The organism is Pseudomonas mandelii, assembly GCF_002251635.1.
Lineage (GTDB): Bacteria > Pseudomonadota > Gammaproteobacteria > Pseudomonadales > Pseudomonadaceae > Aquipseudomonas > Aquipseudomonas mandelii_B.
Genome location: NZ_NMOJ01000076.1, coordinates 1 through 57,671, shown reverse-complemented (window position 1 = coordinate 57,671; position 57,671 = coordinate 1). Strand labels below are relative to the sequence as shown.

Below are 57,671 nucleotides of genomic sequence, written 5' to 3'. Positions count from 1 at the left end.
CGTGGCTGGAGGGCACCGCGGTGCCGTGCCTGTCGCGTGATCGAGAGTCACTGCCTGTGCGCCTGGCGTCCGCAGGTCGAGGCCCGCTCCGGCGTGTGCCTGATCATGACCAACAAAGAAGTGTTCAAACCGAGCAACACCGGTTGGCTGATCGCCGACGTGGTGCGCGACAACCATGCCTTTATCTGGTCACGCACGGAAACGGATCCGCAGTTGCTGGCGTTGCTGGCCGACCCGCAATGGCAGCCGTATCTGGTCTTCCCGGGTGAATACGTCGAGCCTGAACGAGTGACGAACACCGTCGAAGCCGATAGCACCAAGCGCCCGCTGTTCATTCTGCTCGACGCGACCTGGACCGAGGCCCGGAAGATATTCCGCAAGAGCCCGTATTTTGATCGCTTGCCGATTTTGAGCCTGCTGCCCGAAAAGCTTTCACGCTATCGACTGCGCCGCTCGACCCGCAGCGAGCATTTGTGCACCGCCGAAGTGGCGGCACTGTGCCTGGACCTGGCGGGCGATACCGAGGCGGCCTCGGCGCTGGACGCTTATTTCGACGTGTTCAGCCAGCATTACCTTGATGCGAAACATCAGCTGGACATGAACGTGGCAACGCCGGCCCACACCGAGCTGATGCCTTTCGTGCAGAACGCGGCCCCGGTCAACTGCTGATTGTCGCCCATACTGCAAAGAACTGTACCGGCCATGCACCTTGACCACCCCGGTTTCGCTGGGCATGCTTGGCGCCGATTAGGGCGCGGCCAAAGTTTGATACGCCGTTTTCTTTGCGTGATAGCCACGTAATTGGCGTTGAACGTGCCCTGCTGGTGCAGCTGCGTGGCTGTGCCTTGAGTTGTTTGAAAACAGGATCATTAGAAAAATGGCCACATACGAAATCCTGATTGCCGATGACCACCCTCTTTTTCGTAGCGCCCTGCATCAGGCGTTNACCCTGGGCCTTGGTCCGGACGTGCGCCTGGTTGAGGTGGCCAGCATTGCCGAGCTGGAAGCCCGCCTCACCGAAAAGTCCGATTGGGACCTCGTGCTGCTCGACCTCAACATGCCAGGTGCCTACGGTTTCTCGGGGCTGGTGCTGTTGCGCGGGCAATACCCGCAAATTCCGGTGGTCATGGTGTCGGCCCAGGAAGAGGCTTCGATCATGGTGAAGTCCCGTGAATTTGGCGCAAGCGGCTTCATTCCCAAGTCCAGTGACCTGAGCGTCATACAGAAAGCCGTGCGTGCGGTGCTCGATGGCGATGTGTTCTGGCCGCCTCAGGCGTTCGAAGCCGTGAGCGTTTCCGCTGAAGCCAAGGCCGCCAGTGAAGGCCTTGCCAGCCTGACACCTCAGCAGTTCCGGGTGCTGACCATGGTCTGCGAAGGTTTGCTGAACAAGCAGATTGCTTATGAGCTGAGCGTNTCCGAAGCGACCATCAAGGCCCATGTCACGGCGATNTTCCGCAAATTGAANGTGCGGACTCGCACCCAGGCTGCGTTGCTCTTGCAACAACTTGAGTCAATTTCGAGCCACTAAGAGTTGGCCTGTTCACGCTTTTTTGACTTTGGTTGATCTAGCTTTCCCACTCCTTTTTGGTCAGTTGCCTACTCTATGTCTCCTTTCAAAGGCCAAACCGGCCTCAAACGCATCCTTAACGCTTCCGGTTACTCGCTGGACGGCCTGCGCGCAGCCTTCACCGGTGAAGCGGCTTTTCGGCAACTGGTGCTGCTCAACGTCATCCTGATCCCGTTGAGCTTTTTCCTGCACGTCAGCCGGGTCGAGCGCGCTTTGCTGATCGCGGTGTGCCTGCTGGCGTTGATCGTCGAGCTGCTCAACTCAGCCGTAGAAGCGGCGATCGACCGCATCTCGCTCGACCGTCACCCTTTGTCGAAAAACGCCAAGGACATGGGCAGCGCCGCGCAATTCGTGGCACTGACCATGATCACCCTGGTGTGGGCCGTGATTCTGATTTAAGCAATGCTCGGCAGCACGATCTCGTCGCTGCGCTGAACCCCGGCGGTGAAAGCGCGGCACAGCTCCAGAAACTCGCGCATCGCCGAGGTCTGGTATTTCTGTTTGTGCCAGATGAAATAGAACTGCCGCGCCAGGTCCAGATCCGGTGTCTCCACCGGCACCAGACTGCCGCGGCGAAATGCATCGCGCAGTGCCAGCCGGGAAATGCAGCCAATCCCCAATCCCGATTCCACCGCACGCTTGATCGCCTCGGTGTGTTCCAGTTCCAGGCGGATATTCAGCGCGCTGCGGTGATGGCGCATGGCCTGGTCAAAGGTCAGCCGCGTGCCAGAGCCTTGTTCCCGCAGAATCCACGCCTCGTGACTCAGCTCCTCCATGGTCGCTATGCCACGCTTGGCCAGCGGATGCTGCGGCGCGCAGAACACCACCAGCTCATCCTCGACCCAGCTCTGCACCTCGATGTCTGGATGGCTGCAGTCGCCTTCGATTAGACCCAGGTCAATTTCATAGTGCGCAACTTGGTGCACGATATTCGCAGTGTTCTGCACATGCAGCTTCACCTGGCTCTCGGGGTGCTGCTGCATGAAGCTGCCGATCAGCAGGGTGGCCAGGTAATTGCCGATGGTCAGGGTGGCGCCGACCGCCAGGGAGCCGAAGCCGGACTTGCCGTTGAGCAGGTCTTCGATCTCCTTGGCCTGGTCCAGCAGCGCCACGGCCTGGGGCAATAGCTGGTGGCCAAGGGCGTTGAGGCTCAGCCGTTTGCCCGCGCGGTCGAATAATTGGCAGCTGGATTGACGCTCCAACTCGGTGATCGAGGTGCTCGCCGCCGATTGCGAGAGGTTGAGCGTCAGGGCAGCACGGGATACGCTTTCCTGCTGGGCGACGGCGACGAATACTTGAAGTTGACGTAGAGTAAATCGCATATCTATATAACCGATAACCCTTATCTTAATAATCCAGTTAACAGATATTGTCGCCGCCATTAGAATGCTGTGCAATTGCGCANANCANCGGCGCAGACCCATTTCCAGGAGTTCCCCGTACATGAGCAACATGAACCACGAGCGTGTCCTCAGTGTTCATCACTGGAACGACACTCTGTTCAGCTTCAAGTGCACCCGCGATCCGGGCCTGCGCTTCGAGAACGGTCAGTTCGTGATGATCGGCCTGCAACAGCCCAACGGCCGCCCGCTCATGCGCGCTTACTCCATTGCCAGTCCGAACTGGGAAGAGCATCTGGAGTTCTTCAGCATCAAAGTGCCGGATGGCCCGCTGACTTCACAATTGCAGCACTTGAAGGAAGGCGACGAGATCATCATCAGCAAAAAACCGACAGGCACCCTGGTGCTTGACGATTTGAAGCCGGGCAAACACCTGTATCTGCTCAGCACCGGTACTGGCCTCGCTCCATTCATGAGCGTGATCCAGGACCCGGAGACCTACGAGCGTTTCGAAAAAGTGATCCTGTGCCACGGCGTGCGTTACGTCAACGAAGTCGCCTACCGCGAATTCATCACCGAACACCTGCCGCAGAACGAGTTCTTCGGCGAGGCGCTGCGTGACAAGTTGATCTACTACCCGACGGTGACCCGCGAGCCGTTCGAAAACGAAGGCCGCCTGACCGACCTGATGCGCAGCGGCAAGCTGTTCCGCGACATCGGCCTGCCTCCGATCAACCCCGAGGACGACCGTGCCATGCTGTGCGGCAGCCCAAGCATGTTGGACGAGACCAGCGAAGTGCTGAACAGCTTCGGCCTGAAGGTTTCGCCGCGTATGCGTGAGCCGGGTGATTACCTGATCGAGCGTGCGTTCGTCGAGAAGTAAGCACAACGCTTCACTGAAAAGCCCCCATTGCCTGTGCAGGCAACGGGGGCTTCTTTATGCCTGACACANANTGTGCAGGCAACGGGGGCTTCTTTATGCCTGACACAAATCCTACACAGTTCCTACAGGTTGGAGGCGGGAATGACTTCCAGGACGCGGATCACGCCCGCCTCGGGGTAATGCCAACGCACATCCAGATCCCAGAACTGCGCGCCATATTCCCGTTCGGGCGTAGGAACCTGGTACGCCGGACGTGGGTCTTGTGCCAGGCATTGCTCGATCAGCTCGACCAAGGGCTCTTCAAGCCGCTGAGCATGGCCGTGAGCCTGTTGCAGCGCTGAATCCGTCCACTGCACGGGAATCAAATGCGGCGCGGCGCTGGCGATGCTGTTGGAGGCCGTGTCTACGATGTCCGCGTAAGGCACGTAGGGTTTGATGTCGAGAATCGGCGTGCCGTCGAGCAGGTCGATGCCCGATATCCACAGCCGATCAGCCTCGACGCTGTCCAGCTTCACCACAGATTGCCCGATGCCATTGGGCCTATGCGTGGCGCGGGTGGCGAACACGCCCATGGACTTGTTGCCGCCCAGGCGAGGCGGGCGGACTTTCAGGCGTGGCTTTTCTTCCAGGGCCTGATGAAACAGGAACAGCAGCCAGACGTGACTGACCTGTTCCAGCCCTTGCACCGCATCACCCTGATCGAACGGCGCCACCAGTTCCAGCACGCCACGGGCGGCCGGCGCCAGTTGCGGCTGGCGCGGGATGGCGAACTTCTCCTTGAAGCAGGAACGCACGAAGCCGATGGGGGAAACGCTGTAGGTCATGATTTGGGTCGAGGTGAGAATGGGGGTGGGCATGATAACCCGGTCGACCTCAGGATCGGTGGCGCCAATCAGTCCGTCATCGCGAGCAAGCTCGCTCCCACAGGGTTATCGGACGGACACAAAGTTTGCATACGCCACAGAACCTGTGGGAGCGAGCTTGCTCGCGATAGCCGCACCGCCGATCTAGAGACTGAACCCACCATCAAGAGGAATGACGTTACCGGTCATATACGCCCCAGCCGTACTCGCCAAACTGATCGCCAACGCCGCCATCTCTTCCTCCCGGCCCCAGCGTTTCATCGGAATCAACGCCGTATCCTCCGCCAGCGCCTGCTCATCGTTGCCAATGTGCTGCGTCATCTTGCTCGGGAAGCGCCCCGGCGCGATCACGTTGACGTTGATGTGCTGGCTCACTAACTCCCGCGCCAGAATCCGCGACAGCTGGTGCAAGGCCGCCTTGCTCGGTCCGTAGGCATACGCCTGTTCGCCAAAGGAAGAAATCCCCGCCACCGAACCGATGTTGATGATCCGCGCCGGATTTGCTTCTGAACCGGCCTTGCGCAGCAGTGGCAAAAACTGCTGGATGCAGTTGAACACCGAGGTCACGTTGAGCTGCATGACCTTCTCCCAGCCCTTCACCGGGTAGCTTTCCAGCGGCGCGCCCCACGTGGTGCCGGCGTTGTTCACCAGAATATCCAGATGAGTGATCTGTTCGCCCAGCCGCGTGGCGAGTTGCAGCACACCTTCTTCATTGGCCAGGTTGGCCGCCACTCCGTGGCAACGACCGAATGCGCTCAATTCATCCGCCGTTTGCTGACACGCTTCGGCATCCCGGGCGCAGACGTACACGGTGGCACCGGCCTCGACATAGGCCTTGGCGATCATTTTGCCGATACCACGGGTGCCGCCGGTCACCAGAGCGGTGCGGCCTTGCAGGGAAAAGTACGGGTGCATGGCAAATCCTGAGAGCTGAGGGTCAATACACCCTAGTCGTCAGCCGCCAGAAGCGGAGCCACTATTTTTGCGAGGAATGAACATCTATACAGCTTGGCATGCGGCTGCCCTTTGTAGGAGCCGGCTTGCTGGCGATGGCGAAGCCGACGGGCGAGACCTGGTAACTCATGGCTTACGCACGAACCCGCAGGGTCAGGCCCTTGAGGAAGTTACGCAGCAACTGGTCGCCGCAGGTGCGGTAGTTGGTGTGGCCGAACTTGCGGAACAGCGCGCTGAGCTCAGGTTTGGACACCGGGAATTCGGCAGCCTTGAGGATGGCGTGCATGTCGTCTTCTTTCAGTTCGAAGGCGACGCGCAGCTTCTTCAGGATGATGTTGTTGGTCACCGGGGTTTCAATCGGCTGCGGCGGACGCGTTTCGTCCTTGCCGCGCTTGAAAATCACCAGGCCGTCGAGGAAGTGCGCCATGACTTCGTCCGGGCAGCGCACGAAGCCTTCCTCGTCTTCCTCTTTCTTGTCGAGGTAGGTCAGCAGGTCTTCCANGGTCACGTCCATGCCGCCGAGTTTGATGATCTCGACCATCTTGTTGTCGCTGATGTCGAGCATGTAGCGCACGCTGCGCAGTACGTCGTTATGAATCATGGTGTGCAATCCTGATATTCAGCAGTGGGCGCCGCGTAAACAGCGGCGCCAAAATGTGTGGCGGCGTGAAAAGTCTTAGAACTTCTCTTTGCCGGACAGGTAACGCCATTGCCCCAACGGCACTTTGCCGATGGACACGCCGCCGATGCGGATACGGCGGATGGCGATGACTTTCAAGCCAACGGCTTCGCAGAACAGAGCGATGACGCCCGGTTGCGGGTTTTTCATCGCAAAGCGCAGGCGGTTTTCGTTCTGCCAGCTGGCTTTTACGGCCGGCAGCTCTTTGCCTTTGTAGGTCAGGCCGTGGTTCAGGCGGTTGAGGCCGTGAGCCACCATGTCGCCTTCTACCTCGACGACATATTCTTGTTCGATCTTGGCGGAGTCGGCGGTGAGCTTGCGCAGGATCTTCCAGTCCTGGGTGAACACCAACAGGCCGCTGGCCTTGGCTTGCAGGTCGGCACTGGCGGTCAGGCGCAGAAAGTGGCCTTTGAGCGGGCGTTTGCTGAAGCGGTGTTCTTCGGACAGGGTCTCGGCGCTGATCGTTGCCATCGCCGTTTCCGCGTCCATGCCCACGGGCACGTTCAGCAAGATGGTCACCGGCTCCGGTGCCGTGGCCTTGGCCTCTGGGTCGAGCTCGACTTTCTGGGTGTCAACCTTGAATTGCGGCTCGTCGATGACTTCGCCGTCCACGGTGACCCAGCCGCCCTCGATGAACAGCTCAGCCTCCCGACGGGAACAGCCGACGAGTTCGATGAGGCGTTTGGAGAGACGAATCGGGTCAGTCATGACAGGGCCGTAACAAAAAAGGGGTGGGCATTGTACCTGCTGGGCGCCGGTTAATCCCGGCTCCATTTGCCGCAGATGCTTTTAATGTGGGAGCGGGCTTGCTCGCGAAGGCGGTTTATCAGTCAACATTGATGTGAGACTGATGGCCCCTTCGCGAGCAAGCCCGCTCCCACATGGGTTTTGTGTTGTGTCAGCCATGCTGTGAGCGCTGCTGGTCTTGGCGCAGCCGCATGTGCAACAGCGGATATGGCTGCCCCATGCCATCAACCTCCGAACGGCCGATCACCTCGAACCCCAGCTTGAAGTAAAACCCCAGCGCTTGCGGGTTCTGCTCGTTGACGTCCAGTTCATCCGCGTTCAGGTGTTCCATGGCATAACGCAGCAACTGTTTACCCAGGCCCTGACCACGGTGAGCCGGGTCGATGAAGAGCATTTCGATCTTGCCCGCCGCCACCCCGGCAAACCCGGTGATGCGCTGGCGCGAGTCCTTGGTGCAGATCAACATCACCGCGTCGAGGTAGCGGGTCAGCACCAGGTTCTTCAGCAATTCAATGTAACTGTCCGGCAGAAAGTCATGGGTGGCGCGCACCGAAGCTTCCCAGACTTGTGTGAGTTCTTCGTAGTCGCTCTGTTTCGGCGTGTGGATGACCGAATGTTGGCGCATGGCCGGGTGCCCCTTTTACCGTGGAGTGTGCGAGTCCTTTCTCCCACAAAACGATAGACCTAAAAAAGCCCCGCATCTCGTCAAGAGGGCGGGGCTTTTCGTATTTTTTGCGTTTAGATCTGTTCCGCCCACAGGTCGTATTCGTCGGCGTCNGTCACCGTGCACCAGACCTTGTCGCCCGGCTTCAGGCCGCTGGCATCGTCGATAAACACGTTACCGTCGATTTCCGGCGCATCGAAGAAGCAACGGCCAACGGCGCCTTGCTCGTCGACTTCATCAATCAGCACTTCGATTTCTTTGCCGATACGCATTTGCAGGCGTGCCGAGCTGATGGCCTGTTGATGGGCCATGAAGCGATCCCAACGGTCTTGTTTGACGTCGTCCGGCACGATGGCCGCGTCCAGCAGGTTGGCCGGTGCGCCTTCGACTGGCGAGTACTGGAAGCAGCCGACGCGGTCGAGTTGGGCCTCGGTCAGCCAGTCCAGCAGGTACTGGAAGTCTTCTTCGGTCTCGCCAGGGAAGCCGACGATGAACGTGGAGCGGATGATCAGCTCAGGGCAGATCTCGCGCCAGTTCTTGATGCGCGCCAGGGTCTTGTCTTCGAAGGCCGGGCGTTTCATGGCCTTGAGGATTTTCGGGCTGGCGTGCTGGAACGGGATGTCCAGGTACGGCAGGATCTTGCCGGCGGCCATCAGCGGGATCAGCTCGTCCACATGCGGGTACGGGTAAACGTAGTGCAGGCGTACCCACACGCCCAGGCTGCTCAAGGCTTCGCAGAGTTCGGTCATGCGGGTTTTCACCGGCGCGCCATTCCAGAAACCGGTGCGGTATTTCACATCGACGCCGTAGGCGCTGGTGTCCTGGGAGATCACCAACAGCTCTTTGACGCCGGATTTGACCAGGCGCTGGGCTTCGTCGAGCACGTCACCGACCGGGCGGCTGACCAGCTTGCCGCGCATCGACGGGATGATGCAGAAGCTGCAGCTGTGGTTGCAGCCTTCGGAAATCTTCAGGTACGCATAGTGGCGCGGCGTCAGCTTGATGCCTTGCGGCGGCACCAGGTCGATCAGCGGGTTGTGGTCCTGGCGAGGCGGCACCACCTGGTGCACGGCGTTGACCACTTGCTCGTACTGTTGCGGACCGGTCACGGCCAGCACGCTTGGGTGCACCTTGCGGATATTGCCCTCTTCCACGCCCATGCAGCCGGTCACGATGACCTTGCCGTTTTCCTTGATCGCTTCGCCGATCACTTCCAGCGACTCAGCCTTCGCCGAGTCGATGAAACCGCAGGTGTTGACCACCACCACGTCGGCGTCCTGATAAGTGGACACGACGTCATAGCCTTCCATACGCAGTTGCGTGAGGATGCGCTCGGAGTCAACGAGAGCNTTCGGGCAACCCAGGGATACGAAGCCAACTTTTGGATTGGCCGGCGCAGGAGTGGTGGACATGTCTAACCTCGGTATTTGGGACGCCTCCAGCCGAAGACGGCANGGCAGCGGACGGGCGCTTNTCGCGCCTCTGATCAAAAAGTGCGCAATTCTAGCGACGGGCAACGCACTTGACCAGCTTTATGCAGGGAAATACGACGAGTGCTGCGCTATGCTTCGCGCCGTTACGCTTTACCGATTTTTTACGGTCAACGAAACGTCTGTAACGTCATGTAAAACAGCGCATGCTGCACGGCAAAGCATAGTGCTTCTTATAAGAAGTCCGGGTCTGAGTAGTAGGAGTTTTGGATGGGGCAGGCAAGTAGTCAGGCAGCGGGTGCCGAGCATTCGGCGGCAAAGCCGATCGGCATGCTGGTCGCGGCGGTCGGGGTGGTTTATGGCGATATCGGCACAAGCCCGCTGTACACCCTCAAAGAAGTGTTTTCCGGTGGCTACGGCGTACCGGTCAACCATGACGGCGTGCTGGGTATCCTGGCGCTGATCTTCTGGTCGCTGATCTGGGTCGTTTCGATCAAATACATGATGTTCGTGCTGCGTGCCGACAACCAGGGCGAAGGCGGGATCATGGCCTTGACCGCGCTGGCGCGGCGGGCGGCGTCGCCGTACCCCAAGTTACGCTCGGTGCTGGTAGTGTGCGGNCTGATCGGTGCGGCGCTGTTTTATGGCGACAGCATGATTACCCCGGCGATNTCCGTGCTCTCGGCGATTGAAGGCCTGGGGCTGGCGTTCGAAGGTATCGACCACTGGGTGGTGCCGCTGTCGCTGGTCGTGCTGGTGGCGCTGTTTCTGATTCAGAGCCACGGTACCGCACGGATTGGCATCTTGTTCGGGCCGATCATGGTCACCTGGTTTGTGGTTCTCGGGGCGCTGGGCGTCTACGGCATCCTGCAGCACCCGGAAGTGTTGCAAGCGATGAACCCCGTGTGGGGCGTGCGTTTCTTTGTGTCCCATCCGGGCATGGGCGTGGCGATTCTTGGCGCCGTTGTGCTGGCCTTGACCGGTGCCGAAGCGCTGTATGCCGACATGGGCCACTTCGGCCGCAAGCCGATCGCTCGTGCCTGGTTCGCACTGGTGCTACCGGCGCTGGTGCTCAACTACTTCGGCCAGGGCGCGTTGCTGCTGGAANATCCGGAAGCCGCTCGCAACCCGTTCTATCTGTTGGCGCCAAGCTGGGCATTGATTCCCTTAGTCGGTCTGTCGACCCTGGCCACGGTGATTGCCTCGCAAGCGGTCATCTCCGGCGCGTTCTCCCTGACGCGTCAGGCGATCCAGTTGGGTTACATCCCGCGCATGCACATCCAGCACACCTCCAGCGCCGAGCAAGGTCAGATCTACATCGGTGCGGTGAACTGGTCGCTGATGGTCGGCGTGATCCTGCTGGTGCTCGGCTTCGAATCCTCCAATGCCCTGGCCTCCGCCTACGGCGTGGCAGTGACCGGCACCATGTTGATTACCAGCATCCTGGTGTCGGCGGTGATGCTGCTGCTCTGGAAGTGGCCACCGGTGCTGGCGATTCCGGTGTTGATCGGCTTCCTGTTGGTGGACGGCCTGTTCTTCGCCGCCAACGTGCCGAAGATCGTCCAGGGCGGTGCCTTCCCGGTGCTGGCGGGGATTGTGCTGTTTATCCTGATGACCACCTGGAAGCGCGGCAAGGAACTGCTGATGGAGCGCATGGACGAGGGCGGCCTGCCCCTGCCGATTTTCATCAGCAGTATTGCCGTGCAACCGCCGCATCGCGTCCAGGGCACGGCAGTGTTTCTCACCGCGCGNACCGACGCCGTGCCTCACGCGCTGTTGCACAACCTGCTGCATAACCAGGTGTTGCATGAGCAGGTGGTGATGCTGACAGTGGTCTACGAAGACATCCCGCGCGTACCTACCTCACGGCGGTTCGAGGTGGATGCCTACGGGGAAGGGTTCTTCCGCGTAATCCTGCACTTCGGTTTTACCGACGAGCCGGACGTGCCCGAAGCGCTGAAGCTGTGCCATCTGGACGATCTGGATTTCAGCCCGATGCGCACCACGTACTTCCTCAGCCGCGAGACGGTGATCGCCTCCAAACTCGAAGGCATGGCCCGTTGGCGCGAGGCGCTGTTCGCCTTCATGTTGAAGAATGCCAACGGCAATTTGCGCTTCTTCAATCTGCCGCTGAACCGGGTGATTGAGTTGGGTACACAGGTCGAGATGTAAGCCCTGATCGAAAAGCCCCCGTTGCCTTTGCGGTAACGGGGGCTTTTTTGTGCCCGATGGCTTGAACCCAGTGACCATCCCCTGTGGGAGCGAGCTTGCTCGCGATAGCGGTAGATCAGTCGCTAACAATGTTGCCTGTGCCGACGTCATCGCGNGCTGACGTCATCGCGAGCAAGCTCGCTCCCACAGGGATTTGCGGTGTTACTGGCTTTCGGGCAGCTCTTCTGCTGATTCGGTCTTTGTTCGAGCCGGTCGCGGCGTCAGCACCTTCACCACATCATCAATCACTGCCTTGCCCATCGCCGTCAGATAATGCGCGGCCCAGGCATGGCGGTCGGTGTCTCTTGCGTAGGCGGCATCCTCGGCGAATGATTTGCCGAGGAACAGCAGGTCAGAGGCTTGTGACAATGCAGCAACGATGGGGACGCCGGCGCGGACGTTGAACAATGCCTCATCCTGGCAGTAGATGAGTGGGGTGAAACCGATAGTCTTTAATTCTGAAATCGCGGTTGAATCAATTTTAGTCATGGTCATTCTCCAGCATTAGAGGAGTCGCCACGTTCGTTTCCAAGCGAATGGGTGGCGGCTGTACGCAGGTTGGAAAACCGGGGACCATAAAACCGGCACGCCCGAAGGCGTCCCACGCACAGCCGCCATAACACTTGGTTCGCAGTCGTTAAAACGTCTGGAATCGAGGTAGAGGTGCTGTTGCGCTGTGATCCGACGGGTTTCCAAGCCCGATCGCTGAAAGGTCAGCGACGTCCGGAGAGTATCCCGTCGAAGAAAAACGCAACAAGGCGGCAAAGTGCCCAAACACGAGATTCGGAGTTTGCCTACAAGGTCTGCGGGCGTCATCCGATATTGCGACACCTTAAGTAAACGATACGTTGAGCTGCGTTTAAGATTTGCATGATGTGAAGAGAGGTAAGTATGACGGCATCATCAATGCGTGCTGTATCGACGACTGCAATAGTCAGGGGCTTCAGTACGAGACTCAAGGAGATCTCAATCCGTGCCATTGAGTCCTTGGTCATTGTCAAAAATAATCAGCCAGCAGCAGTCATTATCAATGTCGATGTCTATCAGGAAATGCTCGACGAGCTTAAGGATCTTCGCGTTGAAGCAGCGGCTGCGGAGCGCTTGGCCGGTTTTGATCAGGCCAATGTAATTTGTCACGACGATATGAGGACACGGTACGCCAGGAAAGACTAAGTACCCGTCTCTAGGGTGGTAGACGCATTTGCACAGACTGGCATGCGGATCCTGTGGGAGCGGGCTTGCTCGCGAANGCGGTCTGACATCCAACATTGATGTTGACTGACACGCCGCTTTCGCGAGCAAGCCCGCTCCCACAGGGATCTGTGGTGATTAGTTGAATCGGTAAATATGAAAAAGCCCCCGTTACTGAGAGGTAACGGGGGCTTTTTTTGGGCGCGCCTCAGATCACTCCTGAGCCGTCTCACCTTTGGCCTGGCGCTTCTCGATGATGTCCACCAAGCGCTTTGCCAGCGCCGGGTAGTTCTCGTCGAAGTGATGCCCGCCCGGCAGCTTCACGGCTTCGCCCACAGCGGTCTTGTCGGTGCAGCCACTCTCGTCGACTTCTTCGGCACCGTAGATGCACACCACCTTGTCGGCGGGCAGCTTGGCCATTTCCGGGCCGGTAGCGGCCTCTTTGCCTGCGTTGCCGAGCCAGCCTTCGACTTCGATTTCGAAGCTGCCGGTGCGGGCGAAGGCGAGCAGGATGATGGCGTCGACGCGTTGCTGTTCGGCGGGTTCCAGGCGGTTGTAGATGGCGGGCAGTACGTCGGCGCCGAACGAGTAGCCGGTCAGTACGAAGCGCTTGGTGCCCCACTTCTGCCGGTAGTGCTGCATCAGTTCGCTGAGGTCTTTGGCGCTTTGTTCCGGGGTCTTGTGCTGCCAGTAGTAGCGCAGCGTGTCGATGCCGACCACCGGGTAGCCGATCTTGGCCATTTCACCGGCCACGTCGCGGTCCAGGTCACGCCAGCCACCGTCACCGGAGAGGAACAGGGTGACGGTATCTTTGGCTTGCCCGGCCGGGACTTCAACCACCGGAATCTGCAAGCCACCGGCAGCTTTGTCGCCACCGACCAGGATTTTGCGCAGTTCGTTGTTCAGGACTTGCGGCAGGTTGATGTCGTAGTCGCTGATGCTGGTTTCGGCGTTGGGTTGATCGCGCACGAAGCCGGCGCTGGTGTCGTCCGGGTTGTCGTTCCAGGCCACCAGCCAGTGACCGTGAGCGGCACTTTTTGGCAGCAAGTGGGTGCAGCCGGGTTTTTCCAGGGCCAGGTCGACGGAGACGGCCTGGGCCTTGTCGTCCTTCTGCTCGGACAACCAGCGCCACGCCAGCACCGCGCCGGGGCCGATGCCGCTGACCAGGGTCGCCGGGCCTTTGAGTTCTCGCAGGCCCGATTGCAGGGCGCGACTTTGCAGCAGGCAGTCTTTTGGCAGAATAACCTGAACGATCTGTGCCGAAGCGCTGCGGCTCAGGGTCATCAGTTGTTTGTCGCTGAGTTTCTGGTCTTCATTGACCGCCACCAGCACCTGGGCGCGTGGCGTGTTGCCGGGGATGACGCGCGTCATCGCCGTGCCATCGGCCGGCTTCAGCTGTTCGAGGGTCGGTTCGGGGGCCGGGCGTTTCAGGTACCAGTAACCGCCACCGAGAATCAGGGCCAGCACTACCAGTGTGGCCAGTACGTACCGCAAGGAGCGTCGAATCATCAGCGTTTCACCAATCCAGTCAAGCCGCCCGCAATCAGGGCGGCGGTATCGGCCAGTGCCACCAGCGGATCAAGTCCTGCGGGCACGGCCATATAACGGGGTTCCCAGTCAGGCTGGAACTTGTCTTTGAAGCGGCGCAAACCTTGGAAGTTATACAGTTGCTCACCACGGCGGAAAACCATCGAGCCCAGACGCTGGGTCAGCGGTGCGCCACGCCGGGGTTGCAACCCCGACAGCGGCACCATGCCCAGGCTGAAGCGCGCGTAGTCATGGTTCTTATAATGTTGAATCAGGCCGACCATCATGAACTCCATGGTCAGCTTCGGCGCGTCCGGGTGCGCACGCATCAGGTCGAGACTGGCCAGGTCATGGTTGTAGGTCTCGAGCAGGTTGGCGAAGGCCACCGGGCGCCCTTCGAAGCGAATGATCGCAATGCGAAAGTGCTTGAGGTAGTCGTCGCTGAAACGGCCCAGGGAGAAGCCCTTTTCCCGTACGTTCTTGCCGGTCAGCCAGGCATCGGAGATGACTTTGAGTTCATCCATCGGCGCCTGGCCCGGTTCGCAGATCTCCAGGGACAGGCCGTCCCGGGTGCCACGGTTCCAGGTGTAGCGCAAATCCTTCATCTCTTTGCCCTTGGCTTCCAGGTCAAAGCGTTTCAGGTCGACACGGGCTTCTTCGCCCAGCTTGATCGCGGTGAGGCCGATGTCCATGTAGTACGGCAGGTTCTCGGCGCGTACCTGGTAGAACACCGGGCGGGCGTGATGGATGTCGCACAGGTCGCGGAACTGCCAGATCATCTCGGCGCGGGGTTGGGTCGGGCCGATCGGGTCATACAAGGCCACCAGGCTGCGCCCGCGACGGGCATACATCAGGAAGGCCTCGTCGTTGGGGTGAAACAGCAGCGCCTTGTCACCGGTCAGGGCCAGGCCACCGTCCGGTTGGGCGGAGGCCATCAGGATCTTTACCGCGCGATCCAGCTCGTCAGGCGTCGGCAAGTGGATCACCGGCCGCGCAGTGCGCAGCAGCCAGGTCAACGACACGATCACCAGCAACACTGCCGCACCCAACAATGAGCGCAAGCCGCGCGGGGCATCGGCGTCGAGGGTGAACTGCCACCAGAGTTGATGGCTATAGGGAACGTCCTGGTACGCAAACAGCAGCAACCAGATCGAGGCGCCGAGCACGCACAGGCTGGAAACCAGATAGAGCGGTGAGAACGGCAGTTCGGTGAGGCGGCTCGGGCGATAGAACGAGCGCCGGAAAACCCCCAGCAGGCTCGCCGTCAGGGTCATCAAACAAGCTTCTTCCCAGTCAAAACCCTTGAGCAGAGAGAGCAGGGCGCCGACCAGCAATAGAACGGTGGTCAGCATCCATGCGGCGGACAGCCGACGACGCAGACCTTGAGCTAGCAACAGGCACAGCACGCCGACCAGGCTGGCACCAAAGTGCGAGGCGTCAATCAGGCGGTGGGGAATCAGAAAGCCGATGTTTTCCAGGCGTGTGTCGATTTCCGGCGTTGCGCCGGANAACAGCAGCACCACGCCGGACAGGAACACCAGCACCGCCAAAATCGGCGCCGCCAGACCGGAAGCGGCGCGCAGGGACTGGCGCGACTGAAACAGGCGCTGGCCTTCGTTGATCAACAGGAACACACACGCCACCAGCAGCGGCAGCACGACGTAGATCAGGCGATAGAGCAGCAGCGCAGCGGCCAGTGGTGCAGCGCCGAGCGTGTCGGCGAAGGCGGCCAACAGAATGGCTTCGAATACACCCACGCCGCCCGGAACATGGCTGAGTACACCGGCGGCCAGGGCCAGCAGATACACCAGCAGGAAGGGGCCGAACGGCGGCGCTTCCGGCAGCAACATATAGAGCACAGTGGCGGCGGCCGCCACGTCCAGTGCGGTGATGATCAACTGCAGGAAGGTCAGGCGCCGGCCCGGCAGGCGCAGCGTGCGGCGCCCGGCCTTGACCAGCAGGTTGTCCGGGTAGGGTTGTTCCGGCAGGCGACGGCGGTAGATGCCGATGGCCAATACGCTGAACAGCAGCAAAACCGCCGCGGCAACGCCCCCCAGCAAACCCTCGGATAATCCCAGGGCCGCCGAGGCGGCAGGCAGGTTGCTGAGGGTCGCCAGGGCGGCCAGGGGTGGCAGGGCGCAGCCGAGCGAGAGACTGGCGAACAACGTCATGTGAGCGACTTCAGCAGCGCCCAGGCCGTGACGTGCATATAAACGGTAGCGGACCGAGCCCCCCGAGAGCATCGAAAGACCGATGGCGTTGCCGATGGCAAATGCCGTGAACCCGCCTAACGCCATGATGCGCGGCGCCAGTGTCACGCCCGCGTAGCGGCTGGCGGACCATTCGTACCCGAGCAGAATGATGAAACCGACCACGGTCGCAGCCAATGCGCCCAGCAATGCCGGTTTCGGTACCTCCAGGATCGAGTCATGCAAAGCGTACAGATCGAGTTCGCTCAGCAGATGACGACAGGCAATCAGCGCGATAGCGAACAACAGCAACGTCACCGCCAGGCCGATGGGCTGACGATATTTGCTGACCAGATCCAGCAAGCGCAAACGCTCGGCCNTAATCGGTTGTTCCGCTGTGACGGTGTCTTGTGGTTCAGACGAGTTGGCGCGCATCAATCACCTCGTGGATTGTGCGCGACAGGATGGAGGTATCCAGCCAAGTTACCAATCCCTATGGAAAAAAATAATCACAAATATTAACGCCTCTCACCGGTTGGCGGCGATGGCATGTCATTGAGCGTAGAGGGTTGTGTCTGCGATTCAGCATAGTCTGAACTCACAGCCTGGGTGATCCCGAACGCTTCACTACACTGTGACAGGTCATTGTTGCGAAAGGACTTTTTCAACGGATACAAAAAAGGCCACTCTTTCGAGTGGCCTTTCTTGATGTTTGGTTGCGGGAGCCGGATTTGAACCGACGACCTTCGGGTTATGAGCCCGACGAGCTACCAGACTGCTCCATCCCGCGTCTGTGTGGCGGCATTCTATAGAGATACGCCTGTGTGTCAACCGTTAATCTGGAACCAGGTCAAATAAGCGTGAATTAGCGGCGAACGGTCGCAGGGCAGACTTAAGCTTCGGAATCAGAACGATTTCTCACTTCTGGTAAACAGAGCGGTAAAAAACAGAGGCGCACAAAAAAGGCCACTCTTTCGAGTAGCCTTTTTTGATGTTTGGTTGCGGGAGCCGGATTTGAACCGACGACCTTCGGGTTATGAGCCCGACGAGCTACCAGACTGCTCCATCCCGCGTCTGTGTGTCGGCATTCTACAGCGGANCGCNGGGGTGTCAACCNTNAATCTGGATAAAACCTGTTCTGGTTCAATCGCTTAGCGGCAAAGTAGGGCAGGGTGATCGTCTGCGAGGCAGGCGTGGCAAGGCTTGCAGCTCTATTAGGCGACGCTTTTCGATTGAGAAAATAAATTCACCGGTTACTTTTCCTACCGGTGGGTAAGAAGATTCAGACTACTGGTGCTATATACAGGTGTCAGTGAGATACTGCCGATCCGGCACGCCAAGACTCCATTTCTTCACCATGAACACCGCTTTTATATGAGCCAGCGAAAAATCATCCACGTCGATTGCGACTGCTTCTACGCTGCCATCGAGATGCGTGACGACCCGCGCCTGGCGGGTAAGCCGCTGGCGGTGGGTGGTTCTGCGGATCGGCGCGGGGTGATCGCCACCTGCAACTATGANGCGCGGGCATATGGCGTTCGCTCGGCCATGTCCTCGCGCCACGCCTTGAAGCTGTGTCCGGACCTGACCATCGTCAAGCCGCGCATGGATGCCTATAAAGAAGCGTCGAAGGAAATCCAGACGATCTTTCGCGAATACACCGACCTGATCGAGCCACTGTCGCTGGACGAGGCCTACCTTGATGTCTCCGACAGCCCGCATTTTGGCGGCAGCGCCACACGTATCGCCCAGGACATTCGCCGTCGTGTCTCCAACCAGTTGCACATCACCGTGTCGGCCGGCGTGGCGCCGAACAAGTTTCTGGCCAAGATTGCCAGTGACTGGAAGAAACCCAACGGTTTGTTTGTGATCACGCCGGATCAGGTCGAGGACTTTGTCAGCGGTTTGCCCGTCAGTAAGTTGCACGGCGTTGGCAAAGTGACCGCCGACAAGCTGGGCAGGCTCGGCATTGTCGATTGCTCGCATTTACGCGAGTGGGACAAGCTGTCACTGGTGCGCGAATTCGGCAGCTTTGGCGAGCGGCTCTGGAGCCTGGCCCGTGGGATTGATGACCGCGTGGTGCAGAACGACAGCCGGCGGCAGTCGATCAGTGTTGAAAACACCTACGACGTGGACCTGCCGGATCTGGTCAGTTGCCTGGATAAATTACCCGAGCTATTGGAAACCCTGGCGGGCCGCATGGCGCGGATCGACAGCAGTTACCGCGCGGGCAAGCCGTTCGTCAAAGTGAAGTTTCATGACTTTACCCAGACCACCCTGGAGCAGGCCGGGGCAGGGCGGGACCTGGAGAGTTATCAACAGCTGTTGAGCCAGGCGTTCAATCGTGGCGGGAAACCGGTGCGGTTGTTGGGGATTGGCGTGCGACTGGAGGATTTGCGGGGTGGGTTTGAGCAGATGGAGTTGTTTGAGCGGTAGTTTTGCGGTGAATGTGAGGGCCTCTTCGCGGGCAAGCCTCGCTCCTACAGGTATCGCATCTTGTAGGGGCGAGGCTTGCCCGCGAAGCTTTTGCTTTTAATTCGGTCCAGGATCCGCCACCAGTCGCCCGGCATCCTTGGTCAATGACTTGAGGAATTCCTGCTGCAACTCGGGATCGTTACGGGTCAGTTCGATCAGGCTTTGTTCCAGTTCGCTGGCTTCTTCTTCCAGGCCCAGTTCCGACAGGCGTTTGACCCGGTGAACCCACTGGCTCACTTCGTCGTCTTCGAGGTCGTCATAAATCAGGCCGTGCGCTTCGAGCAGCTTGCCGCGCAAGCCACTGCTGACCGCCAAGGACGAATCGCTGTGCACATCGTCCTGACCGTCTTCGACGCTGATCAGCAGTCGGCTCAGATGATTGATGTCATGTTCGGCGAACGGGCTGTCCAGCAGGTTCAGGCGCAGAACACCGTTTTTGTCGGTGCTCAGATCAAATGTTTCCTTACCCGCTTTCACCACCACCGGGCGCTCGCTCCAGGGCAGGCTCGAATACTCCGTGCGCTTGTCGCGCTGGACCTCATCGATCCCGGCCAGGTTTTGTTGCGCCCGACCGTTGGACTGCACGTTCATGAGCGGGTTGAGCCCGGCAAAACCGTAGCTCAGCCAATCCTTGGTCACGCTGTCCGGCAGACTGCCAAGGGTGAATACGTTGACCACGTTCGCGCCGACACCGCCCACCACCGCTACCGCGCCCAGCGGGATCTCGTAGACCTCCCGCCAGGGTTGGTAGGGCGTGTAGCGATCATAGTGACGGGTGACTTCGAATTCGGTGACCTCGAAGGTNTTTTGCTCGTGNATTTTCACCCGGCGTTGTGGAAGCTCCAACACNTTGGGTTCGCCTACATCGATTTGCAGGCTGTGATCGAGCAACTTACGCTCGCCCCGCTCCTCGTGCTCACTGCGTTGCGACATCTGGTTGGCGCAGCCGCTGACCAGCAGGGCGCCGCACAAGGCGGCGCCCCCCAGGGCTCTGGTGTTTCGCTTGAACATGACTTCTCTATCTGGTTTCAGCGACGAATACGCGCCTGAAGGAAAGACAGCACGTCAGCCACCGGCAACGGTTGGGCTTCGGCTTCGGTCCGGCTCTTGTATTCCAGATTGCCATCGGCCAGGCCGCGGTCACTGACCACGATCCGGTGCGGGATGCCAATCAGTTCCATGTCGGCGAACTTGATGCCCGGGCTGGTTTTCTTGTCCCGGTCATCGAGCAACACTTCAAAACCGGCTGCAGTCAGTTCTGCATAGAGCTTGTCGGTGGCTTCACGAACCTGTTCGGTTTCGTAGCGCAATGGCACCAACGCGACCTGGAATGGAGCCAGCGTGTCGCTCCAGATAATCCCGTTGGCGTCGTTGTTCTGCTCGATGGCAGCAGCAACCACGCGGGACACACCAATGCCGTAGCAACCCATTTCCAGGGTGACCGGCTTGCCGTTCTCGCCCAGCACTTCGCACTTCATCGCCTTGCTGTACTTGTTGCCCAGCTGGAAGATGTGCCCGACTTCAATGCCGCGCTTGATTTCCAGAGTGCCCTTGCCATCCGGGCTTGGGTCACCGGCTACCACGTTACGCAGGTCGGCAACGGTCGGAACCGGCAGATCACGCTCCCAGTTCACGCCGAAATAGTGCTTGTCGTCGATGTTCGCGCCGATACCGAAGTCGCTCATCAGCTCGACCGAACGGTCGATGATGATCGGCAACGGCAGGTTCAGTGGGCCGAGCGAACCGGCACCGGCGCCAATGGCGTCGCGCAGCTCGGAGTCGGTGGCCATGACCAGCGGGCTGGCCACGCCTGGCTGCTGGGCTGCCTTGATTTCGTTGAGCTCGTGGTCGCCACGGATGACCAGGGCGATCAGCTTGCCTTCTTCTTCGGCGCGCACGATCAGGGTCTTGATGGTCTTTTCGATCGGCAGGTTGAAGCCTTCGACCAGTTGCGCAATGGTCTTGGCGTTCGGCGTGTCGACCAGGCGCAGTTCTTCAGTCGGTGCTGCGCGGGAGGTTTCACGCGGTACGGCTTCGGCTTTTTCGATGTTCGCCGCGTAGTCGGAGCCGTTGCTGAACACGATATCGTCTTCGCCGGAGTCGGCCAGTACATGGAACTCGTGGGAGCCGGCGCCACCGATGGAGCCGTTGTCCGCTTCAACCGGGCGGAACTTCAGGCCCAGGCGCGTAAACACGTTGCAGTAGGCGGTGTGCATGCGGTCGTAGGTGGCCTGCAGCGACGCCTGGTCAGCGTGGAACGAATAGGCGTCCTTCATGATGAATTCGCGGCCGCGCATCAAGCCGAAGCGTGGGCGGATTTCGTCACGGAACTTGGTCTGGATCTGATACAGGTTCAGCGGCAGCTGCTTGTAGCTGCTCAGCTCGTTGCGCATCAGGTCGGTGATGACCTCTTCGTGGGTCGGGCCGGCGCAGAAATCGCGACCGTGGCGATCCTTGAAGCGCAACAATTCAGGGCCGTACTCTTCCCAGCGCCCGGACTCCTGCCACAACTCAGCCGGTTGGGTACTTGGCATCAACACTTCCAGAGAGCCGGCGGCGTTCATTTCTTCGCGAACGATCGCTTCGACCTTGCGCATCACCTTCAAACCCATGGGCAGCCAGGTGTACAGGCCGGAGGCCAGTTTGCGGATCATGCCCGCGCGCAGCATCAGCTGATGGCTGATCACGACCGCGTCGGAAGGCGTTTCTTTCTGTGTGGCGAGCAAATATTGACTGGTGCGCATGGTTGGCCGTTGTCGGTTGCTGATGACGAGAAATGACGGAGCATTGTACGGGCGAGATCCGCTGGCGTACAGGCGTGCGGTCGGCGGTGTGGCAGGAGGGCGGGAATCGTCGCGCCCTCTGCGAAATGTCCTACGATTCTTCCGCGACCTGGGTCGGCACCGGTTCGGGTGTCGGCGTCGGGCCTGCGCGGCGGCTCTCCTGGAACCAGTGCAGGGCGATCAACAGCAGGGTCGGAACACCCAGCAACGCCGTGATCAGGAAGAAGTTGTGGTAACCGAATTTCTCCACCATGACCCCTGAATAACCGCCGATCAGGCGTGGCAGCAGGAGCATGATCGAGCTGAGCAGGGCGTACTGGGTGGCGGAGAACTTGAGGTTGGTCAGGCTCGACAGGTAGGCGACAAAGGCCGAGGTGGCCAGGCCTGAGCTGAAGTTATCCAGGGAGATGGTGAAAATCAGCATCTGCAGGTCCGGGCCCATGTCGGCGAGCATCAGGAACAGCAGGTTGGTGCCGGCCGACGTAATGCCGCCGATGAGCAGAATCGGCAGGATGCCGAAACGCACGATCAGCAGGCCGCCCATGCCGGCGCCGAGCAGGGTCATGATCAGGCCGAAGATCTTGCTGACCCCCGCAATCTGGTCCTTGGTAAAGCCCTGGTCGATGTAGAACACGTTGGCCATCACGCCCATCACCGTATCGGACATGCGATAGGTCGCAATCAGCCCAAGCAGCAGCAGCGCCTGCCAGCGGTAACGCAAAATGAAGTCGTTGATCGGCGTCAGCACCGGTGCCAGGCCGCGACGGCCCATGGCCGACAGGCACATCAGCGTCAGTGTGGTGTAGAGGATCGCGCGCAGGAAGGCGCGGTCTTCGAGCAACAGCTCGAGCGGGCTCACGCCTTCGAACAGCACGCTGGCGAAGTCCGTGTTGTACAACTGGGTGAACATCGCGGGGACCGACACCAGCAGTACGATCAGCACGAACACCGAGACCAATTGGTGCGCGAAGCTGTAGCGGCCGGCTTGGAGTTGAGTACGCAGGGGTACAGGCGGTTCGCGCATGAACAGCGTCGTCAGCAGCGCCGGGACCATCAGGGCGCCAAACAGCACGTAGGTGCCGGCCCAGGCCGAATGCTGGTAATTGAAGCCCGTGGAGCCAAAGCCTTCAGCGAAAAACAGCGCGCCGGCCGTCGCCAGCAACGCGGCGATCCGATANCCGGACATGTAACTGGCGGCCAGAGCGGCCTGGCGGCTGTCGTCGGCGATTTCCAGGCGATAGGCGTCTACCGCGATGTCCTGGGTGGCTGAGGCGAAGGCAACGATGACGGCAATGGCGATCAGCCAGGACAGATGTTTTTGCGGGTCGCAGAAGCCCATGCCGATCAACCCGAGGATCACCAGCGTCTGGGCAAGTACCAGCCAGGAACGACGACGTCCGAGTTTACCGAGCAGCGGCAGGCGCCATTGGTCGAGCAGCGGCGACCAGACCCATTTAAAGGCATAGGCCAAGCCGATCAGGCTCGCATAGCCGATGGTCTCGCGGGCCACGCCGGCCTCGCGCAACCACACAGAAAGCGTCGAAAACACCAACATGTAAGGCAAGCCGGCGGCAAAGCCGAGCAACAACAGCACTAACGTCGAGGGGCTGGCATAGGCGGCGAGCGCGGCGCGCCAGGTTTTACGGGGCATGGGCTGGAGTCTGCCTCAGATTTGCGGAAACAAAGCGCGCACTCTAACCGCTGTGCTCTACCGGGCGCCAGCCATGACGCTGAATATCAACGCGATTGTTCAGGATACTGACGCCTTCACTGCGCAAACGCGCACGTTGCTCATCCCCTGAAGGGCTGCCCACGGGCAGGCTGATCCGACCGCCGGCACCGAGCACGCGGTGCCATGGCAGCTTGGTGTCGCCGGGCAGTTGGCTCAATGTGCGTCCCACCCAGCGCGCGGCTCGGCCCAGCCCGGCCAGTTCGGCGAGTTGACCATAGCTCACCACTTTGCCCTCGGGCACTTGCGCGAGGGTCAAGTAGAGCGCCGTGCGTCGAATTTGCGCCGCACTTTCGGTTTCAGTGGTTGGGTCGGTCACGTCCGTGGTTCCTGAAGAAGTTCGCCTTACCGTCCGTAGAGTAAGTCCTGGATGCGCAATTGAGAAATGAACTCAATAGAAATAGTCGGGTCAGTCCTTGCTAGGGTCTTATTCTCAGGGATAATGCCGACTTTTTTTCGCAAACTTGAGCCTGTATTTGCTTATGGTGTCCAGAACCCTGCTGTGCCTTGCTGTCATGAGTGCCTCCACGCCGTTGCTCGCNGATACCGTCTGGTTGAAGAACGGTGACAAACTGAGCGGCAAGATCACGCTGTTCGATGGCGGTAAATTGCTGATCCAGACCGAATACGCCGGTGCGGTCCCGATCGACTGGAAGCAGGTCAAGACCCTGGAAAGTGATCAGGAGTTACTGGTCAAGCAGGATGCCTACACCGGCGAGAAGGCCAAGTCGCTGCATGCGGCAGACGACGGCAAGGTGACGCTTGAAAACGGCGAGGCGCCGAAGACGGTCGAGCTGGCGAGTATCCAGCAGATACTCAAGCCCAAGCCGGTGGTTGAAGATCTGGTGTGGAAAGGCAATGTCGACGCGGCGCTGGATTACCAGCGTGCGGAAAAAGACACCGATGACTACGACATCGACTTCAAGACCACTGCGCGCCATGGCAAATGGCGGCACACGGCGGAAGGCGAGTACAACCGCGAATTCCAGGATGACGTGGTTACTACGGACAACTGGCGGGGCGAATACTCGCTCGACCGCTTCCTGACCGAGAAGTGGTTCTGGCAAGGCCGTGCGGTCTATAAGCGCGACAAGGTAGAAGACCTGTCCCGTCAACGCACTGTCGGTACCGGTCCGGGTTACCAGTTCTGGGATAACGAGCTCGGCGCATTCTCCCTGGGTTCGCTGGTCAACCGCACGGACTATGAGTTCTCCGACGGCAGCAAGGAAAACTTCTATTCCCTGGCGATGAAGTGGGACTACAACCGTTATCTCATCGGCAAGAAGGTGGAGTTCTTCACCAATGGCGAGGTGGGCAAGCCGTTGTCGGGCGTAGCGGATTACGCGCTCGATGCCGAAATGGGCTTGCGCTACAAGGTCACCGAGTGGGCGTCGCTTAACCTGAAGGCCGAGCGAGACATCATCAGCGGCACCGACGATGCGGATCTGGACAAGACGCGTTACACCGCAGGGTTTGGCGTAGCCTGGTAAGACGCAAAAAATCGCAGCCATGGGCTGCGATTTTTTTTTGCCTGCAAAACACGCAGGCACAAAAAAGCCCCGCTTTTGAGGGCGGGGCTTTTTACTNAAGTCAGTACAAGTTAGATAACTTGAACTTCTTCAGCTTGCATGCCTTTCTGACCGCGGGTAGCGATGAAAGAAACCTGTTGGCCTTCTTTCAGGCTTTTGAAGCCGTCGGATTGGATAGCTTTGAAGTGAACGAACAGGTCGTCACCGGATTGTGGAGTGATGAAGCCGAAGCCTTTTTCATCGTTGAACCACTTAACGGTACCAGTTTGGCGATTAGACATGGTGTATCTCCTTGGACAAAGTTAACTGCGACTCAGGAAAAGCCCTGGCCGAGACTGAGTGCAAAGAGCAGGAAAAATTCTTGGAGATGGTTGGATCGAAATTCAACATATCGTGTAGAGATTCTCAGTGACACAAGCAGCACAGTGGCGCCACCTTAACCCTTTTTCCGGAACGTGCCAATGCTTCGTGCGAAGGTTTCTCTGTTTTCATGACTGACGGTGCACCGGATTACGGCGAACGGCCAGATATCACAGGGGATCGGCGAGAATTACGCCCCGGACTTTGAACCCGGAGCGCGCGCCCGGTAAGATGCCGGACAGAATTTTTCCACCTCGCTATTCAGGACACCCGCCATGAGCATCAAATCGGACAAGTGGATTCGCCGCATGGCGCAAGAGCACGGCATGATCGAACCCTTCGTTGAACGCCAGATCCGTGGCGAAGGCGCGGCTCCCGTGATTTCCTACGGTGTATCCAGCTACGGCTACGACGTACGCTGCGCCGATGAATTCAAGGTGTTCACCAACATCAACTCCGCCATCGTCGATCCGAAAAACTTCGACGAAAAGAGCTTCGTCGACGTCAAGAGTGACGTGTGCATCATTCCGCCAAACTCCTTTGCCCTGGCGCGCACCGTGGAATTCTTCCGTATTCCCCGTGACGTGCTCACCATCTGCCTGGGTAAAAGCACCTACGCGCGCTGCGGCATCATCGTTAACGTGACGCCGCTTGAGCCAGAGTGGGAAGGCCATGTGACCCTGGAGTTTTCCAATACCACCACGTTGCCAGCCAAGATCTACGCCAACGAAGGCGTGGCGCAGATGCTGTTCCTGCAGTCCGACGAAGAGTGCGAAGTCTCCTACAAGGACCGTGGCGGCAAGTACCAGGGCCAACTCGGCGTCACCCTGCCACGCACCTGAGCCATTCATCTGGCAGGTCGCGGGAATTCTTGAGCGGGTAGACACTCTATTGGGTGTACTGCCCGGTTCGCGTACAGCGGACGGGGCCATTGCTCAGGAGTGCTTTATGAAGATCGATCCGCGAATAAGTGCCGAACTGGCAAGGCTTGAGCCCAATCAGATTGGCGTCTTGGCCTGGTCCTTGTTGGCACATCCAGCCATCAGCATGGCAGGGGGCATCCCCGGCCAGCCTGATCCTGATACCCCAAACGAACAGCCTACCGAGCCCGGTGAACCCACCCTGCCGGATGAGCCGCCTCCTGCGCCTGTAGCCTGATCTGCCTCGACAATGAATGGTCAGTCAGCTGTAGTCCTTGAAGACTTCAGCTGACTGGCCATATTTGATCTGCCTCGACAATGAATGGTCAGTCAGCTGTAGTCCTTGAAGACTTCAGCTGACTGGCCATATTTCGTTGTCGCCGATGACAAAGATCCTACAGCTGTCGTCCCGTTCGACCTGATAACCGCCGGTGAACGCGCCAAAGGCCGGTAGCAGGCTGATGTCCTCCCCCAATCTGAAACACGCCAGGCGCAAACGCTGCCGACCTTTGCCGTTCAGCCGATAAACCGGATGCACATGCCCGGCCAGTACATGCCGGTGCGGATGCGGGTCGGGCTCATGCTGCAAGGCGAACGGCCCGAGCAACAACGGCTCGGGCACCACACGTATGTTTAACGACGCCGGCGGGTCCCCGGCGCGTTTGTCGTGGTTGCCGCGGATCAGCGTCATCGGCAGATCCGGGTGCCGCGCTCGCCACTCAGCCAGGGCGCTTAACGTGCCGCAAGCATGGGAGCCAGGCCCGTGCAGAAAGTCCCCGAGGAAAATCAGCTGACGACAGGGCAGGGCGGCCAACAACGTGTCCAGCACCGCGACATTGCTGGCGGTGGTGCCATGGGGCACCGGCTGGCCAAGGCTGCGATATGCCGCCGCTTTGCCAAAATGCACATCGGCGATCAGCAGGGCTTGTTGCGCCGGCCAATAAATGGCTTTTTCCGGCAGCAGCCACAGCTCTTCACCGGCCAGTTTCACGGGGTAGGGCGTACTCATCAGGTTTTTCCAGTTTCGGCGGTTTTCTCAAGGTCGGTGACCATGCGTCGGATACGGTCCGCGAGTTTTTCCGAACTCATGCTTTCCCGCATGCGCTCAACCAACAGGGGAAACCCCAACGGTGTAGGACGTTTGATCTGATGCAGGTCCAGTTTCAGTCGATTGATACGCGCCAACGTCTGTTCCAGACGATGAATATCCAGTTCTTCCCGTAAAACTTCTTCTCCGGCCTGGGCCAGCAGCAGATTCTGCGGGTCATATTGCTTGAACACTTCATAGAACAAGCCGCTGGACGCCTGCACCTGACGGGTGCTTTTCGGCGCGCCGGGGTAGCCGGCAAACACCAGCCCGGCGATGCGTGCGATTTCGCGAAAGCGGCGCAGGGCCAGTTCGCCGGCATTCAAGCTGGCGAGGACATCGTTCAACAAGTGCTCGGGGCTCAACAGGCCGGGGTTCAACACCTGCGACCAATCCACAGAGGTGGCGCTGAGCAATTCCAGTCCGTAATCGTTNACGGCAATCGAAAAGGTCACCGGCTGCAGTTGGCTGACCCGCCACGCCAACAAACTCGCCACCCCCAGATGCACTTGGCGCCCAGCAAAGGGGTACAGGAACAGGTGCCAGCCTTCGCGGGATTTCAATGCTTCGGCCAGCAACGAATTCGAGGTCGGCAACCCGGACCAGCGTCGCTGCACCTCCAGCAGCGGCCGCAGAGCCCGCATCTCCGGGCCAATGAACTCGCCTTGCTCCGCCGCACTGAAACGCGCGACCACCGCCTGCGCCAGTTCNTTGGAAAGGGGCATGCGCCCGCCATTCCAGCGCGGCACGGCAGCTTTTTTCGCGGTGCTGCGTCGCACATAGGCGGTCATGTTTTCCACCCGCACCAGCTCCAGCAAACGCCCGGCAAACAGAAAACCATCACCGGGTTTGAGCCGGGCGATAAAGCCTTCCTCGACACTGCCCAGGTTCTTGCCGCCACCGCCCTTGCTCCAGAATTTCAGTTGAATGCTCGCATCGCTGACGATGGTGCCGATGCTCATGCGATGTCGCCGCGCCAGTCGCGCATCCGGTACGCGCCAGACGCCCTGCTCGTCAGGCTCGACCCGGCGATAATCCGGATAGGCTGTCAGGGAAAGTCCGCCATGGCGTACAAACGCCAGCGCCCAGGTCCAATCCGCCGCCGTAAGGTCTCGATAAGCCCAGGCGCCACGGACTTCTTCATACAACTCATCGGGCAGAAACCCACCACCCAGCGCCATGCTGACCAAGTGTTGAACCAGCACATCCAGCGGTTTGTGCGGCGACTCCCGGGGCTCGATGCGGCGTTGCGCCACGGCATCTTGAGCCGCCACCGCTTCGATCAGCTCCAGGCTGTGCGTCGGCACCAACGTCACCCGTGACACTCGCCCCGGCGCATGACCGGAACGCCCGGCGCGCTGCATCAAGCGCGCCACACCTTTGGCCGAGCCGATCTGCAGCACCCGCTCAACCGGCAGGAAATCCACGCCCAGGTCCAGGCTGGAAGTACACACCACCGCTTTGAGCTGGCCGTCCTTCAGTGCTCGCTCGACCCAGTCACGGGTGTCTCGTGACAATGAGCTGTGGTGCAAGGCGATCAGCCCGGCCCAATCGGGGCGCGCCTCCAGCAAGGCCTGATACCAGATCTCGGATTGCGCGCGAGTATTGGTGAACACCAGGCTGCTGGGGCTGGAGTCTATTTCGGCGACGACTTGCGGCAACATCTTCAAACCAATGTGCCCGGCCCATGGAAATCGCTCGATGGCGGGCGGCAGCAGCGTGTCGACCCGCAGTTCCTTGGAGGTCTGGCCTTGAACGCTGATGCCGCCACCCTGTGGGATCAATACCTGTTCGGCGTGGGCTTGATTACCCAGCGTCGCGGAAGCGCCCCACACGATCAGGTCCGTATTCCATCGGCGCAAGCGGGCGAGGGCCAGTTGCAGCTGCACGCCGCGCTTGTTGCCGAGCAGTTCGTGCCATTCGTCGACCACCACCATGCGCAAGGTCGATAGCGCTGTTTGCGCATCGGCACGGGCGAGCATCAGGGTCAGGCTTTCGGGGGTGGTGATCAGCGTGGTGGGCTGGCGACGAGTCTGACGTGCGCGTTCGCTGCTGCTGGTGTCGCCGGTGCGCAGGCCGACGCTCCAGGGAATCTGCAAGGCGTGNANCGGNGCTTCNAGGGCGCGAGCGGTGTCGGCGGCCAAGGCGCGCATGGGCGTTATCCACAGCACCGTCAGCGGTTCGGCCAGCGGTTTTCGTTTGCGAGGATTTTCAACAGGGGCGGTGGACGTTGCGTAGCGATTGAGCGCAGCAAACCAGACTGCATAGGTTTTACCGGCACCGGTGCTGGCGTGCAGTAATCCGGACTCACCGCGCTTGACGGCCGTCCACACTTGCTTCTGAAAGGCGAACGGCTTCCAGTCGCGGGTGCTGAACCAGTGTTTTGCGTAGTCGGGGGAGGATCCCATGCCGGCGGTGTGCGCTCTGAAAGTGTTCTTTCAGTGACCGCGGCGCAAGGGCAAAGGTTTAATGAAGAAACGCGATCCTGTAGGAGCCAGCAAGCCGGCTCCTACAAAGGGGNGCGGCGCAAGGGCAAAGGTTTAATGAAGAAACGCGATCCTGTAGGAGCCAGCAAGCCGGCTCCTACAAAGGGGGGGGGTTACTTGAGGTTGCCGCTCANAAACTGCTGCAGGCGCTCACTCTTCGGGTTGCCCAGCACATCCTCGGGCGTGCCTTGCTCTTCCACCAGGCCCTTGTGCAGGAACAGCACCTGGCTCGACACCTTGCGGGCAAAGCTCATTTCGTGGGTGACCATGATCATGGTGCGGCCTTCTTCGGCCAGGCCNTGAATCACTCGCAGCACTTCACCCACCAGCTCCGGGTCGAGGGCCGAGGTNGGTTCGTCGAACAGCATGACTTCCGGNTCCATGGCCAGCGCCCGNGCGATGGCCACGCGTTGTTGCTGGCCACCGGACAGAAACGCCGGGTATTGATCCGCCACGCGCGCCGGCAANCCGACCTTGTCCAGGTAGCGTCGNGCGCGGTCTTCGGCNTCCTCCTTGCTGCAACCCAGCACCCGGCGCGGGGCCATGGTGATGTTTTCCAGCACGGTCATGTGGCTCCACAGGTTGAAATGCTGGAACACCATGGCCAGGCGCGTGCGCAGGTTTTGCAGTTCATCGGGGTCGGCCACGTGCATGCCGTGGCGATCCTTGACCATGCGGATGTTCTGACCATCCAGGGTCATGGCGCCGTCGTTGGGTTGTTCGAGAAAGTTGATGCAGCGCAGAAAGGTGCTTTTGCCCGAGCCGCTGGCGCCGATCAGGCTGATCACGTCGCCGGTGTTGGCCTTGAGNGAAACGCCTTTGAGCACTTCATGGTCGCCATAGCTTTTATGCAGGCCTTCAACGGTCAATTTGTACATGGGGCGTGCATCCTCAAGGCGAAAGTAGGTAGCCGCTGCGGTAGGCCTCATGGCCTGCGACATGGCTGATCACCATCCCGGCAGTGGCCATGCGCCGCAGCGAACGGGCGTACATCAGGCCGGCGGCGGTGCAATGAACGGGGGTGACGCGATCGTTGATCGGGTCGATGATTTCGGCGATCAGTTGCCCGGCTTCGAGGTATTCCCCCGGTAGCGCGGTGAACACCAGCAGGCCGCCCACTGGTGTCGTNACCGGCTCGACACCCGCCAGCGGGGTGGCCGGGTAGGGCAGGTCGGGCAATGGCGCTGCTTCGCCGGCAATGGCGCCGAAGTGAATCAAATAGTCGATGATCGCCTGGCAATCGAGGCTGGCCAGGCCGTGGTTGACGTCGCCTTGGCCGCGCAGTTCGACGGTCACCGAAAAGCTGCCCATGGGGATCGGGAACTGTTCGCCGAAGCGTTCTTTCAACTGCCACCAGAGCAGGGTGAAGCATTCATCGAACGACTGACCGCCGGAGTCGGTGGCCAGCAGGCTCGCTTCGGCACCGATGTAACGGGCCAATGGCTCCACCTGCGGCCAGGCGTCGGGTGTGGTGTACAGGTGCGCCACGGCTTCGAAGTCGCAATGCAGGTCCAGCACCATGTCAGCGTCGCAGGCCAGGCGTTGCAGGGTCAGGCGCTGGGATTGCAGTTGCGTGCTTGCGGTCTGCCTGGCGAGGGCGTTGCGCAGGCTTTCGCGGATCAGCGTGAGGTTGCGCTGCGGATCATCGCTCAGATGGCCTTCGATCTCGTTGCCTACCGCTTCGCTCAAATCGACGAACAGGCGATTGAAGTTCTGCCCGCTTTCCAGCTCGTAGCGACCCAGTGGAATGTCCATCAACACCTGTTCCAGGCCCACCGGGTTAGCGATGGGCACCAGCACGATTTCGCTGCGCAAACGCCCGGCCGCCGCCAGTTTCGCCAGGCACGCCTTGAGGTGCCAGGCCACCAGCATGCCCGGCAGTTCATCGGCATGCAGCGATGACTGGATGTAGACCTTGCCTTTGGCCGACGTTGGGCCGAAGTGGAAGCTGTGAATCTGTCGAGCGGTCCCCGGCAGCGGGGCCAGCAGGTCATGTATCTGGTGGCGCATGTTCGTCTCTTTATTCCTGAAAACGGGTCCTAGTGGGTCGGCCCGAGGAACGCCAGCCATCGGCGTTCGGCGAGGCGGAACAGGCCGACCAGCGCGAAGGTTACGGTCAGGTAGATCAGCGCAGCGATACCGAANGATTGAAAGGTCAGGAAGGTCGCCGAGTTTGCGTCCCGGGCAACCTTGAGAATGTCCGGCACCGTCGCGGTAAAGGCCACCGTGGTCGAGTGCAGCATCAGGATCACTTCATTGCTGTAGTACGGCAATGAGCGGCGCAGGGCCGACGGCATGATCACATAGGCATACAGCTTCCAGCCGCTCAGGCCATAGGCCTTGGCCGCTTCGACTTCACCGTGGGCCATGCTGCGGATCGCCCCGGCGAAAATCTCCGTGGTGTAGGCGCAGGTGTTGAGNGCGAACGCCAGGATGGTGCAGTTCATCGCATCGCGAAAGAACGCATCCAGCACCGGCTGTGCCCGCACTGCGGCAATGCTGTAGATCCCGGTGTAGCAAATCAGCAGCTGGATATACAGCGGCGTGCCGCGAAACAGGTAGGTGTAGAACTGCACCGGCCAGCGAATAGAGCGTTTGCGCGACACGCGGGCGATGGACAGCGGGATCGACACCAGAAAACCAAAGACCAGCGAGGCGCTGAGCAACCACAGGGTCATGGCCAGGCCGGTGATGTTGTTGCCGTCGGTATAAAGGAAGGGTTTCCAGTATTCCTGCAAGAGTTCGATCATCGTACAGCCTCCCGGGAGCCGGCGGCGTAACGGCGTTCGAGCCAGCGCAGGACAAAGTTGGAAGCGCTGGTGATGACCAGGTAGATCAGCGCGGCNAGCACCAGGAAATANAACAGTTGATAGGTGCTCTTGCCNGCGTCCTGNGCGGCCTTGACCAGGTCCGCCAGGCCGATGATCGACACCAGCGCGGTGGCCTTGAGCATCACCANCCAGTTGTTGCCNATGCCCGGCAGGGCAAAGCGCATCATCTGCGGGAACACCACGATTCGAAAACGCTGGCCGCGTTTAAGGCCATAAGCGGTAGCGGCTTCGACCTGGCCCCGAGGCACGGCGAGAATCGCCCCGCGGAAGGTCTCGGTGAAATAGGCACCGTAGATGAAGCCCAGGGTGATAACCCCGGCGCTGAATGGGTCAATTTCGATGTAGTCCCATTCCATGAAGTCAGTAAAACCGGTCAGCCAGATTTGCAGGCTGTAGAAAATCAGCAGCATCAGCACCAGGTCCGGCACGCCGCGAATCAGCGTGGTGTAGAGCTGGGCGGGNACCCGCACCATTTTGACTTTTGACAGCTTGGCGGTGGCGCCGAGCAGGCCGAGCAATACGGCCACCAGCAGCGACAACGCCGATAATTTGATGGTCATCCAGGTGCCTTCCATCAGCAACGGACCGAAGCCCTTGAGGCTGAAGGCTGAGAGCCCCAGGTTTTGTAATAGGTTTTCGAACATAAATCAGCAACCTGATCGGATGAAAAAAGCGCCCATCGCGAGATGGGCGCCGGGCATTATTTGCCGCTGTACAGGTTCAGATCGCCGAAGTGTTTCTTCTGGATGGTGGCGTAGGTGCCATCATCGTGTAACGCTTTGATACCTTTATCGAGCAGGGCCTTGAGGTCTTTGTTACCTTTTTTGATACCGACCGCAGTTTTGGCTGGCAGCAGTGCGTTGTCGACTGGCTTGCTGACATCGTAATCNGCGCCCNCTGGCGACTTCAAAAAGCCCAGTTCGGCTTGCAGCATGTCCTGAATCCCTGCGTCGAGACGACCGGAAGTCAAGTCGGCATAGACCTGATCCTGGTTGGCGTAGGCCTGGGTTTTAACGCCGGCCTTGTCCAGAACGGCTTTTGCATAGGCTTCCTGGATGGTGCCTTGTTCGTAGCCGACGGTCTTGCCCTTGAGCGAAGCGACGTCTGCGGTGACGCCAGAACCTTTCTTGAACACGTAGGCGGTCGGGCCGGAGAACAGCTCGCTGGAGAAGTCGATGACTTTTTCGCGGGCCTCGGTGACGGTCATCGAGGANATCACACCGTCGAATTTATTGGCCTTGAGGCCNGGAATCATGCCGTCGAANTCACTTTCGACCCACTTGCACTTGACCTTCAGCTCGGCGCAGATCGCATTGCCTAGGTCGATATCGAAACCCACCAGGCTACCGTCGGCCGCTTTCGATTCGAACGGAGCATAGGAAGGGTCAACGCCAAAACGCAGTTCTTTGTATTCCTTTGCNNTAGCAACACCAGCAGCCATGCACAGAGCCAGTGCAGAAAGGGTCAGCAATGCTTTTTTCATTATGTAATCCCTAAGAACCAATATGAGCGCTTGTGGCGCAGAATTATTGTTACTGGAAAGCGTAAGACCTAATGAAAGTAGCAATTTCCGAACCAGAGTCCCGAACAAGCGTTTTAAAAGGTGATTCAAGAAGTGGCAGGAGGGGATTTGTGCACGAAATCGGGCGTCGGAAAATAGCTGCACCATCTTGGTTCGGGATGACACAAATTCCTGTGGGAGCGAGTAAGCTCGCTAGCACAGGGGGGGATTGGGTTAGCNGGTTCGGGATGACACAAATTCCTGTGGGAGCGAGTAAGCTCGCTAGCACAGGGGGGGATTGGGTTAGCCCAATAAATCCTGCAATGTTGCGAGGTTGTCTGCTTCTTCCACCGACTTGTCCTGCCGCCACCTCAACATCCGCGGAAACCGCACTGCAATCCCGCTTTTGTGCCGCTTGGACAGGGCGATCCCTTCGAACCCCAGCTCAAACACCATGCTCGGCGTCACACTGCTGACCGGGCCGAATTTTTCCACCGTGGTTTTGCGCACGATGGCGTCGACCTTGCGCATTTCTTCGTCGGTCAGGCCTGAATACGCCTTGGCGAACGGCACCAGGGTTCGTTCGCTGGCGTCCGGCGGGCCGTCCCAGACCGCGAAGGTGTAATCACTGTAGAGACTCGCGCGGCGACCGTGGCCGCGTTGCGCATAAATCAACACGGCGTCGACGCTGAACGGGTCGACTTTCCATTTCCACCACACGCCCATGTCCTTGGTGCGGCCNACTCCATACAGCGCATCCCGGGCCTTGAGCATCATGCCTTCGACACCGAGGCGGCGGGACGCCTCGCGTTGCCGGGCGAGGTCGAACCAGTCTTCGCCGGTCAGCACCGGTGAGGCGAGTAACACCGGGTTGTTGCAGGTGCTGATGAGCTGATCCAATTGAGCGCGGCGCCTGGCCTGAGGCTGACTGCGCCAGTCCTCGCCTTGCCATTCCAGCAAGTCGTAGGCGAGGACCACCACCGGCACTTCTTCGAGAATTTTCTTGTCCAGGGTTTTGCGGCCAATCCGCTGCTGCAACAGCGCGAACGGCAGCACCGCTGGAGCGAACGGTGATTGCGGGTTGAACGCATCGTCAGTGGTGGGTCGAGTGGTCTTCCAGGCGACAATTTCACCATCGATCACCGTACCGTCAGGCAGTCCGTGAAGCAGGCTGTCGAGTTCGGGAAAACGCTCGGTCACCAGTTCTTCACCGCGCGACCAGATCCACAGTCGCCCTTCGCGCTTGACCACTTGGGCGCGGATGCCGTCCCACTTCCATTCCACTTGCCATTGGCTCGCCGGGCCGAGCACAGCTTCGAATTGCTCGACCGGTTGTGACAGGGCATGGGCCAGGAAAAACGGGTAGGGCTGGCCTCCACGCTGGGCATGTTCGTCGNACGATTCGGCGGCGATCAATTTCAGGTAACTGGCGGCGTTCGGGCGATTGGACAGGTCGGTGTACCCAACCAGCCGCTGGGCCACGCGCTTGCTGTCGAGTCCGGCCATCGCCGCCAAGGCTCGCGTCACCAGCAGTTTGGAGACGCCGACGCGGAAACTGCCGGTAATCAGTTTGATGCAGAGCATCAGGCTTGAGCGGTCCAATTGTGCCCAGAGCGCGGGCAGTCGCTCTGCGAGAACTTCCGGGGACTCACCGCGCAGTGGCAGCAGTTTGTCTTCAATCCATGCCGCCAGCCCGTCGGTGGAGCTGTGCAGGGTTTCAGGCAGGACCAGCGAAATGGTTTCCGCCAGATCGCCGACCGCCTGGTAGCTTTCTTCGAACAGCCAGGGCTCAAGGCCGGAAAACTCGACGGCCAGCTCACGCAGCACACGCACCGGCACCAGCTGCCGAGGTCGCCCGCCGGACAAAAAGTACACCGCCCACGCTGCATCTTCGGGTGCAGCCTGGGCGAAGTAGGCCTGCATTGCGGCCAGTTTGGCATTGCTTGACGTGGTGGCGTCGAGTTCGGCATACAGCTCGGCGAAGGCCTTCATGTCGCCACCTCGGCGTGCTCGGTTTCGACGGCCGCGTTGTCTTCCTCATCGTCGCCGTATTCGGTGCTGAAACCCATGGCATCAAGGCCCTGTTCGCGCAGATGCCGCACCANCACCGCCACGGAGCCGTGGGTGACCATCACCCGTTCGGCGCCGGTTTGTTCGATGGCCCACAACAGGCCGGGCCAATCGGCGTGGTCGGACAATACAAAACCTCGGTCCACGCCGCGTCTGCGCCGCGTGCCGCGTAATCGCATCCAGCCGCTGGCGAAGCCGTCGCTGTAGTCGCCAAACCGGCGCATCCAGGTGCTGGCGCCAGCCGATGGCGGGGCGATGACCAGCGCCTTACGCATCATCGGATCGCTCTTTTGCACATCGCCGGCATAGATCGTCGGCGGTATGTAAACGCCGCTTTCGCGGTACACCCGGTTCAGCGGTTCTACGGCACCATGCACCAGAATGGGGCCGAGGCTGGCGTCGATGCCATGGAGGATCCGCTGGGCCTTGCCGAAGGAATAGCAAAACAGCACGCTGGTTTTGTCGGCTTCGGCATTGGCCCGCCACCACTGATTGATCTCGTCAAAGATCTGCGCCTGGGGTTGCCAGCGATAAATCGGCAGGCCGAAGGTCGACTCAGTGATGAAGGTATGGCACTGCACCGGTTCGAACGGCGCACAGGTGCCGTCGGGCTCGACCTTGTAGTCACCGGATGCCACCCAGACTTCGCCCTGGTATTCCAGGCGCACCTGGGCTGAACCGAGCACATGCCCGGCGGGGTGGAAACTCAGGGTGACGCCGTGGTGCCGCAAACGCTCGCCGTAGGNCAGGGTTTGCAGGTTGATGTCCTGGCCCAACCGCGAGCGCAGAATGCCTTCGCCGGGCGCGGCCGCCAGNTANTGCTGGTTGCCGGTGCGGGCATGGTCGCCGTGGGCGTGCGTGATGACCGAACGCTCGACCGGCCGCCACGGGTCGATATAGAAATCGCCGGCGGTGCAGTACAAACCTTCGGGGCGCGCGATAACAAGATCCATGTTGTTACCAAAATGGGGGGACTTGTTAGCTATGAGGTTTGCGCGAAGCCAGAAGTTCTATCGAGATTTCATGGATGAGTAAGATCCCAATGTGGGACACCTGTGGCGAGGGGGCTTGTCGGAACGCCGCATCGCCCCGTTCGGCTGCGAACAAGCCCGCTCCCACATTTTTGATCCGGTTTCTTCAGTAAGAAACCGGGTTACTTGCCAGGCGTCAGGGTCAACCGGGTCTTCCCATACACCTTGTCAAAGTTCTGCGGCTGCATCGGGAAGCTCAGGTATTGCCCCTTCAGCCATGGATCAATGCTGTCGAGGTAGTGCGGGCTCGCCGGATTGCCAGACTGACCGGTGCTGTTCTGCCCCATCAGTGGCTCTGCCTGGCTGAAGTCCACGATAAAGCGCATGGCCGGCGCCAGCGTCGTATTGAAGTCCTGACCCCAAGTGAAGGCCGCCGTGTTCAGCGTCGTGTGATCGCCGCCGGCCGCGAGTGGACCGCGCACGGTCTGGCCGCTGGCATTCTTCCATTCATAGCGGTGCAATTTGCCCCACTGCCAGGCTTTGTGATCGCCGCCCAATTGACTGTCGCCGGCGCTGATTGCGGCGGCGAGGCTGCGGGCAAGGATCGCCGGCTTGTCTTCTTTTTGCGCGGTGCGCACGTCATCCCAGAACGGACTGTCTTCACGGCCCAGCAAGTGATCGGCCTGCGCCGCATAGGACAACTTGCCGTTGGCGATAAAGGCTTTCCACGCCGGGCTGCTTTCCGGGCCCAGTTCGTCGAGGAAGATCTGTTTGGTGCTTTCCTGCAGGAACAGCTCGTAGATCGCCGCATCCGCAGAGGTCGGGCTGAGTTTGCCGTCGAAGGCCATCAAACGGGTGTACGCCTCGCGAGCCTTGCCGCGATCGGCCACCGGCAGTGCTTCAATGGCCTGTTTGAGCGGCTGGGACATGCCCGGTGCTTCAAACATTTTCTTCAGTTTGGCGGCGAACGTCGTGGTTTGGTCGTATTGCATCGCGATCACGCTGCGCGTGTCGTGTTTGCCGACACCCGCCAGTTCGGCCAGGCGTTCGCCACGTTCCGGAGCCGACCAGGAATTGGACAGCTGCATGCCATAGCCATGGGGAATGACCCGCTGGTTGGCGGTGCCGAGCCAGCCCTGGGCCGGGTCCTGNTCGTACGGGTGCAGCATCGCGTCGGCGTAACCGTCCCAGTCAAAACGCGCGTCCCAGCCCGGCGAGGGCAGCAGGCCTTCGCCTTCGCGGCGGTTGGGGAAGCGGCCGGTGACTTGCCAGCCGATGTTGCTGGCGTCGGCGAACACCAGGTTCAAGGCGATGGCGCGGATTTCACGGCTGGCGTCCGAGGCTTTCTCGACGGTCTGTGCCCGGGACAGGTCGAAAAACGCGTCCAGGGTTTTATCGTCGGTGAAGTTCGGCGTCTGCAAGGCCAGGCCGAAACCATTGGCCAGCGTCGTGCCCTGGGCGCTGTTGAGCANNGGNCCGTGGCGGGTTTCGTACACCACTTCGCGAATCGGCCGCTGGCCCTTGNCGAAGTAGGTTTCGTTGCGCGCGATCGCCGGCTGCCATTTACCGCCGACTTCATACGTGAGGCCGTTGCCCTGGCGTTTGATTTTTTCCAGGAACAGGTCCTGGTTGTCGCCCATGACCGAGGTCATGCTCCACGCCACTTTGCCGTTGAAACCGCCGAGCACCATGGGTAAACCGGCAATCGTCACGCCAGAGGCCTGGTACTTCGGTGCGCGAATCTGCACGTAGCTGAACAACGATGGCACGCCCAGCGGGCCATGGCTGTCGCTGGCCAGCAGGCTTTTGCCACTGCGGCTGCGTTGCGGGCCGATGGCCCAGTTGTTCGACGAGGTGGCGCCCAGCAGATTCAGGTCGGACAGTTGCCCGGTGGCTTTGCTGATTTGTGTCAGGCCCGGGATGGCACCATTGAGCTTGATGCCTTGCAGTTTTTCAGCTTCGCCCAACGGCAGCTTTTCGTCGGGGGCGGACGGCGTCAGCCACCCGAGTTTGTCCGTGGTGACGGTCTGGGCCAGCATCAGTGCGTTGATTTCTTCCGGCAGGTTGGCCGACTGACTGAAGTTCAGCAGGCAGAAAATCAGCGCCGAATCTTCCGGCTTCCAGTACTCAGGCTTGTAGCCCGTCTGGGCCAGGTCCGGCGGCAGCTTGTCGCGGTAGCGGAACAGGTAGGCGTTGACGCCACGGGCATAGACTTCGAAGAAGCGTTTGAGGCGCGGCGACGATGCTTTATACAACTCGCCCGCGCTTTTCTTCAGATTGATGGCGCGCATGTAGCGGTCGGCGTCCAGCAGGTCCGCTCCGGACATTTCCGCCAGACGGCCCTGAGCCAGCAGGCGCAAGGTGACCATCTGCGTGATCCGATCGCTGGCGTGCACATAACCAAGGCTGAACAGCGCGTCATGGAAGGTGTTGCTTTCGATCAGCGGCATGCCCTGGGCATTGCGGCGCACCGAAACATTCTGTGCCAGGCCTTTGANCGGCTGCACGCCGGCAACGGGAGGCAGGGTGTCCTGGGTGTTCCAGGTCTGGCAACCGGTCAGGCTCAAAACACCGGCTACTGCCGCGGCAACGCCGAACCGGGGAAGAAAATGTGAGAGGGCTGGCGAGGCCATGGCAAAGCTCCTGCGGGGGGTAGCGTCATTAAAGGCGCTACGTTAGTGAGCAGGAGGAGGGCGCGCAAGCGGGGTGTCAGGTTATTTCAGGATTTGTCCGATAAACNATGGCTTGCCTGTAAGAGGAGGTGATGTTGAAGTGCGTGAAATTCAATGACCTGTTGTGAGAAAAGTCGGCATGGAGCTTAAGACCAACGCAGCACTGATCATCATTGACCAACAAAAAGGCATCCTGCACCCCAAGCTAGGTCGTCGAAATAATCCTCAGGCCGAGGAACGGATTCTCGATCTGCTGGCGTATTGGCGGCGAACCGGGCGCCCGGTGATCCATGTGCAGCACCTGTCCCGTTCACCGGAATCGGTGTTCTGGCCGCAGCAATCAGGCGTGGAATTTCAGGACCGTTTCATGCCACAGGCCGGCGAACAACTGATTCAGAAACAGGTACCGGATGCGTTCTGTGCAACGGGGCTGGAGGCGAGTTTGCGCGCCGCAGGGATCGGCCAGGTGATCATCGTTGGCGTTGCGACCCATAACTCGGTGGAGTCCACAGCGCGAACGGCGGGAAACCTGGGGTTTGACGCGTGGGTGGCGGAGGACGCGTGCTTTACGTTCGACAAGGCCGATTTTTTTGGCCATGCGCACTCAGCCGAGGAGGTGCATGCGATGTCGCTGGGGAACTTGCACGGGGAATATGCAACGGTCGTCAGCTCCGCACAGATTTTGAAGGCTGACTGAATTCCCTGTGGGAGCGAGCTTGCTCGCTCCCACAGGGGGGTATGCGTGCACAGAACCCATGTAGGAGCGGGCTTGCCCGCGATAGCGATTCAACCGGCGAAACAGAACTTCGCCCGAAGCATCAAGCGCCGTGGCACTTCTTGAATTTCTTGCCGTTGCCGCATGGGCAAGGATCGTTGCGACCAACGTCTTTCAAGGCGTTGCGCACCGGCTCCTGGTGAGCGTGGCCGCAGTTCGGGCCGTGGACATGGCCGTGGTCGTGATCATGGTGATCGTGATCGTGATCGTGGTTGCAGTCAGGACCATGGACATGGGGTTGCTGAGTCATCGGTTTTGCTCCGGAATTAAATCGGCGGGGATTATCACGCCATTGCGCGCCAGGTGCACGTAGTGCGCGATGAATAAACCGGTTTCCATTTCACCTTCCAGGCGATAGGGGATGGGCTGATCGGGTTTTTTCAGCATTTTCACCACGTCCCGAACCTTGGGCCACAGGTTGGTACGGATCGGCACCTTGAAATAGGCACTGCGCTTGGGGCCTACGGTGAACCAGTGTTCATGCTCGCCTTCGGCCAGCAGCAGGTCGCCCAGGTGAATGCGGTATTCGAGGCCGCGCACCGTCAGGTCGCTGTCATTGGGGTTGTCGACGCGAAAGTGCAGGATGAATTTCTGCTCCATCAACTTGGCCCGGACCACTTCCACCTTCACCAGATGCACTTGCGGATCCGGCAGATCGTCGCCGAACCAGGATGCGCAGCCGCTGAGCCCGAGAAACATCAGCAGGGTAAGCATCTGTAACACGCGCGGGCAAGCCTCGCTCCTACAGGTCGGGTAGGCTTCGCCAGCGGCTACAGGGTTTTCCTCAACTGCCGAAATACCCCGCGCAACACTTCTTGAATTTCTGCCCGCTGGCGCACGGGCAGGCATCGTTGCGTCCGGCCTTGAGTGGCACGGTGGGGTCGATGAAGTACCAGTGCCCGGCGTTCTGCACGAACGAGGAGCGCTCGCGGTGGCTGTGTTCACCACNNCCGTCATGCCAGCGTGCGGTGAANGTGACGAATGCGTGTTCCGGTTGACCGCCCAATACCTCGGAGCTTTCCACCTCCAGACCCAGCCAGGTGCTTTGCGCGCTCCAGTCGCTGATGGACTGACGATCCAGGCCGGACTGTTGCGCGGGCAGGGTGGTNGCCACCAGGTAGTCCACCAGGCCCAGCACATAGGCGCTGTAGCGCGAACGCATCAGCGCGGAGGCGCAGGGCGCGGGGTGGCCGGCGTGATAATGGCCGCAGCAGGCATCCAGCAGGTTGCCACTGCCGCAGGGGCAAATGGATGTACTCATTGCGTTACCACCAATACTTCCCGAAGTTTTCCGGGTTGGCCCAGAAGCGGGCGTTGAGCCAGTCCGGCACCTGTTTATAGTCAAGCAGATCATAGGTGAACAGCGTCAACACTTGATCGTCGCGCTGGAAACGTTCACTGGCTTGCAAGGCCAGGGAAAAGAAGTCCGTCTCCTGCCAGCCGCTGGCCGGCAAATCCGCCAGCACCGCAATGCGACTGGCATTCAAATTACGGATCCCGCCTAACAGATTAAGACCGTCGCGCTTTGGCAGGTGTTCAAGGCAATCGACTACCAGCGCCAGATCAAAGCGGCGCGACGCCAGTTCGGCCGGCAACGCACCCGGTGCCGCATGCGCCACGCAGCTGTCCGGGTGCGCGAGCTTGAACGCCTCAAGTGCGGGGAACTCGCTGGCGCCGATCAACAACAGGCGCGCGGGGGCGTATCGATCAAGCAAAGCGGCCAACGCCTGCTGGGGCGTGCGCGAAGAAATACCTGCAATCATCAGAGTTCCTCAAGAAGAGCACCAAGACTAGCCTGCCCAAACGTCCGGGCCTAGAGCGGGTTTACGCCAAAATCGGCGAACGGCCGTAAACACAGGGCAAAACAGCAATGGCCTATTGCTGGCGGAGATTAAAACTCCGGTCTTTACTCCCTGAATCGGTTTCAAGCCGATCCCTCAGGAGAAAACTAGATGAGCATANTGCGGACAGCTCTACCCTTGGTTCTGCTAACCGGAGTATTGACNGGTTGCGCAGGTTTGCAGAAAACCGACTGGCCGACCTGTGCGGCGGTCGGTGGTGTTGTGGGTGCAGGTCTCGGTGCGACCGAGAGCTCGGCGTGGGCGGGGTATGGCGCGCTGCTCGTTGGCGGCACGGCAGCGGCTTATTGCTGGGTTCACGGCGATGGCGACGAAGACGGCGATGGTGTGCCGGACAGTCGTGACAAGTGCCCGGGTACGCCTCGAGGCGTGAAGGTCGATGCCGACGGTTGCCCTCCACCCGTGCCTGCGCCAGTGGTCGAAGAGGTTGTGGTGGTCAAGGAAGAAGTCATTGTCATCCGTGATGTTCACTTCCAATTCGACAAGGCCACACTGACCCCTTCTGACAAAGAAGTACTCAACACAGTCGCTACTCGCCTGAAGCAGGAATCCAGCACCGCCCAGTTGACCGTGACCGGTCATACCGACAGCGTAGGTAGCGATGCCTATAACAAGAAACTGTCGGATCGTCGCGCCCATTCGGTGGTTGAATACCTCATCCAGCAAGGCGTACCCCGCAGCGAATTCGTGTCTGTGACCGGTGCCGGTGAAAGCCAGCCAGTTGCTGATAACAAAACCGCTGACGGCCGCGCATTGAACCGTCGCACGGAAATCAAAATTAACCGTTAAGTCCCTTCCGCTCCGCGGCTTGTGCAGTCGCGGATGCGGGTCTTTACTCCTGTGTAACCGGTATGGGCCGGTAACACAGGAGCTTTCACAATGAGCGTTCTCACAAGGACCGTCTTGCCGGTTCTGCTGCTTGGCAGCCTGTTGACCGGTTGCGCCACTCACAGCGATGGTACCGCCCCTCTCAATCAACGTACCTGGCCGATCTGTAGCCTCATTGGCGGACTGGTCGGCGGAGGCCTGGGCGCGATTGAAAGTGCCGGCTGGGCAGGCGGTGGAGCAGCGCTCGGGATCTTGACGGGTGGCTTGATCTGTTACGCCCAGGATGGCGATGAGGACGAAGACGGCGTTTTCGACCGGCGTGATCGTTGCCCCGATACCCCGGCCAATACACCTGTCGAGCATCACGGTTGTCCGCTGCCGCAGTATCCGGCCAGCGTGAAACCTGCCGAACCTGTGCATTTGGAAGTCATTACCCTCAGTGATGCCGGTGACGTGCTGTTTGCGTTCAACAAATCCGACCTGACGCCCGCCGCGCGCGGTCAGCTGGATGCGCTGATGAGCAAACTGCAAAGCGCCGATGTGGTGAGCGTCAAGGTGATCGGTCATACCGACAGCGTGGGTTCGGATGCTTACAACCAGGCCCTGTCGGAACGCCGCGCCAGCAGCGTGGCGGCCTATCTGTTGAGCCAGGGCCTGGCGCCGAACAAACTCACCAGTGAAGGCAAGGGTGAGAGCCAGCCGGTGGCCGACAACGAAACGGATGAAGGACGCGCGAAAAACCGTCGGGTGGAGTTACACGTTAATCGCTAAACCCCGAAATAGAGCCGTCGGACAACAATTGCTGTTGATCCGACGGCCATTCGGCGGCCTTCATGAAGAATTTTCTATTGCCTCTGGCTTATCCCTCGCGGAAGCCGTTACTGTGCGCGCAAAGAATAATTCTCAACGGGGGGGCGTATGAAGGTGTTTTGGGGGCTGGGGAAGTTGTTGACCCTGCTGTTCTGGCTGGTGGTGCTGGTCAATCTGCTGATGCCGTTTGTCAATCCGCTGCACCTGCTGGTCAATCTGGCTGGCGGCGTGTTGGCGTCTCTTCATCTGCTTGAGGCGGTGTTCTGTTTCCGCAGCCTCCGGGGTCGCGCTCACCCTTGGCGTGATCGCTTGAAGATCTTGTTTTTCGGCGTATTCCATCTGCAAACCCTCCCGGCTCCGACCGCATCGAAGGCTTCCCATGCGTAAACTCTGTCTGCTCGCCGCACTCATCAGCCCATTGGCCTGCGCTCAGGTGGTCAGTGTCGAAACCAATTCGTTGATGCGCCTGCCCAACACCGCCAGCACCTTGCAGCTTGAACGCCTGGAAGTCGCCGATTACGGCACCTTGTTGATTCCTTCGAACGTGACGGAAGTCACCGTCGGCGAATTGCATCTGGGGCGTGAGGCGCGGATCGCCATCGTGCCAAGTGAACAGGCACTGGAATTGAAAGTCAGCCGTGCCGAGTTGTCCGAAGGCAGCCAGATCACGGCTCGCGGGGCGCCGGGGACTTACCTCAAGGCCGCTCGCTCCGGACGCAACCTGAATGTGCAGATCAAGTCGCTGCACGCACCGCAGTTGTCGGTAGACGCTCGCGGTGGCGCGGGCGCGCCAGGTTTTGTCGGCCTCGACGGGGCCAACGGTCAGGCACCGGGTTGCACCTGGGGCCAGGCGGGTCGTGGTGCCGATGGCAGCAATGGCAGTGATGGTCAGCCGGGGGCGCCGGGTGCGCTGGTCAGGCTGGAAGTGCCGCGTGATTATCCGGTGGACCGGATCAAGGTTCAGGTGGCGGGCGGTGCCGGTGGCCTCGCAGGCCCCGGCGGTAAACCGGGCGCCGGCGGCAAGGCCAAGGGCTGCTTCGTGTACGAGGCCGATGGCGGCAAAAGCGGCCGTCCCGGTGTTGATGGCCAGCCGGGGCCTGCGGGCGCGGCGGGGGCGGTGACTGTTCAGCGGTTGTAAGTAATTTCTGAAATGTGTGTCGTCTAGTCGATCGTCTTCGCGGGCAAGCCCGCTCCCACAGGTTTTGAGTCGTTCACAAATGAGTTGAACAGCTCAAAACCTGTGGGAGCGAGGCTTGCCCGCGAAGCTTTTAAAACATCGGACGTGCCGCAGCAATCGCCACCAGCACCAGCCCGACAATCAAATTGATCCCCACCAGTTTGCGAATCTTTCCCAGCGTCGCAGCCCCGGTTGGCCAATCCTGAGCCGCTACCGCCGTGCGCAACTCGGGCAGCAGCAACGCCTGAATGCGGATAAACAGCGCGGTCATCACCACGTACAAGCCCATCATCACCTGCACATAACGCGGCGCGGCCTCAAACCCGGCGTATTGCAGATGAATCATGCCCACGCCGCTGATCGGCAGAAGTACCACCGCGACCCAGACCCAGCGGAAAAAACCTTGAAACACTTCCAGCCACAGCTTCAACCGGGCAGGGCCCTCAAGTGCCGCCATGGCGGCGGGGCGCAGGATCATCCAGGCGAAAAACATACCGCCGACCCAGATCAGGGCGGCCAGTACATGCAGGGTGTAAGCGAGGCTAAACGCGGTCATTGTGGTACTCCGTTCTGCGCGGGATTAATTAGCGGGGTATGATAGCGGCCGATCCGAACCACTGAAAATTTATCCAGCGTTTTTTGCGCCCGACAATCCATGATCAGCACTGAACTCAAAACCACGATCCAGGGCGCCTATTCGCGTTTTCTCGAAGCCAAGAGCTTGAAACCGCGCTACGGCCAACGCCTGATGATCGCCGAAGTGGCCAAAGTCCTCGGGGATATCGACACCGACGACGAAGGTCGGCGCAGTGGCGACCCCGCGGTCGTGGCCGTCGAGGCCGGCACCGGTACCGGCAAGACCGTGGCCTACAGCCTGGCCGCGATCCCTACCGCCAAGGCTGCCGGCAAGCGCCTGGTGATCGCTACCGCCACTGTCGCCCTGCAAGAGCAGATCGTCTACAAAGACCTGCCCGACCTGATGCGCAACAGCGGCCTGAACTTCACCTTCGCCCTGGCCAAGGGCCGTGGCCGCTACATGTGCCTGTCCAAGCTCGACGTATTGTTGCAGGAAGGTCACGCACAAACCGCCACGGCTTCGCTGTTCGAAGAAGAAGGTTTCAAGATCGAGGTTGATGAAGTCAGCCAGAAGCTGTTTACCAGCATGATCGAGAAGCTCGCCGGCAATAAATGGGACGGCGACCGCGACAGCTGGCCCACTGCTTTGGAAGATGCCGACTGGGCGCGCCTGACGACCGATCACAGCCAATGCACCAACCGCCATTGCCCCAACTTCGGGCAGTGCGCCTTCTACAAGGCCCGCGAAGGCATGGGCAAGGTCGATGTGATCGTTACCAACCACGACATGGTCCTGGCTGACCTGGCCCTGGGCGGTGGCGCCGTATTGCCGGACCCGCGCGACACCCTTTACGTATTCGACGAAGGTCACCACCTGCCGGATAAAGCCATCGGCCACTTCGCCCACTACACACGCCTGCGCTCCACCGCCGATTGGCTGGAAACCACCGCCAAGAACCTCACCAAACTGCTGGCCCAGCACCCGCTGCCCGGTGANCTGGGCAAGTTGATCGAGCAGGTGCCGGAGCTGGCGCGGGAGATCAAGACCCAGCAGCAATTCATGTTCAGCGCCTGCGAGCAGGTTGCCGACTTCAAGCCCGGTGAGGATGTGGAAGGCCGTGAGCGGCCACGTCACCGCTTTGTCGGCGGGCTGATCCCCGAGCACATGCGCGAAATGGGCATCGAGCTGAAAAAGGGCTTTTCGCGCCTGACCGACCTGTTCACGCGTTTGACTGACCTGCTCAAGGAAGGCATGGACGGCGAGGTCAACATCGGCATCGCCAGCAACCAGGCCGAAGAATGGTACCCGTTGTTCGGCAGCCTGCTGTCGCGTTCCCAAGGTAACTGGGAATTGTGGACCGCCTTCACCGTTGAAGACCCGGAAGACAACCCGCCGATGGCGCGCTGGCTGACCTTGTCGGAAAGCGGCGCGCTGTTTGATATCGAGGTCAACGCCAGCCCGATCCTTGCCGCTGAAATGCTGCGCCGCAACCTGTGGAACGTGGCCTACGGCTGCCTGGTAACGTCGGCCACACTGACGGCCCTGGGCACTTTCGATCGATTCCGCATGCGTGCCGGCCTGCCGAAAAAAGCCGTCACCGCCGTGGTGCCGAGCCCGTTTCATCACGCCGACGCCGGTGTGCTGCGGGTGCCGGACCTGAAAGCCGACCCGCGTGATGCACCGGCTCACACCGCAGCGATCATCCGCGACCTGCCGGAGCTGGTCGAAGGTTCGCGCGGCACGCTGGTGCTGTTTTCCTCGCGTAAACAGATGCAGGACGTGTTCGATGGCCTCGACCGCGACTGGCGCAAGCAAGTGTTTATTCAGGGCAACCTGTCCAAACAGGAGACCCTGAACAAGCACAAGGCGCGGGTCGACGGTGGGGATTCCAGCGTGTTGTTCGGCCTGGCGAGTTTTGCCGAAGGGGTCGACTTGCCCGGTGCGTATTGCGAACACGTGGTGATCGCGAAGATTCCGTTCTCGGTGCCCGACGATCCGGTCGAAGCGGCCCTGGCCGAATGGATCGAAGCGCGGGGCGGTAACCCGTTCATGGAAATCTCGGTGCCTGATGCGTCCTTGAAGCTGGTCCAGGCCTGCGGTCGCTTGCTGCGCACCGAAGAGGACCGGGGCACCATCACCTTGCTTGACCGNCGCCTGGTCACCCAGCGTTATGGCAAAGCGATCCTCAACGCATTGCCGCCATTCCGTCGCGAAATTTCCTGAAACACCGGTGGGCTTTTTAGCCCACCGCGTTGTCTATCGTTCAGCCACCGCTTTTCCATTGGCCCATAAGGGTCGTCAGGGAGAACCACGTTCCTATGATTCGCCGTTCGTTGCCTGCTGTTTTCGCCTTGATCTTCTCAGCCCCTTTGCTGGCAGCCCCTGCCAGCCAACAGACGCTGTTCAACTTTGTACGCCCCGCCGATGTGGTCCAGGTGGCGACTCAGGATGCCAGCCTGCCGCAATCCAATGCGGAGCAAACGGCCGAAGGCGAAGTGTTGCGTCGGGTGACGTTCAACCCGGTGGCGCAACCGACCTTGCGTCTGACCCCGCAAGCCGGGGCCTGGGACTGGTCGCAGTCGGGTGTCATGAGCTTGCGCATCCAGAGCGCGATGGACTGGGCCGTGACCCTGTACGTGAAAATACAGAGCAACGATGGCAAGACGTTGATCAGTCGTGTCGATTTGCCCGCCGGACCGGCGCAGACCTTGTTGATCCCGCTGCAAGCCAACTCGCCGCTGAGCCAGGGCATGAAGGCCGGCCCGCCGATGCCAATCACCGTAGATGGCCAGCGCGTACTGCTGGCCGGCAGTGCCGGTGAGATTGACCGCAGCCAGGTGGNGTCGGTCACGCTGTCGATGGATCAGCCGAAAGTGGCCCAAAGTATCCTGCTTGAGCGCTTCGGCGTGCAGGACGGTGAAGCGGTGACCAAGGCGGCTTACGGCGGCCTGGTGGACGCTTACGGTCAATCGACCCGGGCCAAATGGCCGGAGAAAGTCGGTAGCGATGAGCAACTGAAAAGCGCCGTCGCCAAGGAACAGCAACAAACCAACACCTGGCTCGCCGAGCGCCAGAAGTTGTCCCTGGACAAGTACGGCGGCTGGAACAAAGGCCCGGCGTTCAAGGCCAGCGGCTTTTTCCGCACTGAAAAGCGCGACGGTCGCTGGTACCTGGTGACCCCGGAAGGGCATCCGTTCTATTCGCTGGGGGTCAACACCGTGACCCCGGACGTCAGCCAGACCTACATCGCCGGTCGCGAGTGGATGTTCGAATCCCTGCCAAAACCGGAAGAACCCTTGGCCAGCCATTATGGCGAAGGTGACAACCGTGGCGGTAACGGCGCCGATCAGGGCCGTGGTTATAACGCCGGTCGCTGGTACGATTTCTATGGTGCCAATTTGCAGCGCCTTTACGGAGAACCGTGCGGGCTGGGCAGCGACACCAAGGCCGGCGTCGCCGAAGCGGCCAAGGCCGATGCGGTCGAGGCCACGGCCGACAAGGCCGCCGAGCAACCTGTCGCACCTACGACTGCCGAATCCGGCGTCGCCGAAGCCGCCAAGACCGGCGCAGAGGAAGCGACCGTCGCCAAAGCCGTCGAGCAAAAACCTGCCGAGCCCTGCAAAGCCGTGGTTGATGAAAACCGCTGGGCCAGCCATACCCTGGATCGCCTGCAAGCCTGGGGTTTCAACACGGTAGGCAACTGGAGCGACGAAGCGTTGGCCACCGCCGACCGCGTGCCGTACACCTTGCCGCTGTCGATTGTCGGTGACTACGCCAGCATCAGCACCGGCACCGACTGGTGGGGCGGCATGCCCGACCCGTTCGACCCGCGGTTTGCCATGGCCACCGAGCGCGCCGTGGCCATCGCCGCCCGTGACCACCGCGACGATCCGTGGCTGATCGGCTACTTTGCCGACAACGAACTGGCCTGGGCCGGGCCCGGCGATGATCCGAAAGCCCGTTACGCACTGGCCTACGGCACCCTGCGCATGACCACCGACGTACCGGCCAAGCGCGCGTTCCTCAAGCAATTGCGCGACAAGTATCGCAATCAGGCCGGCCTTTCCAAGGCCTGGGGCATCGACTTGCCGGCCTGGGAGTTGATGGAAGACCCGGGCTTCGTGCCGCCGCTGCCGAGCGCCGAACACCCGGAAATCGAGGCTGATTTCAAATACTTCCAGAAGGTCTTCGCCGATACCTACTTCAAGACCCTTTCCGATTCGCTCAAGTGGCATGCGCCGAACCAATTGCTGCTGGGCGGTCGTTTTGCCATCAGCACGCCTGAATCCGTGGCGTCCTGCGCCCAGTATTGCGATGTACTGAGCTTCAATATGTACACCCTCAAGCCCCAGGACGGTTATGACTTCGCCGCCTTGCACGCGCTGGACAAACCGGTGCTGATCACCGAGTTCAACTTTGGCTCGGCAGACCGTGGCCCGTTCTGGGGCGGCGTCACTCAACTGGCCCGGGAAGAAGACCGCGGCGCGGCGTACAGCAACTTCCTCAAACAGGCCNTGAGTGAACCGTCGATTGTCGGTGTGCACTGGTTCCAGTATCTGGACCAGCCGGTGACCGGCCGTCTGCTCGACGGCGAGAACGGCCACTTCGGGCTGGTGGGCATCACCGATGTGCCGTTCCAGGGCTTTGTCGACAGCGTGCGCAAGAGCAACCTGGCGACCGTCGATCAGTTGGGCAAGGAGGCCGCGAAGGCCGGGGCTGAAGCGGACAAAGCCAGCCATGAAGGCGAGGGCGGCAAAAAAGGTGATGCCGACAAAGGCGCAGGGCAGGGGACTGGCCATGCGGGTGGGCATTCCGCTAACGGCCACTGATCGCCACAAAGGTTCTGATTAATTCTATGGGCGGGTACACNGCCTGGCCATGCGGGTGGGCATTCCGCTAACGGCCACTGATCGCCACAAAGGTTCTGATTAATTCTATGGGCGGGTACACCGCCCAGCCCGCACCTGTTCCCAAATCCCCCAAGGGCTGGAACAATGCGGACCACTTTGTAGATTTCGGGGAGTTGCGGGTGCAGATTCAGGGTCATTACGAGCTTAAGTTCGAATCAGTACGCGAAGCGTTCGCGGCGCTGTTCGACGATCCTCAGGAACGTGGCGCGGCATTGTGCATCCGGGTCGGTGGCGAAACCGTCGTCGACCTGTGGGCGGGTACCGCCGACAAGGATGGCGCTGAGGCCTGGCACAGCGACACCATCGTCAACCTGTTTTCCTGCACCAAGACCTTCACCGCCGTTACGGCCCTGCAATTGGTGGCCGAGGGCAAGTTGCAACTCGACGCCCCTGTCGCCAACTACTGGCCCGAGTTTGCGGCGGCCGGTAAAGAAACCATCACCTTGCGCCAGTTGCTCTGCCACCAGGCCGGGCTGCCGGCGATGCGCGAGTTGCTGGCACCCGAAGCGCTCTACGACTGGTACACCATGGTCGATGCCCTCGCGGCCGAAACGCCGTGGTGGACACCGGGCGAAGGCCACGGTTACGCGGCAATCACCTATGGCTGGCTGGTAGGCGAGTTGCTGCGGCGTGTCGACGGTCGTGGGCCGGGCTCATCGATTGTGGCGCGGGTCGCCAAGCCGTTGGGGCTGGATTTCCATGTGGGCCTGGCGGACGAAGAGTTTCACCGCGTGGCGCACATCGCCCGCGGCAAGGGCAACGTTGGCGATGCGGCGGCCCAGCGCTTGCTGCAAGTAACCATGCGCGAGCCGACCGCCATGACCACCCGGGCCTTCACCAACCCGCCGTCGATCATGACCAGCACCAACAAACCCGAATGGCGCCGGATGCAACAACCCGCCGCTAATGGCCACGGTAACGCCCGTAGCCTTGCTGGTTTTTACGCCGGCCTGCTTGATGGCAGCCTGCTGGAAAGCGAAATGCTCGAAGAGCTGACCCGTGAACACAGCCTTGGCGAAGACAAGACTTTATTGACCCGGACCCGTTTTGGCCTGGGTTGCATGCTCGATCAACCGGACGTTCCCAATGCGACCTATGGCCTCGGCCCACGGGCATTTGGCCACCCGGGCGCTGGCGGCTCCATCGGTTTTGCTGACCCGGAACACGATGTGGCCTTCGGTTTTGTGACAAATACCCTGGGGCCGTACGTCTTGATGGATCCGCGCGCGCCAAAGCTTGCGCGGGTACTGGCCACTTGTCTGTAAAACGCACTCTCGGGCTCCAGGGCCGGAACCCGAAGGCCTTTATGGTTTCCAAGCGTCTGTTTATCCGGTCACGCCGGCCTGATTTTTTATGATTTCATTTTTGTGGATATCCAATGTCATTCAATAAAACCACCCTTGCCTTGGCCCTGTGTGTCGCGATCACCGGTTGCGCACAGACCCCACAAAATGATTCGGATGGCAGCAGCTGGTGGCCATTCGGCTCCTCCGACAAAGTTGCAGCGAAAGAGCCGGCCCCAACTCCAGCTCCAGCCCCAGCCCCTTTGAAAACTGCCGCCGCGGCTCCAGTGGCCAAAGCTGAAAGCTCCAACCCTTGGTACTGGCCGTTCGGCTCCGATGAAGTGCTCGACAAAAAGCCGGACGTAAAACCCGAAGCCAAGCCTGTCGAAGTCGCCAAGGCTGAAGCCGATGCCGGTGGCAAATGGTGGTGGCCGTTCGGTGGTAAGGATCAACCCACCGCCAAAGCCGTGCCGATGCCGGACCCTAAAGTCACTCAAGCCTGGCTCGACGACTATGAGCCGCGCCTGCGCGCCGCCATCAAGGACAGCAACCTGCAACTGGAGCGTCGCGAGAACGTACTCGTTGTGATCGCGCCGGTTGATGGCTCCTACAACCCGAAACGTCCAGCCATGTTGCTGCCGGTGACCCTCGGCCCGTTCACTCGCGTTGCGAAAATCCTTGAAGTCGATCCAAAGACCGCCGTGTTGGTCCTGGGTCACAGCGATACCTCGGGCGCCGCACCGGCCAACGTGAAATTGAGCCAGGAACGTGCACAAGCCGTGGCCGCGATCTTCCGTCTGAGCGGTTTGCAGCGTGATCGTCTGATGCTGCGCGGTATGGGTGGTGAAGCTCCGCGTGCTGCCAACGACAGCAACGAAGGTCGTGCATTGAACCGTCGCGTGGAATTGCTGGTGACTCCGCAAAACACCATGGTCGCGCTGCTGAGCAAGTACAACATGCCGGCTCCGGCGCCAGTGCGCCTGGTCGCTGCCCAAGACGTCAAGCCAGTGGTCAAGCCGGTTACCCCTGCGCCAGCCGCGAAGAAAGCGGATGTACCCGCCGTGAAAAAAGCTCCGGCCAAGAAAGCCGCCAAGGCTCCAGCCAAGAAGACACCGGCTAAAACCGCAACCCCGGCGAAAAAGACAGCGCCAGCCAAAGCCGCTGCAGCTGACAAGAAAGTCGCTACCGCCGATGCGGTCAAAAAGTAATTCGTTAACCAAAAGGAATGCGCCATGACCCAGGGCCTGGCTGATATGCGTCGCGACTACACCCGTGATGGCCTGACCGAGGCGCAAGCCCCGGCCGAGCCGTTCGGACTGTTCCATCAGTGGTTTGCGGACGCGGTAAAAACCGAGCAGCCACCGGTGGAGGCCAATGCCATGACGTTGGCAACGGTTGATCAGGACGGTCGCCCGCACTGCCGCATCCTGTTGCTCAAGGGCCTGGACGCGCAGGGCTTTACCTTCTTCACCAACTATCAGAGCGCCAAGGGTGAACAACTCGCGGCGCGACCGTTTGCGGCCATGACTTTCTTCTGGCCCACTCTGGAGCGCCAGGTGCGCATCGAAGGGCGGGTGGTCAAGGTTACGCCTGAAGAGTCGGATGCTTATTATCAGGTCCGCCCGCTGGGCAGTCGTCTCGGTGCCTGGGCTTCGCCCCAGAGCCGGGTGATCGCCGATCGTGCTGAACTGGAAGCGCTGCTCAAGAACACAGAGCAACGTTTCAGCGACACCCAACCACACTGCCCCGAGCATTGGGGTGGCTACCGTTTGTTGCCCGAGCGCATCGAGTTCTGGCAAGGCCGCGCCAGCCGCCTGCACGANCGCCTCAACTACCGTTTGCAAGGCGCCGACTGGATTCTTGAACGTCTGGCACCTTAAGCAGTCTACCGATCGGGATAGCCCGCCGCAGCGGCTTCAAGCCACTGGGGCAGGTCCCGGCGCTTGATCTTCTGCGCCTGAGCGCTTGCCAGTTGCTCGAGCATGAACGCTTTTTTCTGCTCGTCTTTACCCGCCAGTGCCAACGCCAGATCGCGATCCATCCAGCGCTTGATCCGCACGTACAGCCACCAGTGGAAGTACAAACCGGCGACCGTGGTGACGACAATGATGAAGTAATCCATGAAAATCCTTGGGTCAGTGGCGCAGATTTTTCGATTTGCCGCTACTGTGTGGTGAGTTCCGAGGCGCCTGTACCAGGCCTGAATGAAACCAATTTTATCCGGGCGATGCCGTGACAGGCGCCAAGCTGCGGCGTCTAATGAATACCTGTCCTTTGGAGTTGATGCTATGCGTAAGTCCGTTTTGCTGGTTGCTTCCTTTTCCACGATGGCGATGTTGCTTACCGGCTGCCAATCGAGCCTGACCGGTGACTCGTACTCCCGTGACGAAGCGCGTCGTGTACAGACCGTTCGCATGGGCACCATTGAATCCCTGCGTCCGGTGAAAATCGAAGGCACCAAAACCCCAATCGGCGGTGTTGCCGGTGCAGTGGTCGGCGGTGTCGGCGGTAGCGCCATCGGCGGCGGTAAAGGCAGCATCGTCGCTGCGGTCATCGGCGCCGTGGCCGGCGGCCTGCTCGGTTCAGCCACTGAAGAAGGCCTGACCCGTACCCAGGGCGTGGAAATCACCGTTCGCGAAGACGACGGCAGCATGCGCGCCTATGTGCAGCAGGTTCAGGAGAATGAAGTGTTCCGCGTGGGCGAGCGGGTACGAATTGCTACTGTTGATGGGACGAGCCGCGTTTCGCACTAAGCGGGAACGAGCGGTAAAAGAAAACCCCGACTGGGTGACTGGTCGGGGTTTTGTTTGTTAAGGATTGTCACGGCGCGGCGCGGGGGCCTATGAAATATTCCAACCCCTCGGGTAAGTCGATTTCTAATAGTTCTGCAACCTGTAGGATTTGATTACCTGNCNNATCGTAACCATAGATTTTGTCTTCTGGTTCGCCCCATTTCATTACTAGTCTCGGTTGTTCAATATTCTCCCTGGGGATGGCACTTCAAACACTAAAAACTCTGTTTTTTTATCGAAGACCTCAACTGCATGGCGTACATCTGGATAGCTCCGAGTCATTCTGTGCATACCAGTTGTACGATGTTATTTGCACCCATGAGGGATTTTCCTGTCCAGTCTTCCAATACCTTTATTTGTTCTGCAGACAAGTCGTGACCGTCGAATTCGTCGTCCGGTTGCTGCCAGTTCATCAGCACTCTCAAATCTTTACGTCGACTGGCAGGGACCTCTACGGTAAGAAGCAGATCTTCAGTCTGACGGTCGAAAACCTCTATTACATGTTTCATTTTTCTACTCTCCTTGCCGGGTCGGCAGGTTTTGTCTGCTCTCCGGTTTCCGGGTTGTACTCTCCCAGATGTTTTCCTTGTTTCGTGTACAACTCAACCTTGCCATTTTGGGAGTCCCACTCATATATACGGCCTCTGCGGTCTAGCCATCGGGCTCGTTTTTTACCTCCACCTTGAACTGAAACCTTCGGTTTTACGGGTAATGCATCAGGGAAGCCTGGGAGGGTTTCCGGATCATCGTAGTACTTATGATCCCCCGGCATGCTCATCACTACATAAACCGGATTTACCCCCGAACCCACCGGAAACACAAGAATGAAATCCTTGTAATCAGGCGGATAAACCGGATCGACGATGATGCTGTCAGCCTGTTTCGTGGGCGGATAAACCCAGATGTGCGGTGCTTGCGGAGCAGCCTTCAGCGCCGGAATTCCAAGGATGTCCGAACCCTCCACAGCCGGTGTCCAGATCAGCTCAACCCCATCCCCCAGATCCGCCACCTGCTGACTGCCGCGCAACGAGAACTGCACAACATCAACCATTTCCCAACCGCGGTTCTTACCGGTGTAGAAGCCATAACCCTTGAGACGGCCATCCGCCTGTTGCTCGACCTGCAAGCGAACGCGGGTCCTGGCCTGTTTCAGAGCGCGCAACTGATCTTCGGTATAAAGCGCGCTGTCGCCCAGGCTTGGTGTCCAGAGCAGCGCGACCACGGTGGCCAATGCGGTGGCCCCTGCTGTACCGATTGCCGCGACCGGAGCAGCGAGCGACGGAGCACTCAGTGCAAGTCGGCCAATGCCGAGCGAGACGGTACTGCCGCTGATGGTTTGGAGATTCAGCAGCCCGGTATCGTCCGCTTCACGGGCACCCAGCCAGGCGACTTCCCCGTAATCCTTGAGGCTGTCGGTGGGCACCATGCCCGAAGGATTCGAGTAATCGATGATGGCGTCCGGCAGTTTGCAGGACTTGGCGAAGACGCATCCGGCGCGAACGGACTCGTCCTTTTTGGCAACGACCTCGCGACTGCGCTCGAAAGCGTCTTGCCGTGCAAGCATGGCGTCGTAGGCGTTTTGTCGGGCGTCCCGCTCGGCCAGTTCGGTGGCCGTCATGAAGCGGTGAGTGACGTGATGTCCGTCGCCGGACGGTGGGTTTTTAACCCTGGGGACTTCCTTGTTTCCAGCCACTGATCTTCCTTGCGTTCGTACATCGACAGCCCCAAACAAGGGGCTGTGCGACGTTAACGAACGAGGTCACACGTGGCTGTAGGACGAATCCTGAATGTCGTTAAGAGTGTTCTCTATCACTCAGGATGGCAGCGCGTTGCGCTTGTGGCTCGCTGCCGCCGTCACCGCATATCCGATCAATGCCGCCAGAATCGAACCGGTCAAAATGCCCATCCGGTCCATCCCGGCGTATTCGCTGGCGCCCGGCACAAAGGCCAGGGAGCCGACAAACAGGCTCATGGTAAAGCCGATACCGCACAGGATCGCCACACCCAATACCTGTCCCCAGTTGGCACCTTGGGGCAGGGCGGCGATGCCGATTTTCACGGCCAGCCAGGTCAGGCCGAACACACCGAGGGTTTTGCCCAGCAGCAGGCCCACGGCAATGCCCATCGGCACATGGTGGGTAAAGCTTTCCATGGTCACGCCACTCAGAGACAAACCGGCGTTGGCGAAGGCGAACAACGGCAGGATGGCGTAGGCCACCCACGGGTGCAACGCGTGCTCCAGGGTCAGCAATGGCGAAGGTTCGGCGTTTTTGGTGCGCAGCGGAATGCAGAACGCCAAGGTCACACCGGCCAGGGTGGCGTGGACGCCGCTCTTGAGCACACAGACCCACAGGATCAGCCCTATGATCATATAGGGCCCGAGTTTGATCACGCCCAGGCGGTTCATCGCGATCAAGGCGACGATGCACGAGGCGGCCAATGCCAGCGAAAGCGTCGACAGGGTGCCGGAGTAGAAGATTGCAATGACGATGATGGCACCGAGATCGTCGATGATGGCCAGCGTCATCAGGAACAGTTTCAGCGACACCGGCACGCGCTTGCCCAGCAGCGCCAGAACGCCGAGTGCAAAGGCGATGTCGGTGGCCATCGGGATGGCCCAGCCACTCAGGGCGGCCGGGTTGTCACGATTGAGAAACCAGTAGAGCAGCGCCGGAACCACCATGCCGCCAATCGCTGCCGCGCCGGGCAGGACGATCTGCGAAGGTTTCGACAGCTGACCGTCAAGGACTTCGCGCTTCACCTCCAGGCCGATCAACAGGAAGAACAGGGCCATCAGGCCATCGTTGATCCATAGCANCGCCGGTTTGGCGATTTGCAGCGCACCGACCTGCGCCACCACCGGCGTCTCCAGGAAACTGCTGTACAGCCACGACAACGGGGAGTTGTTGATGATCAAAGCCAGGGCTGCCGCGGCGATCAATAACAGACCGCTGGCNGCTTCCAGCTGGAAGAAACGGGTGAAAGTGCTACGCAGAGGCAA

55 protein-coding genes and 2 tRNA genes (1 of these 57 running past the window's edge) are annotated in these 57,671 nt (G+C 60.1%); 21 read left to right on the top strand and 36 right to left on the bottom strand.

Annotated elements, in window-relative coordinates; all coding sequences use genetic code 11:
- The 3 genes from B7L09_RS11055 to B7L09_RS11045 form a co-directional block, all read left to right on the top strand.
- Window positions 1-669: the 3' portion of a tRNA-uridine aminocarboxypropyltransferase gene (locus B7L09_RS11055; protein ID WP_094468831.1), read on the top strand. Its footprint begins 90 nt before the window's first position; only the last 669 of its 759 coding nucleotides appear in the window; its start codon lies beyond the left edge, outside the window; its stop codon occupies window positions 667-669.
- Window positions 670-877: 208 nt separating this feature from the next.
- Window positions 878-1,528 (top strand): response regulator transcription factor ErdR, encoded by a 651-nt coding sequence (erdR, locus tag B7L09_RS11050; protein ID WP_094468830.1) that lies wholly within the window; start codon window positions 878-880, stop codon window positions 1,526-1,528.
- A gap of 75 nt (window positions 1,529-1,603) precedes the next feature.
- Complete coding sequence (locus B7L09_RS11045; RefSeq protein ID WP_094468829.1) at window positions 1,604-1,966, top strand: diacylglycerol kinase; 363 nt, start codon at window positions 1,604-1,606, stop codon at window positions 1,964-1,966.
- Here the strand turns inward: B7L09_RS11045 and B7L09_RS11040 are convergent.
- On the bottom strand, window positions 1,963-2,889 hold the full coding sequence (locus B7L09_RS11040) for a LysR family transcriptional regulator (RefSeq protein WP_176457688.1): 927 nt from the start codon (window positions 2,887-2,889) through the stop codon (window positions 1,963-1,965). The two genes, B7L09_RS11045 and B7L09_RS11040, sit on opposite strands and share 4 nt — an antisense overlap.
- A gap of 121 nt (window positions 2,890-3,010) precedes the next feature.
- Between B7L09_RS11040 and fpr the strand changes: the two genes are divergently transcribed.
- Window positions 3,011-3,790 (top strand): ferredoxin-NADP reductase, encoded by a 780-nt coding sequence (gene fpr, locus B7L09_RS11035; RefSeq protein ID WP_017529767.1) that lies wholly within the window; start codon window positions 3,011-3,013, stop codon window positions 3,788-3,790.
- 122 nt (window positions 3,791-3,912) lie between these two features.
- On the opposite strand, the gene tsaA is transcribed toward fpr, so the two are convergent.
- From tsaA to rimO, 6 genes are all read right to left on the bottom strand, one after another.
- A complete protein-coding gene (gene tsaA, locus B7L09_RS11030) occupies window positions 3,913-4,614 on the bottom strand; it encodes a tRNA (N6-threonylcarbamoyladenosine(37)-N6)-methyltransferase TrmO (protein ID WP_094468870.1) in 702 nt (233 codons plus the stop codon).
- Window positions 4,615-4,797: 183 nt separating this feature from the next.
- A complete protein-coding gene (locus tag B7L09_RS11025) occupies window positions 4,798-5,568 on the bottom strand; it encodes an SDR family oxidoreductase (protein ID WP_094468828.1) in 771 nt (256 codons plus the stop codon).
- Between the two features lie 172 nt (window positions 5,569-5,740).
- Window positions 5,741-6,208: a YehS family protein gene (locus B7L09_RS11020; protein ID WP_094468827.1), complete on the bottom strand. Its 468-nt coding sequence runs from the start codon at window positions 6,206-6,208 to the stop codon at window positions 5,741-5,743.
- 75 nt (window positions 6,209-6,283) lie between these two features.
- Window positions 6,284-6,994 carry an rRNA pseudouridine synthase gene (locus tag B7L09_RS11015; RefSeq protein WP_094468826.1) on the bottom strand — a complete coding sequence of 237 codons (711 nt, stop codon included), beginning with the start codon at window positions 6,992-6,994 and terminating at the stop codon, window positions 6,284-6,286.
- Between the two features lie 190 nt (window positions 6,995-7,184).
- Entirely contained in the window at window positions 7,185-7,658 is a 474-nt protein-coding gene (locus tag B7L09_RS11010) for an acetyltransferase (RefSeq protein WP_094468825.1), read from the bottom strand.
- Between the two features lie 113 nt (window positions 7,659-7,771).
- Window positions 7,772-9,109, bottom strand: a complete 1,338-nt coding sequence (rimO, locus tag B7L09_RS11005; RefSeq protein ID WP_094468824.1) for a 30S ribosomal protein S12 methylthiotransferase RimO — start codon at window positions 9,107-9,109, stop codon at window positions 7,772-7,774.
- 288 nt (window positions 9,110-9,397) lie between these two features.
- Between rimO and B7L09_RS11000 the strand changes: the two genes are divergently transcribed.
- On the top strand, window positions 9,398-11,299 hold the full coding sequence (locus B7L09_RS11000) for a potassium transporter Kup (RefSeq protein WP_094468823.1): 1,902 nt from the start codon (window positions 9,398-9,400) through the stop codon (window positions 11,297-11,299).
- A 201-nt stretch (window positions 11,300-11,500) separates the two neighbouring features.
- On the opposite strand, the gene B7L09_RS10995 is transcribed toward B7L09_RS11000, so the two are convergent.
- Complete coding sequence (locus tag B7L09_RS10995; protein ID WP_094468822.1) at window positions 11,501-11,827, bottom strand: DUF3077 domain-containing protein; 327 nt, start codon at window positions 11,825-11,827, stop codon at window positions 11,501-11,503.
- Window positions 11,828-12,229: 402 nt separating this feature from the next.
- Between B7L09_RS10995 and B7L09_RS10990 the strand changes: the two genes are divergently transcribed.
- Complete coding sequence (locus tag B7L09_RS10990) at window positions 12,230-12,511, top strand: type II toxin-antitoxin system Phd/YefM family antitoxin (RefSeq protein ID WP_094468821.1); 282 nt, start codon at window positions 12,230-12,232, stop codon at window positions 12,509-12,511.
- 231 nt (window positions 12,512-12,742) lie between these two features.
- On the opposite strand, the gene B7L09_RS10985 is transcribed toward B7L09_RS10990, so the two are convergent.
- The 4 genes from B7L09_RS10985 to B7L09_RS10970 form a co-directional block, all read right to left on the bottom strand.
- Entirely contained in the window at window positions 12,743-14,038 is a 1,296-nt protein-coding gene (locus B7L09_RS10985; RefSeq protein ID WP_094468820.1) for a virulence factor family protein, read from the bottom strand.
- Window positions 14,038-16,680 carry a bifunctional lysylphosphatidylglycerol flippase/synthetase MprF gene (mprF, locus tag B7L09_RS10980; RefSeq protein ID WP_094468819.1) on the bottom strand — a complete coding sequence of 881 codons (2,643 nt, stop codon included), beginning with the start codon at window positions 16,678-16,680 and terminating at the stop codon, window positions 14,038-14,040. Before mprF ends, B7L09_RS10985 begins: the two co-directional genes overlap by 1 nt.
- A gap of 278 nt (window positions 16,681-16,958) precedes the next feature.
- A tRNA-Met gene (locus tag B7L09_RS10975) sits at window positions 16,959-17,035 on the bottom strand.
- A 206-nt stretch (window positions 17,036-17,241) separates the two neighbouring features.
- Window positions 17,242-17,318 (bottom strand) — tRNA-Met (locus B7L09_RS10970).
- A gap of 301 nt (window positions 17,319-17,619) precedes the next feature.
- Between B7L09_RS10970 and dinB the strand changes: the two genes are divergently transcribed.
- Complete coding sequence (dinB, locus tag B7L09_RS10965) at window positions 17,620-18,681, top strand: DNA polymerase IV (RefSeq protein ID WP_094468818.1); 1,062 nt, start codon at window positions 17,620-17,622, stop codon at window positions 18,679-18,681.
- A gap of 96 nt (window positions 18,682-18,777) precedes the next feature.
- Here the strand turns inward: dinB and B7L09_RS10960 are convergent, their stop codons facing one another.
- The 4 genes from B7L09_RS10960 to B7L09_RS10945 form a co-directional block, all read right to left on the bottom strand.
- Complete coding sequence (locus B7L09_RS10960; RefSeq protein WP_094468817.1) at window positions 18,778-19,731, bottom strand: hypothetical protein; 954 nt, start codon at window positions 19,729-19,731, stop codon at window positions 18,778-18,780.
- Window positions 19,732-19,748: 17 nt separating this feature from the next.
- Complete coding sequence (locus tag B7L09_RS10955; RefSeq protein WP_094468816.1) at window positions 19,749-21,464, bottom strand: proline--tRNA ligase; 1,716 nt, start codon at window positions 21,462-21,464, stop codon at window positions 19,749-19,751.
- Between the two features lie 130 nt (window positions 21,465-21,594).
- On the bottom strand, window positions 21,595-23,154 hold the full coding sequence (locus tag B7L09_RS10950; protein ID WP_094468815.1) for an AmpG family muropeptide MFS transporter: 1,560 nt from the start codon (window positions 23,152-23,154) through the stop codon (window positions 21,595-21,597).
- Window positions 23,155-23,197: 43 nt separating this feature from the next.
- Complete coding sequence (locus B7L09_RS10945; RefSeq protein WP_077750279.1) at window positions 23,198-23,551, bottom strand: MGMT family protein; 354 nt, start codon at window positions 23,549-23,551, stop codon at window positions 23,198-23,200.
- 163 nt (window positions 23,552-23,714) lie between these two features.
- Here B7L09_RS10945 and B7L09_RS10940 point away from each other — a divergent pair, with 163 nt between their 5' ends.
- Window positions 23,715-24,722 (top strand): DUF481 domain-containing protein, encoded by a 1,008-nt coding sequence (locus tag B7L09_RS10940; protein WP_042932327.1) that lies wholly within the window; start codon window positions 23,715-23,717, stop codon window positions 24,720-24,722.
- Between the two features lie 110 nt (window positions 24,723-24,832).
- Here B7L09_RS10940 and B7L09_RS10935 read toward each other — a convergent pair whose 3' ends face one another.
- The gene (locus tag B7L09_RS10935) at window positions 24,833-25,042 is read right to left on the bottom strand and encodes a cold-shock protein (protein ID WP_002554837.1); all 210 of its coding nucleotides are present in this window, start codon (window positions 25,040-25,042) and stop codon (window positions 24,833-24,835) included.
- Between the two features lie 354 nt (window positions 25,043-25,396).
- On the opposite strand from B7L09_RS10935, the gene dcd reads away from it, so the two are divergent.
- Both dcd and B7L09_RS10925 read left to right on the top strand, forming a co-directional pair.
- Window positions 25,397-25,963, top strand: coding sequence for a dCTP deaminase (gene dcd / locus B7L09_RS10930; RefSeq protein WP_094468814.1), 567 nt, complete (start codon window positions 25,397-25,399; stop codon window positions 25,961-25,963).
- Window positions 25,964-26,069: 106 nt separating this feature from the next.
- Window positions 26,070-26,279, top strand: coding sequence for a hypothetical protein (locus B7L09_RS10925; protein ID WP_010462659.1), 210 nt, complete (start codon window positions 26,070-26,072; stop codon window positions 26,277-26,279).
- Window positions 26,280-26,393: 114 nt separating this feature from the next.
- Here the strand turns inward: B7L09_RS10925 and pdeM are convergent, their stop codons facing one another.
- From pdeM to B7L09_RS10875, 10 genes are all read right to left on the bottom strand, one after another.
- The gene (pdeM, locus tag B7L09_RS10920; protein ID WP_094468813.1) at window positions 26,394-27,050 is read right to left on the bottom strand and encodes a ligase-associated DNA damage response endonuclease PdeM; all 657 of its coding nucleotides are present in this window, start codon (window positions 27,048-27,050) and stop codon (window positions 26,394-26,396) included.
- Window positions 27,050-29,536, bottom strand: coding sequence for a ligase-associated DNA damage response DEXH box helicase (locus tag B7L09_RS10915; RefSeq protein WP_094468812.1), 2,487 nt, complete (start codon window positions 29,534-29,536; stop codon window positions 27,050-27,052). The genes pdeM and B7L09_RS10915 overlap by 1 nt, the downstream gene beginning before the upstream one ends.
- Window positions 29,537-29,727: 191 nt before the next feature.
- Window positions 29,728-30,492, bottom strand: coding sequence for an ABC transporter ATP-binding protein (locus tag B7L09_RS10910; RefSeq protein WP_094468811.1), 765 nt, complete (start codon window positions 30,490-30,492; stop codon window positions 29,728-29,730).
- A 13-nt stretch (window positions 30,493-30,505) separates the two neighbouring features.
- Window positions 30,506-31,624, bottom strand: a complete 1,119-nt coding sequence (locus tag B7L09_RS10905; RefSeq protein ID WP_094468810.1) for a succinylglutamate desuccinylase/aspartoacylase family protein — start codon at window positions 31,622-31,624, stop codon at window positions 30,506-30,508.
- Window positions 31,625-31,653: 29 nt separating this feature from the next.
- Complete coding sequence (locus tag B7L09_RS10900) at window positions 31,654-32,364, bottom strand: ABC transporter permease (protein WP_094468809.1); 711 nt, start codon at window positions 32,362-32,364, stop codon at window positions 31,654-31,656.
- Window positions 32,361-33,089: an ABC transporter permease gene (locus B7L09_RS10895; RefSeq protein ID WP_094468808.1), complete on the bottom strand. Its 729-nt coding sequence runs from the start codon at window positions 33,087-33,089 to the stop codon at window positions 32,361-32,363. Before B7L09_RS10895 ends, B7L09_RS10900 begins: the two co-directional genes overlap by 4 nt.
- Window positions 33,090-33,145: 56 nt before the next feature.
- Window positions 33,146-33,928 carry a transporter substrate-binding domain-containing protein gene (locus tag B7L09_RS10890; protein ID WP_094468807.1) on the bottom strand — a complete coding sequence of 261 codons (783 nt, stop codon included), beginning with the start codon at window positions 33,926-33,928 and terminating at the stop codon, window positions 33,146-33,148.
- A 321-nt stretch (window positions 33,929-34,249) separates the two neighbouring features.
- Window positions 34,250-35,938, bottom strand: coding sequence for an ATP-dependent DNA ligase (locus B7L09_RS10885; RefSeq protein ID WP_094468806.1), 1,689 nt, complete (start codon window positions 35,936-35,938; stop codon window positions 34,250-34,252).
- Entirely contained in the window at window positions 35,935-36,969 is a 1,035-nt protein-coding gene (locus tag B7L09_RS10880; RefSeq protein WP_094468805.1) for a ligase-associated DNA damage response exonuclease, read from the bottom strand. The genes B7L09_RS10885 and B7L09_RS10880 overlap by 4 nt, the downstream gene beginning before the upstream one ends.
- 200 nt (window positions 36,970-37,169) lie before the next feature.
- A complete protein-coding gene (locus tag B7L09_RS10875) occupies window positions 37,170-39,620 on the bottom strand; it encodes a penicillin acylase family protein (RefSeq protein ID WP_094468804.1) in 2,451 nt (816 codons plus the stop codon).
- A 178-nt stretch (window positions 39,621-39,798) separates the two neighbouring features.
- Between B7L09_RS10875 and B7L09_RS10870 the strand changes: the two genes are divergently transcribed.
- Complete coding sequence (locus tag B7L09_RS10870) at window positions 39,799-40,356, top strand: cysteine hydrolase family protein (protein WP_094468803.1); 558 nt, start codon at window positions 39,799-39,801, stop codon at window positions 40,354-40,356.
- A gap of 121 nt (window positions 40,357-40,477) precedes the next feature.
- Here the strand turns inward: B7L09_RS10870 and B7L09_RS10865 are convergent, their stop codons facing one another.
- From B7L09_RS10865 to B7L09_RS10850, 4 genes are all read right to left on the bottom strand, one after another.
- Window positions 40,478-40,684 (bottom strand): SEC-C metal-binding domain-containing protein, encoded by a 207-nt coding sequence (locus tag B7L09_RS10865; protein ID WP_007918601.1) that lies wholly within the window; start codon window positions 40,682-40,684, stop codon window positions 40,478-40,480.
- On the bottom strand, window positions 40,681-41,148 hold the full coding sequence (locus tag B7L09_RS10860; RefSeq protein ID WP_094468802.1) for an LEA/WHy family protein: 468 nt from the start codon (window positions 41,146-41,148) through the stop codon (window positions 40,681-40,683). Before B7L09_RS10860 ends, B7L09_RS10865 begins: the two co-directional genes overlap by 4 nt.
- A 70-nt stretch (window positions 41,149-41,218) precedes the next feature.
- Window positions 41,219-41,695, bottom strand: coding sequence for a YchJ family protein (locus B7L09_RS10855; protein ID WP_094468801.1), 477 nt, complete (start codon window positions 41,693-41,695; stop codon window positions 41,219-41,221).
- 4 nt (window positions 41,696-41,699) lie between these two features.
- On the bottom strand, window positions 41,700-42,197 hold the full coding sequence (locus B7L09_RS10850) for a DUF6231 family protein (RefSeq protein ID WP_094468800.1): 498 nt from the start codon (window positions 42,195-42,197) through the stop codon (window positions 41,700-41,702).
- A 189-nt stretch (window positions 42,198-42,386) separates the two neighbouring features.
- Between B7L09_RS10850 and B7L09_RS10845 the strand changes: the two genes are divergently transcribed.
- The 4 genes from B7L09_RS10845 (at window position 42,387) to B7L09_RS10830 (ending at window position 45,069) form a co-directional block, all read left to right on the top strand.
- Window positions 42,387-43,082: a PA1041 family peptidoglycan-binding anchor lipoprotein gene (locus B7L09_RS10845; protein ID WP_094468799.1), complete on the top strand. Its 696-nt coding sequence runs from the start codon at window positions 42,387-42,389 to the stop codon at window positions 43,080-43,082.
- Window positions 43,083-43,172: 90 nt separating this feature from the next.
- Window positions 43,173-43,892, top strand: a complete 720-nt coding sequence (locus tag B7L09_RS10840; RefSeq protein ID WP_094468798.1) for a PA1041 family peptidoglycan-binding anchor lipoprotein — start codon at window positions 43,173-43,175, stop codon at window positions 43,890-43,892.
- A 147-nt stretch (window positions 43,893-44,039) separates the two neighbouring features.
- A complete protein-coding gene (locus B7L09_RS10835) occupies window positions 44,040-44,318 on the top strand; it encodes a DUF1145 domain-containing protein (protein WP_094468797.1) in 279 nt (92 codons plus the stop codon).
- The gene (locus B7L09_RS10830) at window positions 44,311-45,069 is read left to right on the top strand and encodes a collagen-like triple helix repeat-containing protein (protein ID WP_094468796.1); all 759 of its coding nucleotides are present in this window, start codon (window positions 44,311-44,313) and stop codon (window positions 45,067-45,069) included. Before B7L09_RS10835 ends, B7L09_RS10830 begins: the two co-directional genes overlap by 8 nt.
- 130 nt (window positions 45,070-45,199) lie before the next feature.
- Here the strand turns inward: B7L09_RS10830 and B7L09_RS10825 are convergent, their stop codons facing one another.
- Window positions 45,200-45,664: a CopD family protein gene (locus B7L09_RS10825; RefSeq protein WP_094468795.1), complete on the bottom strand. Its 465-nt coding sequence runs from the start codon at window positions 45,662-45,664 to the stop codon at window positions 45,200-45,202.
- A 99-nt stretch (window positions 45,665-45,763) separates the two neighbouring features.
- Between B7L09_RS10825 and dinG the strand changes: the two genes are divergently transcribed.
- The 5 genes from dinG (at window position 45,764) to pdxH (ending at window position 53,758) form a co-directional block, all read left to right on the top strand.
- A complete protein-coding gene (dinG, locus tag B7L09_RS10820; RefSeq protein ID WP_094468794.1) occupies window positions 45,764-47,908 on the top strand; it encodes an ATP-dependent DNA helicase DinG in 2,145 nt (714 codons plus the stop codon).
- 95 nt (window positions 47,909-48,003) lie between these two features.
- Complete coding sequence (locus B7L09_RS10815) at window positions 48,004-50,514, top strand: beta-galactosidase (protein WP_094468793.1); 2,511 nt, start codon at window positions 48,004-48,006, stop codon at window positions 50,512-50,514.
- Between the two features lie 200 nt (window positions 50,515-50,714).
- Complete coding sequence (locus B7L09_RS10810; protein WP_094468869.1) at window positions 50,715-51,860, top strand: serine hydrolase domain-containing protein; 1,146 nt, start codon at window positions 50,715-50,717, stop codon at window positions 51,858-51,860.
- 113 nt (window positions 51,861-51,973) lie between these two features.
- The gene (locus B7L09_RS10805) at window positions 51,974-53,086 is read left to right on the top strand and encodes an OmpA family protein (protein WP_094468792.1); all 1,113 of its coding nucleotides are present in this window, start codon (window positions 51,974-51,976) and stop codon (window positions 53,084-53,086) included.
- 24 nt (window positions 53,087-53,110) lie between these two features.
- A complete protein-coding gene (pdxH, locus tag B7L09_RS10800) occupies window positions 53,111-53,758 on the top strand; it encodes a pyridoxamine 5'-phosphate oxidase (RefSeq protein WP_094468791.1) in 648 nt (215 codons plus the stop codon).
- A 5-nt stretch (window positions 53,759-53,763) separates the two neighbouring features.
- Here the strand turns inward: pdxH and B7L09_RS10795 are convergent, their stop codons facing one another.
- Window positions 53,764-54,000 carry a hypothetical protein gene (locus B7L09_RS10795; protein ID WP_077749569.1) on the bottom strand — a complete coding sequence of 79 codons (237 nt, stop codon included), beginning with the start codon at window positions 53,998-54,000 and terminating at the stop codon, window positions 53,764-53,766.
- Between the two features lie 166 nt (window positions 54,001-54,166).
- Between B7L09_RS10795 and B7L09_RS10790 the strand changes: the two genes are divergently transcribed.
- Window positions 54,167-54,631: an outer membrane lipoprotein gene (locus B7L09_RS10790; protein WP_094468790.1), complete on the top strand. Its 465-nt coding sequence runs from the start codon at window positions 54,167-54,169 to the stop codon at window positions 54,629-54,631.
- A gap of 317 nt (window positions 54,632-54,948) precedes the next feature.
- Here the strand turns inward: B7L09_RS10790 and B7L09_RS10785 are convergent, their stop codons facing one another.
- From B7L09_RS10785 to nhaA, 3 genes are all read right to left on the bottom strand, one after another.
- Complete coding sequence (locus tag B7L09_RS10785) at window positions 54,949-55,179, bottom strand: DUF7683 domain-containing protein (protein ID WP_010462607.1); 231 nt, start codon at window positions 55,177-55,179, stop codon at window positions 54,949-54,951.
- On the bottom strand, window positions 55,176-56,363 hold the full coding sequence (locus B7L09_RS10780; protein WP_094468789.1) for a colicin E3/pyocin S6 family cytotoxin: 1,188 nt from the start codon (window positions 56,361-56,363) through the stop codon (window positions 55,176-55,178). Before B7L09_RS10780 ends, B7L09_RS10785 begins: the two co-directional genes overlap by 4 nt.
- Window positions 56,364-56,483: 120 nt before the next feature.
- Window positions 56,484-57,671, bottom strand: a complete 1,188-nt coding sequence (gene nhaA / locus B7L09_RS10775; RefSeq protein ID WP_094468788.1) for a Na+/H+ antiporter NhaA — start codon at window positions 57,669-57,671, stop codon at window positions 56,484-56,486.

Excerpts from the sequence above, each read along its gene's own strand:
- B7L09_RS10865 (WP_007918601.1), bottom strand. The coding sequence starts at position 40,684 with ATGACTCAGCAACCCCATGTCCATGGTCCTGACTGCAACCACGATCAC.
- B7L09_RS10985 (WP_094468820.1), bottom strand. The coding sequence starts at position 14,038 with ATGATTCGACGCTCCTTGCGGTACGTACTGGCCACACTGGTAGTGCTG.
- B7L09_RS10935 (WP_002554837.1), bottom strand. The coding sequence starts at position 25,042 with ATGTCTAATCGCCAAACTGGTACCGTTAAGTGGTTCAACGATGAAAAA.
- fpr (WP_017529767.1), top strand. The coding sequence starts at position 3,011 with ATGAGCAACATGAACCACGAGCGTGTCCTCAGTGTTCATCACTGGAAC.
- B7L09_RS10795 (WP_077749569.1), bottom strand. The coding sequence starts at position 54,000 with ATGGATTACTTCATCATTGTCGTCACCACGGTCGCCGGTTTGTACTTC.
- B7L09_RS10870 (WP_094468803.1), top strand. The coding sequence starts at position 39,799 with ATGGAGCTTAAGACCAACGCAGCACTGATCATCATTGACCAACAAAAA.
- B7L09_RS10990 (WP_094468821.1), top strand. The coding sequence starts at position 12,230 with ATGACGGCATCATCAATGCGTGCTGTATCGACGACTGCAATAGTCAGG.
- B7L09_RS10995 (WP_094468822.1), bottom strand. The coding sequence starts at position 11,827 with ATGACTAAAATTGATTCAACCGCGATTTCAGAATTAAAGACTATCGGT.
- B7L09_RS10835 (WP_094468797.1), top strand. The coding sequence starts at position 44,040 with ATGAAGGTGTTTTGGGGGCTGGGGAAGTTGTTGACCCTGCTGTTCTGG.
- B7L09_RS10860 (WP_094468802.1), bottom strand. The coding sequence starts at position 41,148 with ATGCTTACCCTGCTGATGTTTCTCGGGCTCAGCGGCTGCGCATCCTGG.
- B7L09_RS10790 (WP_094468790.1), top strand. The coding sequence starts at position 54,167 with ATGCGTAAGTCCGTTTTGCTGGTTGCTTCCTTTTCCACGATGGCGATG.
- B7L09_RS10955 (WP_094468816.1), bottom strand. The coding sequence starts at position 21,464 with ATGCGCACCAGTCAATATTTGCTCGCCACACAGAAAGAAACGCCTTCC.
- B7L09_RS10840 (WP_094468798.1), top strand. The coding sequence starts at position 43,173 with ATGAGCGTTCTCACAAGGACCGTCTTGCCGGTTCTGCTGCTTGGCAGC.
- B7L09_RS11045 (WP_094468829.1), top strand. The coding sequence starts at position 1,604 with ATGTCTCCTTTCAAAGGCCAAACCGGCCTCAAACGCATCCTTAACGCT.
- B7L09_RS11015 (WP_094468826.1), bottom strand. The coding sequence starts at position 6,994 with ATGACTGACCCGATTCGTCTCTCCAAACGCCTCATCGAACTCGTCGGC.
- B7L09_RS10830 (WP_094468796.1), top strand. The coding sequence starts at position 44,311 with ATGCGTAAACTCTGTCTGCTCGCCGCACTCATCAGCCCATTGGCCTGC.
- dcd (WP_094468814.1), top strand. The coding sequence starts at position 25,397 with ATGAGCATCAAATCGGACAAGTGGATTCGCCGCATGGCGCAAGAGCAC.
- B7L09_RS10785 (WP_010462607.1), bottom strand. The coding sequence starts at position 55,179 with ATGAAACATGTAATAGAGGTTTTCGACCGTCAGACTGAAGATCTGCTT.
- B7L09_RS11040 (WP_176457688.1), bottom strand. The coding sequence starts at position 2,889 with ATGCGATTTACTCTACGTCAACTTCAAGTATTCGTCGCCGTCGCCCAG.
- B7L09_RS10850 (WP_094468800.1), bottom strand. The coding sequence starts at position 42,197 with ATGATTGCAGGTATTTCTTCGCGCACGCCCCAGCAGGCGTTGGCCGCT.
- B7L09_RS11010 (WP_094468825.1), bottom strand. The coding sequence starts at position 7,658 with ATGCGCCAACATTCGGTCATCCACACGCCGAAACAGAGCGACTACGAA.
- B7L09_RS10825 (WP_094468795.1), bottom strand. The coding sequence starts at position 45,664 with ATGACCGCGTTTAGCCTCGCTTACACCCTGCATGTACTGGCCGCCCTG.
- B7L09_RS11025 (WP_094468828.1), bottom strand. The coding sequence starts at position 5,568 with ATGCACCCGTACTTTTCCCTGCAAGGCCGCACCGCTCTGGTGACCGGC.
- tsaA (WP_094468870.1), bottom strand. The coding sequence starts at position 4,614 with ATGACCTACAGCGTTTCCCCCATCGGCTTCGTGCGTTCCTGCTTCAAG.
- B7L09_RS10925 (WP_010462659.1), top strand. The coding sequence starts at position 26,070 with ATGAAGATCGATCCGCGAATAAGTGCCGAACTGGCAAGGCTTGAGCCC.
- B7L09_RS10805 (WP_094468792.1), top strand. The coding sequence starts at position 51,974 with ATGTCATTCAATAAAACCACCCTTGCCTTGGCCCTGTGTGTCGCGATC.
- pdeM (WP_094468813.1), bottom strand. The coding sequence starts at position 27,050 with ATGAGTACGCCCTACCCCGTGAAACTGGCCGGTGAAGAGCTGTGGCTG.